A 48,425-nucleotide genomic window follows, 5' to 3' on the forward strand; every position below is an offset into this window, starting at 1 on the left:
TCGCCGAACAGCTCGGACGCCGCGGGTGGGGTCCGCCGGGCCGGTCGCTCGGGCGGCGGTGGGGCCGGACGTTCCGGCGCGGCCGGACGGTGGTCGGCCGGACGGTGGTCGGCCGGCTGCGATCGCGGCGCGGCGGGCGCAGGTCGCGGCGGTACGGACGGGCTATCGGCCGATCCGGGTCGCGGCGCCGCGGCCGGACGCTCGCCCGCCCCCGGCCGTTGGGGTGCCGCCTCGCCGGCGGCGGAGCGCGCCGGGCCGGCCGGACGCTCCGGTGCGCGCCCAGGAAGATCCGCGGCGCCCGCCGGCCGAGCCGTTGTAGCCGGTCGTTCGGGCGCGATCCCCGGACGCTCGCCCGGAGCCGGTCGCCGCGACGGCACCGGACCTTCACCAGCACCCGGCCGCTGCCCGACCGGCGTACGTCCGGTGGACGGGCTGGGCCGCGTGGAAGCGGCGGGCTGGTCGCCGGACCAGGCCGGGCGGCCGTGGGCCGTGGTGTCGGCACGACCGGCACGCGGATCGGGACCAGCCGCTCGCACATCCGCGCCGGCACCGCCGCGTCGGTCAGCGCCAACGCCCCGCGGATCCGGACCAGCGCCACGCGGGCCGAGACCGCCCTCGCGCGCATCCGAGCCGGCGCCACCGTGGCGGTCAGCGCCACGCGGGCCGAGACCGGCGCCACGTCGATCGGTACCGGCGGCGCGCGGATCGCCACCGACGCCTGGCCGGGTCGGCGGCAGGTCGAGGCGGGTCGCGTCGATGCGCGGGACGTCCGGGCGAACCGGCGGCAGATTGCCACCGGTGTCGATGGGCCGTGTCACGGAGTCGGGCGCGCTCTGCGGCGGACCACCGGCCGGACCCGCACCCCGTCCCGGCACACCGTCACCGCGACCCGGGACACCGTCACCGCGCCCGGGAGCGCCCGCACCTCGTCCCGGCGCGCCCTCACCGTCGGCCGGAGCACCCTCGCCGCGCCGTGTCTCACCCCGGCTGGGAGCCTCCGCATCGCGGGCGATCACCTCGCCGCGGGTCAGCACCTCACCGTCGGCGGAGCCGGCCGCCTCACGAGCTGCCTCCTCCGCCTCCTCGCGCTCGAACTCGATGGCGTCGCGGCGCTTGCGGGTGTACTCCAGCCCGAGCAGGCCGAGGCCGACGCCGGCCAGGCAGGTCCAGACCCACCAGCCGCGGCCCTCCGCCTGCAGCGAGTCCATCCGCAGCGCCAGCAGAACGAACGCGATCGCCCACAGAATGGTGACGACAGCGACCGTGCGAACACCGTCGACGTCGAGCGGCTGAACCTCGTCGGGCTCGGCCGCCTCGACCTCGGGCTCCCCTGGGGACCGCCGCCGACGCTTCGCCATACGGCCCAGGCTAGCCCGGCCACATCAGTCCCGGCGAGCCGATCGACCTGCGCCTAGTTCGCCAAGTGGCGATCTTCTGGCATCCTCACGCCCGGAACCGGCTGCGTCCGACCCACCGCCGAGCTGCCCGGAGGCCCCGATGAGCGACACCGACACGTCCACCGAACCCACCGCGCTGCACCGCTATTTCAAGGTCACCGAGCGTGGCTCGACGATCGGCCGCGAGGTGCGCGGCGGCGTGGTCACGTTCTTCACCATGGCGTACATCATCGTGCTGAACCCGCTGATCATCGGCACTGTCGCCGACGCCGACGGCAGCTTCCTCGGCGGTGGCGACACACCCGACCTGGCCGCCGTCGCCGCGACGACGGCGTTGGTGGCGGGCGTGCTGACGATCGCGATGGGCGTCGTCGCGAACTTCCCGCTGGCGCTGGCGGCCGGCCTCGGCCTGAACGCGTTCGTCGCGTTCGGGCTGGCGTCGCAGATGACGTGGGCCGACGCGATGGGCCTGGTCGTGATGGAGGGCCTGGTCATCCTGGTCCTGGTGCTGACGGGGTTCCGGCAGGCCGTGTTCAGCGCGGTCCCCCGTCAGCTGAAGACCGCGATCAGCGTTGGCATCGGCCTGTTCATCGCACTGGTCGGCTTCGTCAATGCCGGGTTCGTGCGCTCGACGGGGAATCCGTCGCCGCCGATCGGCATGGGCGAGGGCGGATCGCTGACGACGTGGCCGGTCGCGGTGTTCTGCGCCGGGCTGATCGCCGTCATCGTGCTCTACTCGCTGAAGATCCGCGGCGCGATCCTGTGGACGATCATCGGCACCACCGTGCTGGCGGTCGTCGTCGAGACCGTCGCCGACCTGGGTCCGTCGGCGGAGAACCCCGGCGGCTGGAACCTCAACGCGCCGCAGTGGCCCGACCAGATCGTCGACCTGCCCGACTTCTCGCTGGTCGGCAACTTCAGCCTGCTGGGCTCGTGGGAGTCCGTCGGCGTCGTGAGCGTGCTGCTGTTCGTGTTCACGCTGATGCTGGCCGACTTCTTCGACACGATGGGGACGATGGTCGCGGTCGGCGCCGAGGGTCAGTTGCTCGACGAGAACGGCAACCCGCCGAAGACGACGCAGATCCTGCTGGTCGACTCCGTCGCCGCGGCGGCCGGCGGTGCGGCGTCGGTGTCGAGCAACACGTCGTACATCGAGTCCGCGTCAGGCGTGGGTGAGGGCGCACGCACCGGTCTGGCCAGCGTGGTGACGGGGATCTGCTTCCTGCTCGCGACGTTCCTCGCGCCGCTCGTGGCGATGGTGCCGAACGAGGCCGCCGCGCCGGCGCTGGTGCTCGTCGGGTTCCTGATGATGGGCCAGGTGCGCGAGATCGCCTGGGACGACGTCGACATCGCGATCCCGGCGTTCCTGACGCTGGCGCTGATGCCGTTCACGTACTCGATCAGCACGGGCATCGGCGCCGGGTTCCTCTCGTACGTGATCATCAAGGTGGCCCGCGGCAAGGCACGTGAGCTGCACCCGCTGCTGTGGATCGTCGCCGCGCTGTTCGTGGTCTTCTTCGCGATCACGCCGATCGAGGATCTGCTCGGCGTGCGCTGACCCGACCTTGTCGGTCCCGGCTGATACAACGCAGACATGACCGAGATCGTGCTGTTCCACTCCGTCCTCGGGCTCCGGCCCGGGGTGCTGCAGGCCGCCGACCAGTGGCGCGCGGCCGGCCACGTCGTGCACGTGCCCGATCTGTACGGCGGCGCGGTCTTCGACGACTACGACGAGGCGTTCGAGTTCCTGGCGAAGTACGGCGGCCAGGCGGAGCTGCTGCGCCGGACCGACGCGGCGGTCGACGGCGTGCGGCCCGACGTCGTCTACGCGGGGTACTCCAACGGCGTCATCTCGGTCGTGCACCTGGCGGCGTCGCGGCCGGGGGCGCGGGGTGCGCTGGCGTTCCACGGATCGGTCCCGGTACGCGCTGTGGACGCGGACCTCTGGCCGTCCGCCGTCCCGGTGCAGGTGCACGAGGCCGAGCTCGACCCGTTCCGCGACGACGAGGCGAATCGCGAGTTCGCCGAGACCGTCAGCTCCTCCGGCGCGTCCTACCACTACTTCTCCTACCCGGACGTCGCCGCGCACCTGTTCGCCGACCCGTCGCTGACCGGTGAGTACGACGCCGCTGCGGCCGCTGCCATGCATGGCCGTGCACTGGAGTTCATCGCGGCATGTGAGGATCGGGGGCGCTGATGACCCCATGACGAGGAGCCTGCATGCGGCTGACTCTCCCGGCGGCCGCGATGATCCTGGCCGCCGCGGCGGCGGCCGGTACCGCCCCGGCGGCGTACGGCGCTGAGCCCGGGACGGCTGTCGGCGCGGGCTTGGCGACAGGTGACGGCGGAGGCCGGGCTGACGGCGCGGGCGTGGGCACGGGCGAAGCCGGAGGCGGGTCGGCTGTCGGCGCGGGCTTGGCGACAGGTGACGGCGGAGGCCGGGCTGACGGCGCGGGCGTGGGCACGGGCGAAGCCGGAGGCGGGTCGGCTGTCGGCGCGGGCCTGGCGACGGGTGACGGCGGAGGCCGGGCTGACGGCGCGGGCGTGGGCACGGGCGAAGCCGGAGACGGGTCGGCTGTCGGCGCGGGCCTGGCGACGGGTGACGGCGGAGGCCGGGCTGACGGCGCAGGCGTGGGCACGGGCGAAGCCGGAGACGGGTCGGCTGTCGGCGCGGGCCTGGCGACGGGTGACGGCGGAGGCCGGGCTGACGGCGCAGGCGTGGGCACGGGCGAAGCCGGAGACGGGTCGGCTGTCGGCGCGGGCCTGGCGACGGGTGACGGCGGAGGCCGGGCTGACGGCGCAGGCGTGGGCACGGGCGAAGCCGGAGACGGGTCGGCTGTCGGCGCGGGCCTGGCGACGGGTGACGGCGGAGGCCGGGCTGACGGCGCAGGCGTGGGCACGGGCGAAGCCGGAGACGGGTCGGCTGTCGGCGCGGGCCTGGCGACGGGTGACGGCGGAGGCCGGGCTGACGGCGCAGGCGTGGGCACGGGCGAAGCCGGAGACGGGTCGGCTGTCGGCGCGGGCCTGGCGACGGGTGACGGCGGAGGCACGGCCGACGGTGCAGGCGTGGGCACGGGCGAAGCCGGAGGCGGGGCGGCTGTCGGCGCAGGCCAGGCCGCGTTCGGTCCAGACCGTTCGGCCGCAGCCGAGGCTGCCCGAGGCGGCCGAGACGCGGCCGATGGCACCGCGGCCAGTGGGAGCGCCGCGGCTCGTGGTGGTGCCGCCGCCTGGCCTGACGCCGCGACAACCGCCGGCACGCCCGCATGGCACGGCCCTGCCGCCTGGCCCGACGCCGCGACAACCGCCGGCACGCTCGCATGGCCGGGTGCTGCCGCCGAGCCTGACGCTGCGGCGTCGTCGGACGAGGCCGGCGGGTATCCGGCCGAGGTCGCGATGGCGTGGGCGTCCACGCCCGTCTACGTCGACGAGACGCAGAGGTCGATCGTGCCGCCGGCCGATGCCGAGCGGCTGGCCGACCGGGTCGACGGGCATTCGCCGGCCACGTACATCGCCGTCGTGCCGGCCACCGCGCTGTCGGATCAACCGGGCGACGACAACGACGCACGAGGGGCGGCGTTCCTCGACGCCGTCGCGGAGGCCGGTGGACCCGACGGCGTGTACCTGGTCGTCTTCGGCGGCGCGGCCACGTACGGCTCCTCCAACGGAGTGAGCGCGCCGGTGACGGAGGCGCTGGCGACGGCGGTGGAGCGGAACACCCGGTCGCAGCAGGTGGCGATCCTCGACGACGCACTGACGGAGCTCGGCGTGTCCGGCGCGCCCGAGGACTCCGGCGGCGCCGGTTGGGTGCTGCCGCTGGTCATCGCGGTCGTCGTGGTGGCGGTCGCGGCCGGCGGGCTGCTCTGGTGGCAGCGGCGGCGGGCCGGCGACGGATCCGAGGGCCCGGCCATGTACCGGCCGTCCTTCGACGTCCTGGACGACGAGGCCGACTCGCTGGCCGAACGGCAGGAGCTGGCCCGCGAGGACGTCACCCGGTTCGGCGAGGAGCTCGACGCCGCCGACATCGCCGTCGCCGATCCCGCGGTCGCCGCCGACGTGCAGGCCGCGATGGACGCCTACGCCGAGGCCGGCGCCGCCGTCGACGACGAGCCCGACGACCACATGCTCCGCGCGATCCGCTCGACCGTCGAGTACGGTCGGTGGCGCCTCGCGTCGGCGCGGGCGCGGCTGGCCGGCCGCCCGCTGCCCGCGCGACGCGCCGACTGTTTCTTCGACCAGCGCCATGGAGTGTCCGTGACCGACTGGATGTACAGCCCGCCCGGCGGCCGCGCCCGCGAGATCCCGGTCTGCGCCGCCTGCCGCGACCGGCTGGCCGGAGCCGCCCGATGAGCCTCGCCACCCGCCGCACCGGACCCACCGCCGCGGCGCTCGGGCTGGTCGCCGTCACGACGCTCGGCTTCGCCTCGACGAACGCGGCGGCCGACGAGACGGACGTGAACCGGTACCTCGACGAGGTCGCCGTCGAACTGGCGGAGCCGGGCGTGTGGGTCGACCCGGACGCCGCGGACGCGATCGGTACGGCGGAGGCGGCGGAGCTGGACGAGGCGGCCGCCGCGGCTCCGGCCGGCATGCGGATCGCCGTCGTCCCGGCGTGGCGGCTCGACCCCGAGGGCCAGGAGCGCCTCTTCGGCCGGACGCTGCTCTACGAGGGCGAGGAGCTCGCCTCCCAGTTGTACGACCGCGTCGGCGTCGACGGCGTGTACCTGGTCATGTCCGTCGCCGACTCGTCCTACGACGGCCGCGGCCTGTGGGGGGTCCAGCACAGCGAGGACGGCCCGACGTACCACGTCGAGGACGCCATCGACCAGGCCGTCGACTGCTGCGCCCCGGACTACGGGCCGATGATCGACCGCTTCATCGACCGTGCCTCCGACGTCGACCACCCGTTCTACGTCGACGCCGCGCCATGGGCCGGCGGCGCCGCCGGGATCGCCGGCCTCTGGTGGGGCGGGACGGCGCTCAGCGCCCGGCGCCGCCGCCGCGCCGACGAGCAGCGCCACCTCGACGTCGTCCGGCCGATGCTGACCGAGGAGGTCATCGAGCTGTCCGACCGGGTGTCGGACCTGCCGACGACGTCCGACATCGGGCAGGCGGGCCTGACGAAGGAGATCCTCGACACCGTCGAGAAGGCCCGGCACCGGCTCGACAAGGCCGCGACCGACGGCGACGTCCAGGCGGTGACGTCGCTGCTGGGCACCGCGCGCTACAAGATCGCCTGCCTCGAGGCGCTGCAGCAGGGCCGGCCGGTCCCGGAGCCGACCCCGCCCTGCTTCTTCGACCCGCGGCACGGTCCCAGCACGCAGGAAAGGCCGTGGACGCCCAGCTACGGCGTGCGCCGCAACACGCCGGTCTGCGACCAGTGCGCCGTCCGGCTCGACGCCGGCGAGGCGCCGCAGGCACGGCAGGCCGGACGCGACAGCTACTGGGAGGGCGGCGAGGACCTCGTCGCCTACATCGAGGGCTACTGGAGCGGCAGCGCCGGCAGCTGGCGCTTCCCGCACGACGACCACTCGGCCGCCCGCGGCCGATTGTGGACCCGCTGGCACGCCGACCGTCCGCGCGGCCGGCTGGCGAGCATGGGCAAGTCGCTGAGCCGCGCCGCCGGCGACGCGATGACGTCGAGCGGTGACGGGTCGGACTCCGGCGGCGGCTGGGGCGGCGGATCGAGTGGCGGCCGCAGCCGGCGGCGCAGCTTCGGCGGCGGTTCCAGCCGGCGCTCCTCGCGACGCTCCGGCGGCGGCCGTCGCTTCTGACCCGCGTCCCGGAACGCCGTCGGGCGCAGACTAGAGGCGATGAGTTCCTGCCTCCCGGCCGGTCAGAGCTGGTGACACCCGAGGAAAGGACAGCGCCATGTCGGAGCTTCTCGTCGACTTCATCACCTCCCTCGACGGCTACGCATCGGGAGAGGGATGGCCCGGATTCTGGGGCCTCGAGGGCCCGGAGTACCTCGCCTGGCTCGGTGAACAGCCCGAGGTCACGTACCTGATGGGAGCGAACACCTACCGCCTGATGTCGGGCTTCTCCTCAGGCGAGGTCCCGACCGGCCAGGACGAGTTCAGTCCGGAAGAAGAGGCGTCCGTCGACGCGCTCACGCAGGCGACCAAGGTGGTGTTCTCCTCCTCACTCGAGGAGCCACTGACGTGGGCCAACTCCACACTGGTCCGCGACGACGCCGTCGAGGCGGTCCGCGCCATGAAGTCGAGTGGATCCGGACTCCTCAGCACGATCGGCAGCCTCAGCCTGAGCCGGTCGCTGCTGCGAGCCGGACTGGTCGACCGCTTCCGGGTCGTGATGTTCCCGGTGATCACCGGGGCCACGGGCGACGAACGCATCTACGACGGCTATCCGGACGTCGCCCTCGAGATGACCGACCACCGCACCTTCGACGGCCGCCTCCAGCTGGTCGAGTACAAGCCCAGCGTGCTCGAGCACCCGCCGCTCGCCGCCCCTGCGTGACGTCGCCCCGCCGGCGGGTCGGCAGGCGCGGAGCGGGGTTCGGGGGGACGCCGTCAGGGGTAGGCCGCGGGCGTCCGAGCAAGGAACGAGCGAGGCGGGCGGGCACCCGCGACCCCCACTACTCGAACGCGGCGTCCGCGAGCAGGTCGGGCAGCGCGCCCGGATCGGCCAGGGCCTCGGCCAGCACCCACCGCTTCGCCCACTGCCCGCTCGTCCAGGCCAGCCCACGCGCCAAGCCGTCAACGGTCGCGGCATGGACGTCGTCGCCGTCGGGCCACCAGTCGACCGGAGCGCCGCCGACCCGCAGGTCGTCGTGCTCCACATAGCTCGACGGCGCCGAGCCGAGCACCGCTGCCACCTCCGCAGGCACCGGCTGGCGGCGGCCGCCGTCGCTGATCGAGGCGGCGTACACCTCCGACGCCAGGTCGACGTCGAGGAGGTCCGCCAGCGCGGCCGGTCCGGGCAGCAGCCCGGGCTTGCCGAGCTGCAGCCAGTGCGGCCCGTCGCAGACCACGACCGACGCCGCGGGGACGACGCGGCTGCCGGCGCCGTGCGGGATCCGGATCCGCTCCGGCGGCCGCACGCCGGCCGGATCGTGCCCGGCCAGCGCCGCGTAGACCTGCGCCAGCATCGCGGCCGGCAGCTCGAGGTCCTCCTCGGCGAGCCGGGCGAGGACGGCGTCAGGGTCCAGGTCCGCGGGCGTCCGGGCCAGCCCGACGGCGGCCGCGAACGCGTCGTCGACCGGCACGTCCACGACCGGCAGCAGCGCGCGGACCACCAGATCGGCGTCCGGCAGCGCCAGCCCGGGCAGCGGCCGGCCGCCGATCCGGGCATGCCGCCGCAGCCACCACGCGGTGTACGACGACACGTCGCGCTGCGCCCCGCCGGCCAGGGTCAGCCGAACCGGCGTTACGACGGCGGCCCGCGCCTCGGCGTCGTCGGCCAGCCACTCCAGCACGTGCCGCCACGCGTCGTCGCGGACGAGATCGAGGTCGGCGACGGCGACGAACTCACTGGTCAGCGGCGGCACCGGCTGACTCGGCAGGCCGGCGAGCACCTCGTCGATCCAGGCGTCCTCGTCGTCGAGGTCGTGCCAGGTGTCCGGCTCCAGCGTCAGATCGGCGTCGCGGACGACGGCGAACCCGTCGCGCACCCCGGCCGCCCGCAGCACCGCCGGGCCGAACCGCTCGACCAGCTCCGGCGCGACGGTGAACTCGTCCGGGTTCGCGTCCAGCACGCTCAGCAGCGGCGATCCGGGCAGCAGCAGCTCCCGCGCCGACACGGACGCGCCGGTGGCGTCGACCAGCGGCAGCCCGGCCAGCCACGGCTCGTCGGCGACGCCGAGGCCGGACTCCGCCAGCAGCCCGAGCACGGCCTCGGCGATCGGTGCAGGGTCCTCGTCGCTCTCGGCGAGGTCGGCCACGGCGCCCTGGACCAGCGGGTCGCGCAGCACCGACGCGGCGGTCGCGTCGACGGCGCCGAGCCGGTGCAGCAGCGGGTGGACGGCGTCCGGCGCGACGACGCGCAGGTCGAACGGCGCCAACAGCTCCGGGCGCACCTCGCCGGGCACCAGCAGCCCGCGCGGGCCGCGGACCAGCCGCCCGTCGGCCAGCGGCACCGGCAGCGCGCCGAGCGACTCGCGGTCCGACCCGTCCAGCGCGTCGTACACGGCCCGCCACCCGGCCGGGTCCAGCCGCTCCCCGGCCAGCTCGTCGACGACGTCGGCCAGCGGCGCCACGGTCGCGCCGAGCCCGGCCAGCACCTCCGGCCGCCACCAGTCGCGCGCCGGCAGCCCCCGGACGACGCCGCGCAGTGCGGCCGGATCGGCGGTCCGGCTCAGCCCATCGACCAGCGTCACCTCGTCCGGACGCAGCCGCTCGCCGCCCGCGCCGGGCACGAACGGCGTCGCCGCGAGTGCGGCGCGGATCGCCCGGTGCAGCACGGCGTCGACCGCCTCGACCCCGAGCGGGCCCGGCACCAGCGCGAGCACGGCCGGCGCCGGCGGATCGAACGACGCCACCAGCCGCGCGTACACGTCGCCGACGTGGGTCGCGAGGTGGTCGAGCAGCGGGCCGGGCTGGACGCGGCGGCGGGACGAGTCCAGCGGCAGCGCGGCGATCACCAACGCCGGCAGGTCGGTCCGGTCGTCGGTGGGGGTCGGCGCGTGCACGACGGACGGCAGTGAGGGCGGCAGCGGGGCCGGCGCCGAGTCCCCGTCGGCGGACACCGGCACGGCGACGGTCACCGACCAGCCCGGCCGGGACCGCTCCTCGAACGGACGGTCCGCCAGCAGCTCCTCCGGGGCGACGCCCGTCCGGCGAGCGATCCGCCACCGCCGCCCGCCGATCCGCCGCTCGGCCAGCCCCTTCCCCAGCGGCACCGGCGCCTCGGCGGACAACCGCCGCGCCTCGCCGGCGCCCTCGACGACCACCTCGCTCAGCCACGGCAGCGCCAGCAGCAACGCGTCGTCGACCTCGGCGAGCAACCGGCGCACCAACCGGACCGCGTCGTCGTCGCGCAACGGCAGCTCGACCGCCGTCTCGTACCCGTCCGGCACGGCGCCGGCGGACGGGAACGGCAGCCGCAGCACCGGCACCGCGTCGCCGCGCCGGGCCAGCTCGTCGGCCAGCCCGGGCACCGTCGACGCCGCCGACCGGGCCGCGGGCCGCGACCACCGCACCCCGCCGCCGGACGCCGTCAGCACCCGCGGCTCGTCGGTCACCGCCAGCACGGCGGCGAAGCCCACCCCGAACCGCCCGACGGTGTCGTCGTCGCGCTTGGCCGACGCCCGCAGCGTCGACAGCCCCTCGACCCCGGCGGCGTCGAGCGGAGCGCCGGTGTTGGCCACGACCAGCGTCGACCCGGTCAGCCGCAGCAACAGCCTCGCTGACTCACCGGAACGTGCGCCGGCGTCGGCGGCGTTCTGCGCCAGCTCGACCACGACCCGGTCGCGGTAGGAGCCGCGGGCCAGCTCGTCCTCGGCGTTGGCGTCCTCGCGGAACCGGGCCGGCGACGCGGACCAGGCGGCGAGCACCCGCGAGCGCAGCGCCTCGGACTCGAAGGCGTCCACCGTTACGGTGCGTCGAGCTCCAGCGGGACCAGCTCGTAGCTGAGGGTGTCGACGACGGGCTCGGCGGCGTCCTCGGAGGGCGCGGGGAGCCGCACGTCGGAGTGGCCGCCGCAGCCGTGCGTGTGCGCGACGACCTTGCCGTCGAACGGGGTGCGCTCGTTGGTGCAGACGCCGTACGCGTGCCCGAGCGTGCCGGTGAGCAGCACCGAGAAGCCGCAGCTACCGCACCGTCCGGGCGCGGCCTTCGCGATGTCGGTGTGCGGGCCGGTGTCGCCCTCGTACCAGCGTTGCGCGGCGTCGTCGCGGCCCTCGCGCGACAGCACCCACTCGCGGCCGAGGCCCAGCTCCTGGATCACCTCGAGGACGTCCTGGTCGTCGGCCGTCGCGTAGCCGGGCTCGAGCCGGTAGTCGTCGTCGGCGACGGGCAGCAGGTCGCCGGGGCCGAGGTCCTCGGGCTTGACCCGCTCCTCCCACGGCACCCACGCCGGGGCGAGGACGGCGTCCGCGCCGGGCAGCAGCACGCACTCGCTGACCGTGACCGCCTTGGACCGCGACGCCCTGGTGACGGTGACCGCCCACCGCCAGCCGACGTACCCGGCCAGCTCGCAGGCGAAGTAGTGGGTGACGACCCGTTCGCCCTCGGCGTCGTGGCCGAGCGAGGCGCCGACGGCGTCCTCGCTGCCGACGTCGACGGCCGCCGCTCGCGCTTCCTCGACGGCCTTGACGAGGACGGAGTCGGCCTTGGCGGAGCGGGCGCGGGACGAGGTGGTGGTCACAATCGTTGATTGTCGCAAACTCGCGCCATGATCGACACATCGCGCCCGATGCGGGGACAACCGGCTGACCTGTCGGCCCGATGCGGTTGGATGGGTACGTGGCTGAGACCGATCCGCCGGCCGGCCCGCCCGGGGAGGGTGGGCGACGCGGCGCGCGCGAGGGCGGCGGTGCGTACGAGTCGCCGTTCGCCGGTCGTGAGCTGCCCGCCGGCAACGGCCGCCCGCCCGGTGACGCCGACGGCGCCGGCGAGCCCGGCGGGAACGCGCACGCCGGCGGAAGCAGGCACGCCGGCGGAAACGCGCATGCCGGCGGGAACGGCACCCGGTCCATGCCGCCGCCTCCGCCGGGACCGCCGTCGGCCAGTGAGCGGATGCGCCGCGCCGCCGGGGCCACCGGCCGGGCCGCCCGCTCCGCCGCCTCCGGGACGTCCCGCGCGGCCAAGGTCAGCGCCAACCGGCTGCACCGCGCCGCCGAGGCGCAGGGCGCCGGCAAGAGCGGCCTGTCCCGGCTGATCGAGCTCAACGCCGCCAGTGCCTTCGCCGACACGCTGGTGACGGTCGCGCTGGCCGGCACGCTGTTCTTCTCCGTCTCCACGTCCGAGGCGCGCGGCAACGTCGCGCTGTACCTGCTGCTCACGATGGCTCCGTTCGCCGTCGTCGCGCCGGTGCTGGGCCCGTTCCTCGACCGGTTCAGCCACGGCCGGCGCTGGGCCATCGGGTTCACCGCGGCCGGCCGCGGCTTCCTCGCCTGGGTGGCGGCCGACGCCGTCATCGACACCGGGGTATGGCTCTATCCGGCGGCTCTGGGCGTGCTGGTCGGGCAGAAGGCGTACGCCGTCGCCCGGGCCGCCGCGGTGCCACGACTGCTGCCCGAGGGCTGGACGCTGGTCGCGGCCAACTCGCGGCTCCAGCTCGCGGCGACGTTCGGCACGCTGATCGGAGCGCCGGTCGGCATCGGGCTGGCGCAGATCGGCGACGACTGGCCACTTCGAGCGGCGTTCTTCGCCTACGTCGGCACGACGGTGCTGGCGATCCTGCTGCCGAAGAAGGTCGACCTGTCGACCGGCGAGGAGCCGGCGTCGCTGACCGAGGGCGACGGGGACCAGACGACGGCGACCGCGTCCGGGAAGCCTCGCAAGTTCCGGGTCGGGCCGACGGTGGTCCGCGCGCTGCGGGCGAACGCGACGCTGCGCTGGCTGTCCGGGTTCATGACGATGTTCATGGCGTTCGTGCTGCGCGAGGAGCCGGTCGCCGGGCTCGACGACCTCGTCCTGCTCGGCATCGTCGCGGCCTCGGCCTGGCTGGGCAGCACCGCCGGGTCGTCCGTCGGCGCGCTGGTGCAGGCGCGCAGCCCGGACCGCACCGTCATGGTCCTGGTCGGGTTCGGCGCGGCGAGCACGCTGGTCGCGGCCGTCTTCTGGAACCTGCTGACGGTGATCCTGGTCGGGCTCGCGGCCGGCTTCGCCCAGCAGCTGGGCCGGCTGTCACTGGACGCGATCGTGCAGCGCGACGTGCCGGAGAAGAACCGCTCCAACGCGTTCGCCCGGTCCGAGACGCTGCTCCAGCTGGGCTGGGTGGTCGGCGGCGGCGTGGGCATCGTGCTGCCGCTGATCCCGTGGCTGGGCATGACGGTGGCGACGCTCGTCCTGCTCGGCGGCCTGGTGTTCGCGCTACGGGTACGCCCGGCCGCGCGCACGCCGTCGGCCCCGCCGCGGGAGTGACCCCGTCAGAGCTCGAGGTCGTCGGCCACCCCGCGCAGCACCGTCGCGACCTTGTGCGCGGTGCGCTGGTCGGGGTGCCGGCCGCGGCGGTAGGTGTTCGACAGGCCGTCGAGGAGCTTGATGAGGTCCTCGACGATGGTCACCAGGTCGTCCGGCTTCTTCCGGGTGGCCGCGGACACCGACGGCAGCGGATCGAGCACGCGCACCGACAGCGCCTGCTCGCCGCGGCGGCCCTCGGCCACTCCGAACTCCACTCGCTGGCCCGGCTTGAGGGCCGTCACGCCCGCGGGCAGCGCGGACGAGTGGACGAAGACGTCGCCGCCGTCGTCCTTCGAGAGGAAGCCGAAGCCCTTCTCGGTGTCGAAAAACTTGACCTTGCCCGTTGGCACGTCTGACCTCTTCGTGTCGGGGGGACCGGACAATCCTCCCGCGGCTACGGGAGACGCCACCAGCCTACGGCCGCCGAGGGCATGTGGGCCTCTCCGGGGGCGATCAATCCGATGACGTACCGTCGTCGCCCATGGTCGACGTTCCCGCGGTGACGACGTACACCGGGCTGCCGCTGGTGCGCGCGGTTCGCTACGTCGAGCCGCTGCGCGAGGGCGGCTCACTGCCCGGGCTGGTCGAGGGCGACGACCTCGGCACCTACGTGGTGAAGTTCCGCGGCGCGGGGCAGGGCCCGAAGTCGCTGGTCGCGGAGATCGTGGTCGGCGAGCTGTCCCGGCGGCTGGACATCCGGGTGCCCGATCTCGTGCTCGTGGACCTCGACGAGGCGATCGCGCGGCGCGAGCCGGACCCGGAGATCCAGGCGTTGCTGCTGGCCAGCGTCGGGGTGAACCTCGGCATGGACTTCCTGCCGCGCTCGCTCGGCTACGACGGGCACGGCCGGCGGGCCGACGCCACGGACGCCGCGAAGGTGCTGTGGCTGGACGCGCTGACGGTCAACGTCGACCGCAGCTGGCGCAACCCGAACCTGCTGACGTGGCACGGGCAGCTGTGGGCGATCGACCACGGCGCGGCGCTGCTGTTCCAGCACACGTGGCCGGGGGTGGAGGCGTTCGCGGCGCGGCCGTACCCGATCGACGACCACGTGCTGGCGTTCGCCGCGGACCGGCTGCCGGCGGTCGACGCGGAGCTGGCGCCGCTGGTGACGCCGTCGGCGCTGGCGCAGATCCTGGCGCTGGTCCCGGACGACTGGCTGCCCGACCTCCCTGGCCACCCGGACGCGGACGCCGTCCGGGCCGTCTACGCCGACTACCTGGCCGCGCGCGTCGCCGCCTCGTCGGCCTGGCTGCCGGCGGCCGCCGCATGATCCCGTTCGAGTACGCCGTCCTGCGGGTGGTCCCCCGCATCGAGCGGGCCGAGTTCGTCAACGCCGGCGTCATCGTCTACAGCCAGAAGGCGGACTATCTCGGCGCCGCCGTCCATCTCGACGCGGACCGGCTGCGCGCGCTGGACCCGGACGCCGACGTCGACGCGATCCGTGCCGCGGCCGAGGCGTACGCCGCGACCTGCACCGACGCGGCCGCGGCCGGCCCGGTGGGTGCGACGCCGATCGGCGAGCGGTTCCGCTGGCTGACGGCGCCGCGCAGCACGATCGTGCAGACCGGGCCGGTGCACGCCGGGCTCACCGACGATCCGGCGGCCGAGCTGGACCGGCTGCTCCGGCGGCTGGTGCTCTAGGTCGGGGTGCCGACGTAGTCGTCGAGCCAGTACGGGAAGTCGAGCAGGTCGGCGAAGACGACGTCGGCGCCGGCCTCGCGCAGCGCGACCGCGTCGTGCCCGCCCGTCGTCACGCCGATGGCGTAGACCCCGGCGGTCCGGGCGCCGACCATGTCGCCGGGGTGGTCGCCCACGTAGACGTCGGCGCCGCGTTCCTGCAGCGCCGCGCCCTTCGTCTCGGCGAACCGCTCGCCGATGACGTCGTCGACCGGCAGCCCGACGTGCGCGAGCACGGCCCGGACCGCGGACTCGATCTTCGCGCTGACGACCAGGACTGTGCCGTGGTGGGCGTGGATGGCGTCGATCGCCTCGACCGCGCCGGGCAGCGCCTTGGTGCCCGGGATGCCGAGCGTCGGGTAGAGCTCGCGGTAGAGGTCGCGCACCTCGGGGACGCGGTCCTCGTCGATGAACGCACGCAGCGTCGTCTCCAGCGGCAGGCCGATCATCGGCAGCAGCCGCTGCGGGTCGACGTCGACGCCGACCCGGCGGAACGCCTCGGTCATCGAGACCTTGATCCCCTCCGCGGAGTCGACGAGCGTGAGATCGAGGTCGAAACCGATGGTGAGGGACACGGCGATCACCATACGCGGCATCCGGCCCGACATGTGTGATTCGGGTCACTCTGGGTTTCAGGCGCCGCCGAGGGCCAGGAAGGACCACGCGGTGGCTCGGTCCCGCGCCCCGTCCGCCGCCCGGCGGGCCGCCAGCAGCGCGGCGCCGAGGTCGTCGCCGTCGCGCAGCCGCTCGTGCACGACCAGGCTGAGGTCGACGCTCGCGGCGTCGCTCACCGGGACGACGGTGGCCAGCAGGCCGGCGGTGCCCAATGCCGACAGCGACGTGGACAGCCCGAGCAGCTCGTCGGCACCGGTCGGCGAGCCGACGCCGGACTCGCACGCCGTCAACAGCAGGCGGTACGGCGGCGCCTGCAGCCGCTCGATGTCGAACACCGTCAGCGGGCCGTCGGCCAGCTCCAGCGACGAGAACATCGGGTTGTCGCCGCGGTAGCGGCCGTGCGCGCCGATGTGCGCCAGCCAGGCCCCGTCCAGCGCGGCCAGCGCGGCGTCGGCGGTGGCGTCGCCGCCGGTCAGCACCGTCGCGTCGGGGTAGACGCCGGCCAGGACGCCGACCTCCGCGCCCGACGACGCGAGGTCGGCGCCGGCGATCAGCGCGACCGCCTTGTCCTCCGGCGGGACGCTGGTCCGGGCCCGTAGCCAGGCGGTCGCCGAGGGCGCCACCGTCACGTCGCGGTCGCGCAGCGCCGGCAGCGCGCCCCACGGCACCGACTGCATCGTCGACGGCGGCACCAGCACGACGGGACCGTCGCCCAGCTCCCGGACCGCCGGGCCGAGCATCGTCTGCTGCAGCCGGGCGAGCCCCGGCTCGGCGGCGGTCAGCAACACCCCGGCGACGGCGTCGGCGGCCACGGCGGCGCCGCGCAGCGCGAACTTGGCGTACTCGACCTCGTCCAGCGCGGCGCCGGAGTCGCCCGCGACCAGGTGCTTCAGCCGTCCCTCGCGCGCGACGACGACGTGGAACCGCCCGCCGCGCAGCCCGACGATGCTGACCAGCGTCCGGTCCCCGAGCGCGTCGAGCAGCTCCCGGACGTCGAGCCGGCGCCGCGCCTTCGTGGCGGCGCCGCCGGTCGCGTCGCGGCCGTGGACGTGCCGGCGGATCCGCTCCTCGATGCGGCGCCGCTCCGCCTCGTCGGCGTGGCTGCCGATGAGGCTGCCGACGGCGCGTAGGCGGCCCAGCTGGGCGGCCAGCTCGGCGTCGTGGCGGGCGGCGGGCCAGGGCAGCGAGTGGAGGCTGGCGCGCCAGCGCTCGGTCCACCGCAGCAGCTCCCGCGCCGACCCGTCGATCGCCACCCGGCGGGTCGCGAGCGCCGCGAGCTCGCTGCCGTGCACCGTCGCCCGGGCCCGCAGCTCCGTCGCGCCCAGCGACAACGCGTGCGTGTCCAGCACGTCAAGGCCGCGGCCGCAGGCGCGCAGCATCGCCCGCCGGTCGCCGGCGGACTCGGCCAGCAGCGCCTGGGCGTACCACCCGGTGGCCCGGCGCAGCGCCGACCCGCGCCCGCGCCGCCCGGCCGCCGCCGTCCGCAGTGCCTCACCGGCCAGTTCCGGCAGCCCCGTCGACAGCGCCAGCCGACCGGCCAGCACGAGCGCGTCGAGGCGCTCGGAGGCGTAGCGGTCGGTCAGCTCCGACGCCAGCTCGGCGGCCGCCCGGGCATGCCGCTTCGTGACGGCGCCTGCGGCGGCCTGGGCCCGGAGAAGGACGACGCGCGCATGCCGCTCCGCGTCGTCGTGCCCCTGCCGGCGACTCGACCGTGCCGCCCGTCGTGCCAGGTCGGCGGCGCGGCCGGCATTGCCGGCGGCGAGATGCACGATGGCGGCCGCGATGAACCCGTCGGACCGGCGCAGGGCGGAGTCGCGAGCGCCGTCCAGCACCGCCACCAGCTCGTCCGCCGTGCTGGCGGCGTCCTCGGTGAGGCCGGCCGCCAGCTGGACGACGGCGAGGTCGCGGACCACCTCGGGCGGCACCACGCCCAGTTCCTCGTACCGCCGGCGCGCGTCGTAGAGCAGGCGCAGCGCTCGCGGCAGGTCCCCCATCCGGTGCGCGCAGTCGCCTCGGTTCTGCACCACGATGGTGGCCAGATAGTTCTGCCCGGCGTTCTCCGCAAGCTCCTGTGAACGCCCGTACTCCTCGTCGGCGTCGGCGAACCGGCCGAGTGCGAGCAGTGCTGACGCCAGGTTGGTCCGCGCCGTCGCCTCCCACCCGATGTCGCCGAAGCGCGCCAGGATCGTCGCCGCCTCGGCACAGTCCCGGCGCGTGCCGTCGAAGTCCTGGAAGAAGTAGGACGCCGCCGCCCGCCGCACGAGGATCCTGGCGCGCTCGTCCGGCTCCGCGCCGTGGAGGGCGCTGTCGAACACGTCGAAGGCGGCCCGTCGGCGGCCGGCCAGCGCAAGCACGGTGCCGAGGCTGGCCTCGAGCTCGGTGACTCTGGCGTCGATTCCGTACTCGCGGCCGACCCGGATGCCGCGGCGCACGGTGCGCAAGGCCTGACCCACCTCGCCACGCTCCCGCTGCACGATGCCGAGCGCCTGCAGGGCGTACGTCTGGTCGAGCGGCGTCGCCGCACCGGACAGCACGGCACGAGCGGCCCGATCCGCCTCGTCGGGACTCGACATCGCCAGACCAGGCAACTGATCCACAGCTACCGCCGCCGACGTGCTTCCCGAGGTCACGCCCTGATGCTAGACATGTAGTCGTTTGCCCGAATCATGTCTGGGGGAATCCGATGCAACCGGATCGCGAACGGCTACACCAGGAGTTCGAGCGGCTGCGTGAGAACAGCGCTCGTCGCACCAAGGAACGGGGGTTCGAACTCGCCGCTCGCTGGAACCGGGACGAGACGGCGATCGAGTATCTGTACCGGCAAGGCCAGCTGATCTGCGACGAGCGCGATCTTGATGCCGTGCTAGCCGCGTTCGACGAGCTACGGCTCGACCGCCCCGAGGTGACGGAGGGCCCGGTCGGGCTGGCCGTCCTGCATGTCGCGGGTTCCGACGCAGCCGAGATCGCCGGCAGGCTCGCCGACATCCTCGGCGACGAGCGGATCGTCGCCCCGAACCACGTGCTGGACGCCCAGGTGCATATGGCCATGTGCCCGGCCACCGAGCCGGTGCCGTCCTACGGCCCGATCCCGGCGCTCGGGGAGCCGGTCGGCCCGGGCCGCCCGACGATCGCCGTCGTCGACACCGGCTATCTACCGGACACCGCGAAGGACTCCGGCTTCGGCCGGTTCTCGGCCGTGACGAAGTTCGAGCCGGACGACGACGTGTACGTACAGGGCACCGACCAGATCCGGCCATACGGGGGTCACGGCACGGCGGCGACAGCGCGTCTGCTGGCCGTGTCCGGCGCCGAGTCGGTCAAGGTCGAGGTGCGCGATTGCCTGCTCGGCGGCGCGGTGGACGAGCTGGCCATCGTCGAGGACCTCGAGAAGGTCGTCAAGGCCGGCGTCGACGTCGTCAGCGTCCAGGCCGGTCTCTACGCTCGGCACGGCAACACACCGAAGGCGTTCGACATGCTCTACCGGCGTGTGGTGAGCAAGCACCCGGAGACCGTGATCGTCGCAGCGGCCGGCAACCACGGCACCGACGTCCCGTTCTGGCCCGCCGCATACAGCTGGGTGACGGCGGTCGGCGCACTCACCAGCGGTGGTGACTTCCGTGCCCCGTGGAGCAACTTCGGCTACTGGGTCGATGCCTACACACCCGGCGAGAACACCGTCATCCCCTATCCGAACGGCCGGTACGACTACATCGACCAGACGTCCGCGCGGTTCAGCAACGGGCACGCGCTCTGGTCCGGCACGTCGTTCGCCGCCCCTGTCGTGGCCGGGCTGATCGCCCGCCGAATGGTGGAACGCGAGGTGTCCGCCCCGGTCGCGCGGCACGTCGTCCTGCAGGAGGCGGCCATCGGCGCGCTGCCGCACACGGGCCCGCGACTCATCGTCTGAGGACTCTTGCTCGGTCGGTCGTGGTGGCGGGGATACGTTGCCGGAATCTATCCCCGCCACCTGACCCGCAGGAGTCGCCATGGCGCACCTCTCCACGACCACCACCTCCGCCGGCACCGGGCGATGCTCGACCTGCCCGAGCCGGCCGGCGAGCGCCGGGTCGACGTCGCCGTCGTCGACACCGGGTTCGTCCACGCCCTCGCCGAGGACTACCAGCGATTCAGCGCGGTCAGCGGCGACTCGCGCGCCGACGCGCAGGTGTAGGCCGACGGCAGCGACCGGGTCGAGCCGTACGGCGGCCACGGCACCGCGGCGGCGGCCTGCCTGCTCGCGGTCTCGGGTGCGGACTCGACGTCGGTCCACGTGGACAGCTGCCTGGTCGGCGGCGCCGTCGACGAGGTGACGGTGGTCGAGGCGCTGACGGCGGCGGTCGAGTCCGGCGTCGGCGGACTGACGGAGGACGGCGCGGCCCGGGCGGGCTGGTCCAACCACGGCGACTGGGTCGACGTCGACGCCCGGCGACAACGTCACCGTCCCGTTCCCGAACGGCTGAGACGGCTACGCGACAGTGCCAGCCGGCGGCTGATCCGGGCCGCCGACCGGCACGGCCCGCCGCTCGGCCCGATACACCGGCAGGTACAGCGGCACGGCGAGCGCGACCACGGTGGCCCCGACGAGCATCGCCGTCGTCACCGAGGCCGACTCCGCGACATTCGTCAGCAGCAGCATGCCGATCGCCGAGGCCGGCTGGAACACCATCGAGCTCAGCGACACGATCGTGGTCCGGTGCGCGCCGGTCACCTCCTTGTGCAGCAGCGTCATGTGCATCGGGCTCGACGCGCCGTCGGCGAGGTAACAGGCCAGAAACGCCACGAGCAGCCCGGCCGGGCCGGCGAACACCGTCATCGTCGCGATGAAGACGGCCTGCGCCAGCCGCGTCGTGGCCGCCGTCGCCGCGATGCCGATCCGCCGGGACAGCACCGGCGCCAGCGCCGCGCCACCGGCCGACGCCAGCCAGGCGGCGGCCGCCGCCGGCCCCATGATCGCGCCGGCGCGATCCGCGTCGTCGAGCACCTCGGCCATCCGGATCGGCGTCAGCGACTCGTACGCGATCGCCCCGATCCCCCAGAACAACTCGATGCACACCAGCGCCTGCAGGATCCGCGACCCGCGCAGCAGCCGCAGGCTCCCGGCGATGACGCCGGGCACGTCGGCGGCCGCGGTGAGCGACGACCGCCAGCTCGTCGACCGGCCCGGCTCGACCATCAGCCGCATCGTGGCCAGCACCGACACCACGCGGGACAGCGCGGCGACGAGCACCGGCACGGCCAGCGCGTCGACCGAGCCGAACGGGTCCAGCGCGACCAGGCCGCCCGCCAGCAGGGCGCCAGCGCCGATCGCGACACCGGCGACCGTGCCGCCACGGGACAGGCCCTCGGAGAGGTCGGCGTCCGGATCCGTCGCCTGGACCGTGTCGACGTACCACGATTCGAGCGGGCCGCTGTCGAGCGCCCGGTAGACCCCCTGAACGGCGAAGGCCAGGGCGAACACGACGAACGAGTCGGCTGTGTAGATGAGCGCCAGCCCGCCGATGCTGATCAGGCCCGCGGCGATCGTCACCGGGCGGCGGCCGAGGGCGTCGGAGAGACCGCCGGTGGGCAGCTCGAGCAGGAACACGACCAGCCCCTGCATCGCCGCGGCGAGGCCGAGCTCGGAGAGCGTGAGCCCGCGGTCCAGCGGTAGCAGCGTCAGAACCGGCAGCAGCAGACCCGACGGCAGCCAGCGCAGCGCCAGCAGGATCAGGTACCGGTTCCGTGCCTGCCGCGGGTCGAGCTGAGTCATGGCAATGCATCTTCGCCCACCCGAGGATCGGACACAACGGGCATCAGCCGCGCAGCCGGTCGACCGCGGCCGAGCCGATGAGTGGCAGCACGACCCGCGGCGTGAAGTAGTGGTCGGCGGGAACGACGCCGGCCAAGACGCCGAGGAACCGGCCGACCTCTGATGGCCGCCGGGCGAGAGCCGCGAGCAGGGCGTGGTCGATTCGCCGGGGACGCAGGCCGGCGACGCGGACGGTGAGGTCGTACATCGGGCGGAGGCGGCCGTCGCGCTCGCGGTGCCGGACGGCCAAGGCCGAGGCCAGTGGGAGCGTCCCACCGAACCCGGCGATGACGGCGCCGGCCAGCGACTCCGCGTCGGCGAGGGCGTGCGTGATGCCCTGGGCGGTGACCGAGTCGATGACGGCGCCCGCGTCGCCGGCCAGGGCCCAGCCCGGCCCCCACGACGCGCGCAGCAGGTTGGGCTGGTCGGGCGTGGTGCGCAGCCGCTCGGCCAGAACGCCGGCCCGGACCCGGTGGCCGAGGTCGCCGCAGCGGTCCAGACCGGCGAGGTAATGGGCCGGCAGGTCGCGACGGGCCACGCCGAACTCCGTCAGCGGCGCCGCCACGTACACGACGCTCAGGTTGTCGTTGGTCGGGAAGGCCGCCGCGACGAGGCCGGCGCGATGGTGCAGTTCGCCGCCGTCGAGCGGCACGCCGGACCAGTAGCCATACGAGGCGAAGGTCCGTGGCGGCACGGACCGGTAGGCCTCGGCGCCGACGGCGGACGCGATGAACGAGTGCTTGCCGTCCGCGCCGATCACCAGCCGGGCCAGCTCCTGCACAGACGCACCGCGCCCGGACCGGCCGCGGATCCCCGACACGACACCGTCGCGCCGCACCAGGTCCTCGACCCGGAACCGCTCGCGGACCTCGGCGCCGGCGGCTCGGGCGGCGTCGACGAGAGCGGCGTCCAGCAGCGTGCGGCGCGGGCTGTAGAGCGCGTCGACGCCGTCGACCGCCGGATAGCGGCCGGTCAGCACCACGCGGCCGGAGTCGAGCCGGACGGCGCGAGCCGGCGGCGTCCCGGCGGCCACCAGCCGGTCCAGCACGCCCCAGCGGGCCAGCCGCGCGACCGCCGGGACCTGCACCTGGTGGGACGACACCGCGTCGGACGGGAAGGACACGCGGTCCACGGCGAGGACATGGAGTCCGGCGCGGGCCAACAGCAGCGCCGTCGCCGCACCCGCCACGCGAGCTCCGACCACGATCACGTCGTACGCCATCGTGCACCCCCAACGAGAAGGCCATACGCCACCGTATGGTTCTCCGTACGGTAGCGTATGGCGATGCCCGAGCAGAACCCCCGCCGCCGACTGTCCCGCGACGACTGGGCGGAGGCCGCACTGACGGCGATCGCGGCCGGCGGACTGGCCGCCGTCGCTGTCGAGCCGCTGGCCGCCCGGCTGCACGCGACCAAGGGCAGCTTCTACTGGCACTTCGCCAACCGCGACGCGCTGCTGGACGCCGCGCTGGCCCGCTGGGAGGAGCGCACCACCACCGACGTCATCGGCGAGATCACCGCAATGGACGGCGAGCCGGCGGACCGGCTGCGCCGGTTGATCACCCGGGTCGTCGGCATCGCCGAGCGTGACGCCGTCGGACCGGCGCTGCTGGCCACTGCCGCGGACGAGCGGGTCGCCGCGGCGCTGGACCGGGTGACACGCGCCCGGATCGGCCTCATCGTCGCGTTGTTCGAGGACGCCGGCTTCGCCCCTGCCGCCGCCCACCGCCGCGCGCTGCTCGCCTACAGCGCCTACCTCGGTCACGCCGAGCTGGCGCACTCCACGCCGCAGGTCCTGCCGCAGGCGAGCGAGGAGCGGCGGGCCTACCTGGACGACGTCCTGCGCGCGCTCACCGCACCCTGACCCGAAGGCTGGGATGGGGGTTGGGCCGCCACGGCGTGGCCGGTAATGTCGCGCATGTGACGGTCGAACGACGCAAGCCCCTCGAAGTTCCCGTGGATCCCGACATCACGGCGGAGCTGAAGGCGGCAGACATCGAAGCCCGGATCGAGGCCGCTGAGCGCAGCGCGGAGCTGCTGGAGCGTCTGCGCAAACTCTGATTTTCAGTACGTCGGACCCACGCCGTACCGTAGAGCGGATGACCGGGAACGACTCGGCTCCGCGCAGTCTCGCCGACGACCTGCGCGCTCGTGCCGACGACGAGCTGGCGGCGCTGCTGCGCGCGCGGCCGGATCTGCTCGTCCCGGTGCCCGCCGACGTCTCGCAGCTGGCCTCGCGGGCCACCACCCGGGCGTCGGCCGTCCGGGCGCTGGACCGGCTGGACCGCTTCACCCTCCAGGTCGTCGACGCGCTGGTGATCTTACCCGCGCCGACCGGCCCGGCCGACGTGCGCGCGGCGCTGGGGGCCACGGCGGCCGCGGTCGACGGCGCGCTGGCGACGCTGCGGACGCAGGCGCTGCTCTGGGGTCCCGACGACGACCTGCGGCTGCCGCGCATCGTGCACGAGATCGTCGGCCCGCATCCGGCCGGCCTCGGCCCGCCGGCCCGGCAGGCGCTGCTCGCGCTGCCGCCGTCACGGCTGGCGTCGATCATGGACGGCCTCGACCTCACCCCGGCCGCCGACCACGCCGGCAACGTCGACGCCGTCGCGGCGCAGCTCACCGACCCGGCCGCGCTGACGCGGCTGCTGGACGAGCTGACCGACGACGCCCGCTCGGCACTGGCCGCGCTCACCCCGGGGCCGCCGACCGGCCGCATCGACGACGCCCTGCGCGAGGTGCAGCGGGCGACCGCGCGCACGCCGATCGATCTGCTGCTGGCGGTGGGCCTGCTGGTGCCGGTCGACTCGACGACGGTCGTGCTGCCGCGCGAGGTCGCCCTGCAGCTGCGTGGCGGCCGGGTGCACACCGAGCCGCAGCCGGCGCCGCCCACCCCGCCGGTCACCGAGCGCGCCCCTGACACCGTCGACCGGACGGCCGGCGCCGGGGCGTACGACCTCACCCGCAAGGTCGAGCTGCTGCTGGACACGTGGGCGGCCGAGCCGCCGCCGGTCCTGCGCACCGGCGGCCTCGGCGTGCGCGACCTGCGCCGGCTGCCTGAGCTCCTCGACACCGACGAGGCCGGCGCCGCGCTGATCGCCGAGGTCGCCTACGCGGCCGGGCTGGTCGCCATCGGCGATGCCGACGAGGTGTGGCTGCCGACGCCGGAGTTCGACGCCTGGCGCCGCGAGGAGCCCGCCCGCCGGTGGGCCGTCCTCGCCCAGGGCTGGCTCGGCACCAGCCGCGTCGCCGGCCTGGCCGGGAGCCGCGACGAGAAGGACCGCCCGATCGCGCCGCTGGGCCGCGACCTCGAACGGCCCGCCGCGCCCGAGGTGCGCCGGCTCGCGCTGGAGGAGCTGGCCGGGCTGCCGGCGGGCTGGGCGCCCGACCTCGTCGGCGTGCTGGCAGCGCTGCAGTGGCGGCGGCCGCGCCGGGCCGGCCGGTTCCGCGACGACCTCGTGCGCTGGACGCTGCGCGAGGCCGAGCAGCTCGGCCTGACCGGCATGGGCGCGCTGGCGTCGTTCGCCCGACCGCTCCTGGCCGGCCGCGGCGGTGACCGGGCCGTCGACGCCGCCACCGAGGCGGTCCGGGCGAGCCTGCCCCAGCCGCTGGACCACGTGCTGCTGCAGGCCGACCTGACGGCGATCGCGCCCGGCCCGCTGCGCACCGATCTCGAACGTGAGCTGAGCCTGCTGTCCGATGTCGAGAGCCGCGGCGGCGCGTCGGTGCACCGGTTCACCGCCGGCTCGCTGCGCCGGGCGCTCGACGCCGGTCGCACCGCCGCCGACGTGCACGCGTTCCTCGCCACCATCTCCCGCACGCCGGTGCCGCAGCCGCTGACGTACCTCGTCGACGACGTCGCCCGCACCCACGGCCAGCTGCGGGTCGGCAGCGCGTCGGCGTTCGTCCGCTGCGACGACGAGGCGGTGCTGGCCGCGATCATGGCCGACCCGCGCTCGTCCAGCCTGAGCCTGCGCCGGCTCGCGCCCACCGTCCTCGCCTCCTCGATCGCGGCGAACACGCTGGTCGAGCGGTTGCGCCAGCTCGGCTTCAGCCCGGTGCCGGAGGCGGCCGACGGGTCCATCGTGATCGGCCGCATGGAGCCGCGACGTGCGGCCGGCCGGTTCGCGCCGCGGCCGGTGCCGTCGGAACTGGCCGCGCCGGAGGAGACGCTGCTCGGCGCCGCCGTCCGCGCGCTGCGCGCCGGCGACCGGTCCCGGGCGGAGCGACCGGCCGACGGCGGGCGTGGGCGGCTCGGCCGGACGACGGCCGCCACCACCCTGGCCGAACTGCGCGAGGCGCTGGAGGTCGGCGCCACGGTCTGGATCGGCTACGTCGACCAGCACGGCGCCACGACCGAGCGCCTGATCGACCCGGCCCGCATCGAGGGCGGGTGGCTGTCCGCGTTCGACCACCGCAGTGGCGAGGTCCGCTCGTTCGCGGTGCATCGCATCAGCGGAGTGGCTCCGGTCGACGCCGCCTGACGACTCAGGCCGGCCGAAGCACGTCCACGTCGGTGCGGGCGAAGTCGTCACCGACGCAGAGGACGGGAATCCCGAACTCGGCGGCGATGCCGTAGGTGAAGCAGTCGCCGTAGTGGTCATCGAGGCGGGCCGTCGTCGTATCCGATGATCTCGTCAGCGGAGCGGGTGTCGAGCACCTTGTGACGGAGCAGGTCGGACTGGAGCGCGCGCAGCCGGCGCGCGACCCGGTCGCCGGAGCCGCCGCGCTCGCGATCCAGCCGCTCGCGCAGGGCATTGATCACCGCCGTGGTCAGGGACTCACCCGTGACCGCTGCGAGCTCACGGGCCAGCCGGTCCGCCTCGACACTCTTGATGCTCAGAGCCATATCCGAGTTGTACCGCTGCGGCGAGATTTCTGGATCGGTGCGACCGCCGCAGCACACCGAGCAGCCGGGCCGTCTCCGCGGCCAGTGCCTCCCGGCCGGCGGCGACGTAGCGACGGGGGTCGACGAGCCGCGGGTCGCCGGCCAGCCGGTCGCGGACGGCGGCGGTGAACACGGCGTTGAGGTGGGTCGCGATGTTGACCTTCGTCATGCCCGACACGACCGCCTTGGCCAGTTCCGCGTCCGGCACGCCGGACGAGCCGTGCAGCACCAGCGGGACCGGGACCGCGGCGCGCAGCTCGGCGATCAGAGCGTGGTCGACGACGGCGTCACGGGTGCGCATCGCGTGCGACGTGCCGACGGCGACGGCGAGTGCGTCGACGCCGGTCGCGGCGGCGAACGCGGCCGCCTCCGCGGGGTCGGTGCGGGCGCCGGGCGCGTGCACGCCGTCCTTGCCGCCGACCTCGCCCAGCTCCGCCTCGACGGCGACCCCGCGCGCGTGGCAGTACTCGACGACGGCGCGGGTCGCGGCGACGTTGGCCTCGTACGGCAGCTTCGACGCGTCGAACATGACGCTGCCGATGCCCAGCTCGACCGCCTCGTGGACGAGCGCCGCGTCCTCGGCATGGTCCAGGTGCACGACGACCGGCACGGCCGCGGCCCGGGCGACCGCCAGCGTCGCGGCGGCGATCGGCGCCAGCGCGCCGTGGTAGCGGACGCAGTTCTGGCTCAGCTGCAGCACGATCGGGGCGCCGGCCCGGTCCGCGCCGTCGACCAGACCCTCGGCGTGCTCGAGCAGGATCACGTTGAACGCGCCGACGCCCTGGTGCCGCGTGGCGGCGTCGGTGAGCAGTCCGGTCATCGAGGTCAGCGTCATTCGAGTCGCTCCGCATGCAACGTGGGCAGGAATCGTGTGTAGGCGGCGAGGTCGACGTCGCCGGCGGCGGCCTCGAGGACGGCCGCGGCGCCGAGCGCGGCGGCGTCGGCGAGGACGTCCGGCCACGAGGTGCCGTCGATCAGGCCGCGGACCAGCGCCGCGACGGTGGCGTCGCCGGCGCCGGTCGGGTTGCCGGTGACCCCGGGGATCGCGGCGACCCGCCACGCCTCGCCGCCGGCCAGGCCGAGCAGGCCGTCGGCGCCCAGGGAGACGACCACGCGCTCGGCGCCGAGCGCGAGCAGCCGGCGGGCGGCGTCGGTGTGGCTCAACCCGGGAAGGGCCGCGGACAGCTCGTCGGCGTTCGGCTTGAGCAGCACCGGGCCGGCCCCGGCCGCGGCGAGCAGGGCCGGCCCGGAGGTGTCGACGACGGCGGGGACGCCGGCCGCGATCAGCCGCGGCAGCAGGTCTTCCGGCGCGCCGGCGGGCAGGCTGCCGGAGACCACCAGTGCCTCGGCTCCGGCCAGCTCTTCGTTCACGGCGTCGACGACGGCGGCCCACTCGGCGCCGGTGAGGGGACGGCCGGGCTCGTTGAACGCGGTCGCCGTACCGCCCTCGTCCACGACGGTGAACGTGCGGCGCGTCGGCGCGGCGACCGGCACCGCGCGCACCGCGAGCCCGGCGTCGGTCAGCGCGTCGGCCAGCCAGGTCCCGGCGGGTCCGCCCAGGGGCGCCACGATCACGCACGGCACGCCCAGCGCGTGCAGCACCCGGGCGACGTTGACGCCCTTGCCGCCGGGCCGTTCCAGCACGTCGGCGACCCGGTGAGCGCCGCCGGGCGTCAGCGTCGGCACCCGGTACGTGACGTCGATCGCCGGGTTGGGGGTGAGGCAGACGACGCGCGTCATGGCATCGGCTCGCGGGCCAGCAGGCCGGCGCCGACGCAGCCGGCGCGGTCGCCCAGCTCGGCGGCGACGACGCGCGGCAGCCGCTGGAACGTCAGCCGCTCGGCAAGCCGGTCGGTCAGCGGCCGGAGCACCAGGTCGGGCGACTCGCCCAGCCCGCCGCCGATCGCCACCACCGCCGGCGCGACCACGCCGACCAGCATCGACAGCCCGTACGCCAGCGCGTCCAGCGCCTCGTCCCACACGGCGACGGCGGCCGGGTCGCCGCGGCGCACCAGCTCGGCGACCTCGCGACTCCCGGCGACCGGAGCGCCGGCGGCGAGCGCGTAACGACGGGTGACGGCGGAGGCGGAGGCGATCGCCTCCAGGCAGCCGCGACCGCCGCAGGCGCACGGCAGGTCATGCCCGACGTCGACGTGGCCGAGCTCGCCGGCGTAGCCGTCGCCGGCGAACACCCGGCCGTCGAGGATCAGTGCCGCCGCGATGCCGGTCCCGACCGGCAGGAACACCGCGTTCCGCTCGCCCCGGCAGGCGCCCAGGCGATGCTCGGCCATCCCGCCCGCCCGCACGTCGTGGCCGACCGCGACCGGACAGCCCAGCCGCTCGGACAGCAGCGACCGCAGCGGCACGTCGCGCCAGCCCAGGTTCTCCGCGTGCACCGCGACCCCGGCCGCCTCGTCCACGATGCCGGGCACGACGACACCCACCACGACACCCGCCGCGACCGGCGCACCGGCCGGCCCACCCGCCGGCGCCACACCCGACGGCGAACCGTCCGACAGCTCGTCGGCGAGCCGGCGGACGATCGCCTCGACGGCGTCGACCACCGCCAGCCCGTCCGGCCCGGCCGGCGGCGTGGACGTCCGGTGCACCGGGCCCAGCCGCCCGTCGGGGCCGAGCACGCCGGCCTTGATCGACGTCCCGCCGACGTCGACGGCGATCACCGGCCGAACCGAGGCCGCCGGCACCTCAGCCGCCAGGCAGGACGACGGAGCGGGTGAGGTGCCGCGGCCGGTCCGGATCCAGACCACGCGCCTCGGCCAGCGCCACCGCCAGCCGCTGAGCCACCACCAGCTGCGCCAGCGGATCCAGCGAGCCATCGACGAACGTCGCCCCCGTGGCGGCCACCTCGGAAGCCAGACCGGCCGGCGGCGGGCCGAACGACCACACCAGCCGGCCCGGCTGGGCGATCGCCACCGGTCCGTGCCGGTAGTCCATCGCCGGATACGCCTCGGCCCAGAACTGCGCCGACTCACGCAGCTTCAGCGCCGCCTCGTGCGCCAGCCCGATCGTCCAGCCGCGCCCGACGAACGTCGCCTGCTCGATGTCGGTGAGCCCGTCCAGCGGCTCGGCCAGCGCCTTCTCCGCGTCGGCGATGACCGGCGCGAGGTCGTGCCCGAGGTGCGCACGCAGCAGCGCGAGCGCCGACGTCGCGAACCGGGTCTGCACGACCGACCGCTCGTCGGCGAAGTCGAGGACGAGCGAGCTCGACGCCGCGGCCACCACCGGCGAATCGCCGACCGCCGTCAGGGCCACAGCGCGACCCTCGAACGAACCCAGCAGGTCCAGCACCTCGGTGGTCGTGCCGGACCGGGAGATCGCGACGACGGCGTCGTAGTCGCGGCCGAGCGGCGCCTCGGAGGCGGCGAACGCGTCGGTCTCGCCGAGTCCGGCCCGTTCCCGCAGCGCGGCATAGGACATCGCCATGAACCAGGACGTGCCGCAGCCGACGACGGCGACCCGCTCGCCAGGCGCCGGGAGCACCCGCCGGGCGTCGTCGAGCAGGCCGGCCGCACGGGCCCAGCAGGCCGGCTGGCTGGCGATCTCCGCCCGTACGTGTTCGCTCATCGATGGTGTCCCCTCTTGTGCCGCCGAACCTCGACGCCTGCATTCTAGCGATCGAATCGGGCATGATTCGCGCAGAGTCGCGCAAGCCACCGGCCAGTAGGTGGTCGCGGTATCGTGCCGTTCACTCGGATCGAGAAGAGACTGGTGGCGGAGTGACCGCCGGGCGGTCAGGTGAGGGGGACGCCGTCGTGACCGACCAGCCGGACGGAGACGCCGGCGCCGACCTGGGCGGGCAGGCGCACGACCGCGCGCGCCGCTGGCGGCAGATGCTCGACCTGCTCGCCGAGCGTGGCCGGCTCAGCGTCACCGAGACCGCGTCGGCGCTGTCGGTGTCCGAGGCGACCGTCCGCCGCGACTTCACCGAGCTGGCCCGCCAGCAACTGGTCACCCGCACCCACGGCGGCGTGGTGGCGACGGCGGTCGCGTACGACCTGCCGGCCCGCTACCGCGCGACGTCCGGCAGCGACCCGAAGGAGCGCATCGCCGCGCTGGCCGCCGACCTCGTCGAGCCCGGCATGGTGGTCGGGTTCAACGGCGGCACGACGACGTCGGCGACGGCGCGCCGGCTGGCCGCCCGCATCGAGCACGGGCCGCACTCCGGCGAGCACACGCTGACGGTCGTCACCAACGCGCTGAACATCGCCACCGAGATGGTGCTGCGCCCGCACATCCGCACCGTCTCGCTCGGCGGCGTGGCGCGACCGCAGTCCTACGAGATGACCGGTCCGCTGGCCACGCTGGTCCTCAACGAGCTGTGGCTGGACGTGCTCATCCTCGGCATCGACGGGCTGACGGCGTCCGGCGGCGCGTCCTGCCGCCACGTCGGCGAGGCCGGCATCGACGCGCTGATGGTGCAGCGCGCCGGCCGCGTCGTCGCCGCCGGCGTCGGCGAGAAGATCGGGCGCCGCGCGTTCGCCCGCATCTGCGACGCCGACCAGATCGACGTGCTGGTCACCGACCCCAGCGCGCCGGAGGACGAGCTGACCGCGCTGCGCGCCGCCGGCGTCGACGTGCGCCTCGCCTGACCCGACCCCGCCCCATGATCATCAATGATCCAACCCACTATGCGTGGTTGGATCATTGATGATCATGGGGTAGTCGGGGGCGTCAGCAGACCTCGTCGACGTTCACCGCGCCGTCGGCGTCGTTCGGCGTCTCGGTGCTGCCCGGCGTCGCGCCCTCGTCCGGCGACTCCTCCGACTCCTCCGACTCCTCGGTCGGAGCGTCCGTCGGCGCGTCGTCCGTCGGCGCGTCGTCCGCCGGGGGCTCGGTCGCCGTGCCGGCCGGTCCTTCGGCGGCGTCCGGGTCCTCCGCCGGCGGCGGCGTCTCGGCGGGCGGGTTCAGCGAGTCCTGCACGAACTGGCGGATCAGCTCGTAGTCGGGGTCGTGGTACTGGATGATGTCGTCGGTGAACGGCAGGCTGCGCAGGCCGCCGGCCTCCTGGACCTTCAGCGCCAGCTCGGCGAAGTCCGACAGTCGCGCCTGGGTGATGTCGGTCGACATGGTGTTCTCGGCCGCCGACGCGAGCGCCTGGTAGCGGGTCAGCAGCGTCCGCGGGTTGGCCTGCTCGGCGATCGCGCCGATGACGCAGCGCTGCCGGCGCATCCGCTCGTAGTCGTCAGAGACCGGGCCGGGGCCGCAGCGGGCGCGGGCGAACCAGAGCGCGTGGTAGCCGTCGAGATGCTGGTCGTCGCCGGGCTCGATCCAGCCCTTCGCCTCGGTGCAGCCGCCCCACTGCTCCTTGGTGCCGATCGGGATCCGGTACGGCACGTCGAGGTCGATGCCGTTGAGCGCGTCGACCAGGTACTGGAAGCCGCGCAGGTTGACCATGACGTAGTAGTGGAGGTCCAGCCCGAGCACCTCGCCGACGACCAGCTTCATCGCCTCGGCGCCGGGGTCGGGGATGCCCTCGAAGAACTCCGGGAACTCGTATGGCACGAACCGGTACATCGAGGAGAGCCAGTAGTACGCGTCCTCCTCAGGACCGCGGAAGCCGTCCGGGTACGCCTCGGCCAGCGGGGTGCCTGCCGGCATCGGCACGTTGAGCAGGTTGCGCGGCAACGAGAACAGCGCGGTGTCGCCGGTCTCGGTGTTGATGCTGGCGACCATGATGGTGTCGGTGCGGGTCTCCTCGCGGCCGGGTCCGGCGTCGGAGCCGAGGATCAGCACGTTGACCCGCTCCTGGCCGGCCCACGGGTCCTCGTCGGAGGAGTCCGGGACGGTGAGGCTCGGCGTGTCGTCGTCGGCGAAGACGTTGCCGATCAGGTCGCGCTGCGTGTACGCGTACCGGCTGCCGATGCTGAGCGGGCTGATCACCAGCGAGGCGACGACCACCACGATCAGCGCCGACAGCAGCCGCTGCGGCGCCCGCAGCCCGTGCGGCTGCAGCAGATACAGGCTGACCAGCGCGGTGAGCAGCCAGACGGCGGCGACGGCGATCAGGCCGGCGGTGATGAGGTTCAGCGTGCCGGTGTCGGTGCCGGCGTCGATCAGCCCGGACCGGCCGCTGCGCACGGCATAGACGGCGGCGCCCGCCGCCAGCAGCACGAACAGCACGACCATCGTCCAGCCGAGCTTCTTGCGGCCGGCCGAGATCAGCCCCGCGCCCGGGATCAGCGCGCCGACGCCGACCTGGCGCAGGAAGCGACGGTAGTCCGCCGGACTGACGCCACCGCCGTGCCGGCGTCCCCGGCTCCGTCGACCGCCCCTCTCGTCGCTGCTCATCGCTGCCCGCCGCGTTCGTGCCCCCTACGCGGACTGCCTCCTTCGCCGGATCGGGACGTGCTGCCGATAGGTCGCGGGACATTGTGCCTCACGTCTCGAACTCCCGTGGAGCCGCCCGCGTTCCCGGCGCGTCCGGAGTGTCCGGATTCGTGATCGCCGCCGCCGGTGCGTGACAATGGGGCGGTGAACGACGGACCTCTGATCGTCCAGAGTGACAAGACGCTCCTCCTCGAGGTCGACCACGAGCAGGCCGACGACTGCCGCCGCGCGATCGCGCCCTTCGCCGAGCTGGAGCGCGCCCCCGAACACGTGCACATGTATCGACTCACCCCGCTCGGCCTGTGGAACGCCCGGGCCGCCGGCCACGACGCCGAGCAGGTCGTCGACACACTGCTCAACTACTCCAGGTACCCCGTTCCGCACGCCCTGCTCGTCGACGTCGCCGAGACGATGGCCCGGTACGGCCGGCTGCGGCTGGAGAGCCACCCCGTCCACGGGCTGGTCCTCGTCAGCACCGACCGCGCAGTCCTCGAGGAGGTGCTGCGGTCCAAGCGGGTCGTTCCGCTGGTGGGCACCCGGCTCGACCCCGACACCGTCGTCGTGCACCCGTCCGAGCGCGGCAACCTCAAGCAGGCGCTGGTCAAGCTGGGCTGGCCGGCCGAGGACAGCGCCGGCTACGTCGACGGCGAGGCGCACCCGATCGCGCTGGCCGAGGACGGCTGGACGCTGCGGCCGTACCAGCGCGAGGCGGCCGACGGCTTCTGGCACGGCGGTTCCGGCGTGGTCGTGCTGCCCTGCGGCGCGGGCAAGACGCTGGTCGGCGCCGCCGCGATGGCCCGGGCCGGCGCCACCACGCTGATCCTGGTGACGAACACCGTCGCGGCCCGGCAGTGGCGCGACGAGTTGGTCAAGCGCACCAGCCTCACCGAGGACGAGATCGGCGAGTACTCCGGCCAGAAGAAGGAGGTCCGCCCGGTCACGATCGCCACCTACCAGGTGCTGACCACCCGGCGGAAGGGCGTCTACCCGCACCTGGAGCTGCTCGACGCCCGCGACTGGGGCCTCATCGTCTACGACGAGGTGCACCTGCTGCCGGCGCCGATCTTCCGGATGACGGCGAACCTGCAGGCCCGGCGCCGGCTCGGCCTGACGGCGACGCTGGTGCGCGAGGACGGCCGCGAGGACGACGTGTTCACGCTGATCGGCCCGAAGCGCTACGACGCGCCCTGGAAGGAGATCGAGAACCAGGGCTGGATCGCCCCGGCCGACTGCGTCGAGGTCCGCGTCACCCTGTCCGACGGCGAGCGGCTGGCCTACGCGACGGCCGAGCCGGACGAGCGCTACCGGCTGGCGTCGTGCACCGACGCCAAGACCCGCGTCGTCGAGAGCCTGGTCAAGCGGCACGCCGGCGAGCAGATGCTGGTCATCGGCCAGTACCTGGAGCAGCTGGACGAGATCGGCGAGCGGCTCGACGCGCCGGTCATCAAGGGCGAGACGACGGTGCGCGAGCGGCAGCGGCTGTTCGACGCCTTCCGCGCCGGCGAGGTGCGCACGCTGGTCGTCAGCAAGGTGGCGAACTTCTCCATCGACCTGCCCGAGGCCAGCGTCGCCATCCAGGTGTCCGGCACGTTCGGCTCGCGGCAGGAGGAGGCACAGCGGCTCGGCCGGATCCTGCGGCCCAAGTCCGACGGCCGCACCGCCCGGTTCTACTCGGTGATCGTCCGCGACACCGTCGACCAGGACTACGCCCAGCACCGTCAGCGCTTCCTCGCCGAGCAGGGCTACGCCTACCAGATCGCCGACGCCGAGGACCTCCTCCGCGAGAGCTGACCGGAAATTCGGTGGACACGGTGCGGTACGCGAACTAGGGTCTTGTGCCCTTCGCGACCGGACCGGATCACCGGGCCGTCGGAAAGCCCCATCTTCCGCCGAGCCCCTGGAGGCCGCCCGTGTCCGCCGACCCCGTCCTGCAGTCCGAGCGCGAGCACCTGCGCCGCGCCCGGGCCGACCTCCAGGCCATGCGTGAGCACACGCTGTCGCTGACGGCACAGAGCGCGGACCACGTCTCCACCGAGTACCTCAAGGCCTCGCTCTACCGGCGGGCCAAGGCGCTGGAGGACGATCCGACGCTGCCGCTGTTCTTCGGCCGCATCGACCACGGCAGCAGCGAGACGTTTCACATCGGCCGCCGGCACGTCATGGACGGCCACGGCGACCCGATGGTGGTCGACTGGCGGGCGGACGTGTCCCGCGCCTTCTACCGGGCCACGCGCGACGACCCGCACGGCGTCACGCTGCGCCGCCGCTACGGGTTCGCCGGCGGCGAGCTGACGTCCTACGAGGACGAGCATCTGCTCGACCCGGGCGAGGCCGACGTCACCAGCCGGATCCTCACCGAGGAGATCGAGCGGCCGCGCGTCGGGCCGATGCGCGACATCGTCGCGACCATCCAGCCCGAGCAGGACGAGGTGGTCCGGGCCGGCCTGGACACGACGGTGTGCGTGCAGGGCGCGCCGGGCACCGGGAAGACCGCCGTCGGGCTGCACCGTGCCGCCTACCTGCTGCACACGTACCGCGAGCGGCTGGCCCGCACCGGCGTGCTCGTGATCGGCCCGAACCAGGCCTTCCTGCACTACATCGCCCAGGTCCTGCCGACGCTCGGCGAGGTCGACGTCCGCCAGGTCACCGTCGCCGAGCTGGTCGACGGCGTGCCGATCCGCGGCGCCGACGACCCGGAGACGGCGACGCTCAAGGGCGGCGCCCGGATGAGCGATGTCATCCGCAACGCGATCTGGTCGCACCTCGCCGAGCCCACGGAGACGCTCTACGTCACCCGCGGCACCCGGCGCTGGCGGGTCCCGGTGCACGAGGCCGCCGACGCGATCCGGACGCTGCGCGAGCGCGGCGACGGCTACACGACGGCGCGGGCGCTGCTCGGCCAGCGGCTGGCGCACCGGATCCTGCTGCGGATGGAGGCGGCCGGCGAGATCACCGACGACCGGGTCCAGAACGCCGTCGCCCGATCCCGGCCGGTGAAGGACTACGTCGACCGGCTGTGGCCGGCGCTGGACCCGGTGAAGCTGGTCATGCGGCTGCTCAGCGAGCCGGAGCTGCTGGCGGCGGCCGCCGACGGGATCCTCGACGCCGACGAGCAACGGACGCTGCTGTGGCGCAAGCCCGCCCGCGGCCCGAAGACGGCGCCGTGGTCGCACGCCGACGCCGTCCTGGTCGACGAGGCGCGGGCGGCGCTGGAGCGGGTCCCCGGCGTCGGGCACGTCGTACTGGACGAGGCGCAGGATCTGTCCCCGATGGAGCTGCGCGCGGTCGGCCGCCGCGCCGGCACCGGCTCGCTGACCGTCCTCGGCGACATCGCCCAGGGCACCACCCCGTGGGCGACGCCGTCCTGGCCGGAGGCCCTGCGCCACCTCGCCCGCGACGACGCGCACCTGGAGATCCTGCGCAAGGGCTACCGCGTCCCGGCCGCCGTCGTGGAGTTCGCCGGCCGGCTGCTGCCGGTGATCGCGCCCGGCATCGCGCCGCCGGAGCCGGTCCGGTCCAATCCTGGCCGCCTCGCCATCGTCCGGGCCGACGACCCAGGCGCGGTCGTCGGGGCCGTGGCCGACGTGGCCGCCCGGGAGGGCTCGGTCGGCGTCATCGTCGCCGACGCCGCCGTCGCGGAGACCGCCGCCGCGCTGGACCGGGCCGGGATCGCCCACGGCCAACTGGCCGACGACCACCGGGTCACGCTGGTGCCGGCCACCCTCGCCAAGGGCCTGGAGTACGACCACGTCGTCGTCGCCGAGCCGGCCGCCATCGTCGCGGCCGAGCCGGCGGGGCTTCGCCGGCTCTACGTCGTGCTCACCCGGGCGGTCTCGTCGCTCACCGTCGTGCATCGCGAGCCGCTGCCCGATCCACTGACTCACCAGTAGCGATACGATGGGCATGCCCGCGAAGGGCTACATTCTGTGTATTGTCTGCACGGCGTGACGGGGTCATCGGCACCCCCCGAAACATCGCTCGACAGCGAGCGACGGCACTGCCTGGGGAGGGCGCATGGCATCTGACTTCGACCTGGCACGAGCCGGACGCGGCGCCCTGGGAACCCACCGGTGAGCGCCGCCACGGCCAGCGGAGGACACTCGATCTTGCACGGCGCACACGTTCTGCTCACCGGCGCGACCGGCTTCGTCGGACAGGCGCTGCTGGAGAAGCTGCTGTCCAGCTACCCCGACACCCGGGTCAGCCTGATCGTGCGCCCGCGCGGCGCACTGAGCGCTCAGGACCGCATCGACCGGCTGTCCCGCAAGCCCGTCTTCGGCCCCTGGCGCAAGGCCGTCGGCGAGGACGAGGCGGAGCGGCAGTACCGCGAGCGGGTCACCGTCCTCGAGGGCGATCTCGGCGAGCTTCCGCCGCTGCCCGGTGACGTCGACGTCGTCATCCACTCCGCGTCGACGGTCTCCTTCGACCTGCCGATCGACGAGGCGTTCGCCTCCAACGTGTCCGGTCCGGAGTCGCTGTACAGCGCGCTGCTGGCCGGCGGCGCCGACCCGCACGTCGTGCACGTCTCCACCGGCTACGTCGCCGGACTGCGCAAGGGCATCGCCGAGGAGCGCAGCCTCGAGCACGAGGTCGACCGCGTCGCCGAGCTCGCCTACGCACGGACTGCCCGGCCCGACGTCGAGCGGCTGTCCCGCAACCCGCGGCTGCTGCGCCGACTGCTCACCGAGGCGCAGGAGCAGCACCGCCGGGCCGGCGCGAGCGTCGTCACCGATGCCGCCGAGCAGGCCCGGCAGGACTGGGTCCGGGCCGAGCTGATCGAGGCCGGCCGCACGCGCGCGCAGAGCCTGGGCTGGCCCGACGTCTACACGTTCACCAAGGCGCTGGGCGAGCGCGTCGCCGAGGACCTCTGGGCCGGCAACGGCCACCGCCTCACGATCGTCCGGCCGACCATCATCGAGTCGTCGCTCAAGCACCCGTTCCCGGGCTGGATCGACGGCTTCAAGGTCGCCGACCCGCTGATCGCCGCCTACGGCCGCGGCCTGCTGCCGGAGTTCCCGGCGCTGGCCGACACCGTGCTCGACGTCATCCCGGTCGACTTCGTCGTCAACGCCGCGCTGGCCGCGGCCGCCGCGCCACCGCCGGCCGGCGAGGCGCAGTACTTCCAGGTCAGCTCCGGCATCACCAACCCGCTGCCGTTCGGCCGGCTGCTGCGGCTGGTGCACGAGTACTTCGAGGCCAACCCGCTCAAGGACGCCAAGGGCCTGGTCGCCGTCCCGTCGTGGTCGTTCCCGCACCGCGGGGTCGTCGAGCGGGCGCTGCGCCGCCGCGAGCGCGTCGTCGACCTCGCCGACAAGGCCGTCGACCGGCTGCCGCCGAGCGAGCGGTCGCGCAAGTGGATCTCCACCATCTACCGGGCCCGGCGCGACCTCGACACGCTGCGCAAGTTCACCTCGCTGTACCAGCCTTACACCGAGACCGAGGTCATCTTCGACGACGCCCGGCTGCGGACGCTGCACGCGGCGCTGCCCGACGACCGCAAGGCCGACCACGGCTTCGACGTCACCGAGATCGACTGGGCGCACTACCTGCAGAAGATCCACATCCCCGGCGTGCCCGGCCTGACCCGCGGCAGCGGCGGCGACGAGCGCGCCGGCGGCCCGACGCCGCTGGAGCTGCCCCAGCGCACCGACGTGATGGCCGTCTTCGACCTGCAGAAGACCGTCGCCGCGGCGACGCTGGTCGAGCACTACGTGTGGATCGAGCTGGCCGCCAAGCCGCTGTCGCGGTGGCCGGTCGTGCTGAGCAACCTGGTCGCGCTGGGCCCGCGCTACCTGCAGGCCGAACGGCGCGACCGCGGCGACTTCATCCGCACCTTCATGCGCCGCTACGAGGGCGTCAACGAGAACGAGCTGCGCAAGGTGATCGCCGACGAGGTGACGGTGTCGCTGCACCGTGGCCTGTTCGAGCAGGCGCTGGAGCGGATCAAGGCGCACCGCGCGGCCGGGCACCGCACCGTCCTGCTCACCGGCGAGATCGACGTGTTCGTCGAGCCACTGGCGCCGCTGTTCGACGTCATGGTGGCCGGCAAGATGGAGTCCGATGAGGACGGCCGCTGGACCGGGCACCTGGCCACGCCACCCCTGGTCGGCGAGGCGCGCGCGGCCTGGCTGCGCCGCTACGCGCGGACCGAGGGCCTGGACCTCACCGCCTCCTACGCCTACGGCGACAGCTACGCCGACCGCTCCTGGCTGGAGGCGGTCGGCCACCCGAACGCCGTCAACCCCGACGCCAGCCTCTACCGGTACGCCAAGTCCAAGCGCTGGCCGGTGCACAGCTGGACCACGACTGCCGAGGGCCGGCTGTCGCCGGTCGTGCGCAGCGTCCGCGGAGCACGACGGGCATGAACGGGCCGCTGCTCACCGGCCGGGCGCTGATCACCGGCGGGACGTCGGGCATCGGCCTCGCGTTCGCGCAGGCGCTGGGCGCGCGCGGCTGCGACCTGGTCCTGGTGGCCCGCGACAAGGACCGGCTGGAGAGCACCGCCGAGGACCTGCGCCGGCGCCACGGTGTCGACGTCGAGGTGCTGCCGGCCGACCTCGCCGACCGTGCGCAGGTCGACACCGTCGCCGACCGGCTGGCCGACGACGACTCCCCGATCGAGGTCTTCGTCAACAACGCCGGCAAGGGCGTGCACGCTCGCCTGGTGACGGACGACACCAGCGAGCACGAGCAGGCGATCGACCTGATGATCACCGCGGTCCTGGTGCTCGGCGCGGCCGCCGCGCGCACGATGCGCGAGCGCGGGCACGGCGTCATCGTCAACGTGTCGTCGGTCGCCGGGCTGATCACGATGGGCGGCTACTCGGCGATCAAGTCATTCGTCCGGACCTACTCCGAGAGCCTGTCGCTGGAGCTGGCCGGCGCCGGTGTGCAGGTCACGGCGCTGCTGCCGGGCTGGGTGCGCACCGAGTTCCACCAGCGGGCCGGCATCAGGACCGGCTCCATCCCGTCGTCGCTGTGGCTCGACCCGGACCAGGTGGTGGCCGGCTGCCTGGCCGATGTCGAGAAGAAGCGGGTCCGTTCGGTACCGTCAGCACGGTTCAAGGTCCTGGCCTGGCTGGCCGAGCACGCCCCTCGGGCGGCGGTGCGCAAGGTCACGGCACGACTGGTGAGCGGGCGACGATGAGCGAACTGCCGAGTACGAAGAGGTACCACGCGGCCTGGCATCGCTGGGCCCGGTTCGTCGCGCAGCGGATGCTCCTGCGCCCGGTGGTGCACCTGACGACGAAGGTGTCGGTGCGCGGCGCGGAGAACCTCGACGGGCTCGACGTCCCGTTCGTCGTCGTGGCCAACCACAACAGCCACCTCGACGCGCCGCTGCTGGTCACCGAGCTGCCCCGGCGCTACACCCGCACGATGGCCGTCAACGCCGCCGCCGACTACTTCTACCGCTGGTGGTGGATGAAGGCGATGACGTCGGTGTTCTTCAACACCTACCCGGTCAGCCGCACCAACGCCGACATGGGCAAGGGCCGCGGCCTGGCCAACCGGCTGCTGAGCGAGAACGTCCCCGTCGTCGTGTTCCCCGAGGGCACCCGGCGCAACACCGAGGGCGGCGTCAAGCGGTTCAAGCCGGGCGCGGCCGCGCTGTGCATCGCGCAGGGCGTGCCGTGCGTGCCCGTGGCGATCATCGGCACCCACGAGGCGATGCCGGTCGGACACTTCTGGCCGAAGCCGGGCCGGCCGCCGGTGGCCCTGGTGATCGGCGCGCCGATCCGTCCGCAGCCCGGCGAGCGGACCCGTGAACTGACCGAACGGCTCGAGGCGAAGGTGGCCGCGATGGCGGCGACCGGCGACCCCGGCGCCGAGGGGAAGCCACTGCACGACGCCGCCGGACCGGCCCAGCCGGCCGACCACGCCGAGCAGACCGAACAGGCGGAACAGGGCAGCGATCGCGCCCAGAAAGAGGAGGCGTCGTGACGGGTGTCAAGCACCAGAAGTGGTGGGGCTGGGGTGTCGAGGGCATCAGCTTCACCCACGAGGACAAGCCGAAGCTGGCTCCGTTCGTCATGGAGAAGATCGGCATCGACCTCGACGCGCCCGGCACGCCTCCGCCCGCGTTCGAGGACCTCAAGGTGCCGGCCTCCCAGCTGCCCGACGATCTCGCGGCGAAGCTGCGCGACGCGCTGGGCGAGCAGTACGTCGACACCAGCGACCTGGACCGGGTCGTGCACACGTACGGCAAGGGCCTGGTCGACCTCGTCCGCATCCGCGCCGGCGACCTGCCGCGCGTCCCCGACGTCGTCGTCTACCCGGCCGACGAGGACCAGGTGCGGCTCGTGGTCGACGCCGTGGTCGCGGCCGACGGCGTGCTCATCCCGTTCGGCGGCGGCTCGAACATCTCCGGCTCGCTGACCCCGCCGCCGGCCGAGCAGCGCGTCGTCGTGTCCCTCGACCTCGGCCGGCTGAACCGGGTGCTGGAGGTCGACGAGGCCGCCGGGCTGGCCCGGATCCAGGCCGGCGCGCTCGGCCCGGACCTGGAGGACCAGCTCAACGCCCGCGGCTGGACCATGGGCCACCAGCCCGACAGCTTCAAGCACTCGACGCTCGGCGGCTGGATCGCCACCCGCAGCTCGGGCATGCAGTCGGACAAGTACGGCGACATCGCCGACATCACCCGCGGCATGCGGGTCGTGCTGCCGGGCAAGGTGATCGTGCTGCGGCCGCTGCCGAGCACGTCGTCCGGGCCGAGCGTGCGCGAGATGATCCTCGGCTCCGAGGGCCGGCTCGGCGTCATCACCGAGGCATGGGTGAACGTCCACCGGCTGCCGGAGCACCGCGACATCGTCGCGTACCTGTTCCCGACCTGGGCGGCCGCCGTCGCGGCGATGCACGAGATCTCCGAGTCCGACGTCTCGCCGACGGTCACCCGGGTGTCCGACGCCAACGAGACCGCGTTCTCGCTGTCGATGCAGAAGCCGTCGAAGGGGTTGGCGGCCAAGGCCGGCCCGATCCTGTTCAACGTGCTGGAGCGGCGCGGCTGGGACCTCTCCGCGGCCTGCCTGTCCTACATCGGCTACGAGGGCTCCGACGCGCACCTCAAGCACGAGAAGGGCGTCGTCGGCAAGATCGTCAAGAAGCACGGCGGCATCAAGCTGGGCAAGGGTCCGGGCGCGCTGTACGACCAGAAGAAGTTCGACACGCCCTACATCCGCGACTTCCTGCTCGACATCGGCGCGCTCGGCGACGTGTCGGAGACCGCGGCGCCGTGGTCGAAGCTGATGAACCTGTACGCGAACACGATCCGGGCGGCCAACGACGCCTACGCCGAGATCGGCGTCACGGGCTTCGCGATGTGCCACCTGTCGCACAGCTACCACTCCGGCGCCTGCCTGTACTTCACCTTCGCGTTCCCGCCCAGCACCGACGTGCCGGCCGAGCAGATCGAGCAGTACTGGGTGGTGAAGAAGGCGATCCAGCAGTCGTTCATCGACAACGACGCGACCATCTCGCACCACCACGGCGTCGGCACCGACCACGCGCACTGGCTGGAGGACGACATCTCCCCCGCCGGCACCGACGTGATGGCCGGGCTGCTGAAGGCCGTCGACCCCGGCCGGAACCTCAACCCCGGGACGCTGCTGCCAGCTCACCGGGAGTGGTGACGGGGGCATTCGGGCGGGCGGTCCGCAGGCGGACGACGGCCAGCAGGACCGCGAGCGCCGCGGCGGTCACCGTCACGGCGAACGCGGGCCGGTGCCCGCCCAGGTCGGCCAGCCGGCCGGCGATGCCGGACCCGACGGCGTAGCCGATGCCGGTGGCGCCGGCCAGCAGCGTCATCGCGGCGCCGACGCGGGCCGGCGGCACCTGCCGCTCGGCCGCGGCGAACACGCTGATCATGTACGGCGCGACGGCCAGTCCCAGCACCAGCACGACCGGGACCAGCGCCGTCAGCGACCCGGCCAGCAGCAGCGGCGACGACAGCACGACCAGCCCGATCGCGGACACCAGGATCCGCTTGTCGTAGCCGAACCGGGCCGGCAGCGCCGCCGTCGCGAGCCCCGCCAGCACGCTGCCGACGCCGAGCAGGGAGTGCACCAGGCCGGCCAGTCCGGGCGTCCCCGCGTCCGTCGCCAGCGCCGTCGTGCCGGTCTGGGTGGCGCCGAAGATCACGCCGATGAGCAGCTGGGCCAGGCACAGGCTGAGGAACGCGACGGTGACGAACGCCGCGCCGTGCGCGGCCGCCGACGCACGCAGCGCGTGCGCCTGCCGAGCGGTCGGATGCAGCGCGAACCAGGAGCCGAAGACCGCCAGCAGCGCCGCGGCGGCCAGCAGCGCACCGCTCGGGCTCAGCGCGACCGCGCCCAGGCCGACCAGGGCCGGGCCGAGCACGAACGACGCCTCGTCGGCGGCGCCCTCGTAGGCGAACGCGGCGTCGACCAGCCGCGGCTGCGCGTTGCCGGTGCGGTGCGTGATGGGCCGCCAGCGGACCCGGGCCAGCGGGCCGACCTGCGGCATCGTGAACCCGGCCACGGCGGCGGCGACGACCATCGCGGCGGTGCCGGCGCCGGCGTGGACGGCCGCGACCAGCGCCGTGAGCGCGACGCCCGCCGTCAGCGACTGGGCCAGCACGACCGGACGCTGCCCGACACGATCGGCGAGGGCGCCGGCCAGTGGCGCGCCGACGGCGTTCGCGACGGCGAGCGCGCCGGCGGCCAGGCCGCCCGCGGCGTACCGGCCGGTGGCGTCGGAGACCAGCAGCAGCGCGCCGAGCTGGCTCATGGCCAGCGGTAGCCGGCCGAGGAAGGCGACGATGACGTACCCGGGACCGGCGAGCGAGAGCAGCCGGCGGTACGAGGAGATTGGCGACACGAGAGGGCTCCGTAGAAACGCTTCAGCGGCGCGCCTCCCCACCACCAGGTCGCGCACGGAACCCTGTGCTGGCGCCATTCTAGTCGAGAATGGGGCCCATGGACGAGTTGGAAGCCCGCTGGGCCGCGCTGGCCGGCGACACGGCCGCGGCGACGGCGGCCGGCGCGGATCTGCTGGCCCGCTGGCGCGAGGGACACCGTCACTACCACGCGACCGGCCACCTGACCGCCGTCCTGGACGCCGTCGACGAGCTGGCCGGCGCGGCGAGCGATCCCGGCGCCGTCCGGTTCGCCGCCTGGTTCCACGACGCCGTCTACGACGGGCGGCCGGGCGATGACGAGGCGGCCAGCGCGCGGCTGGCCCGCGAGGTGCTGACGGCGCTCGGCTGGCCGGCAGCACAGGTCGACGAGGTGGAGCGGCTCGTCCTGCTGACCGCGACGCACGACCCACAGGCCGGCGACGGCAACGGCGCCGTGCTCTGCGACGCCGACCTCGCCGTGCTGGCCGGCACCCCGTCGCAGTACGCGGCCTACGCGTCCGCCGTCCGCGACGACTACGCGCACGTGTCCGACGCCGACTTCGCCGCCGGCCGGGCCGCCGTACTGGCCCGGCTGCTGGACCGGCCGGCGCTGTTCCACACCGAGGACGGCCGCCGCCGCTGGGAGCACGCGGCGCGGCACAACCTGGAGACCGAGCTGGTCCTGCTGCGCGCCGCCGCCCCCTGACGGGTCAGTGCCGCTTGCGGCGGCGCAGTCCGGCCGCGCGCAGCCGGGCCACCAGCTCGCGGCTGCGCACCGGCACGGCGCCGGCGTCGACGGCGCGCTGGTAGTCCGCCTCCATCAGGTCGTAGTGGTCGCCGTCGAAACCGCGGGCCGGCAGCCCCAGCCGCGCCGCGAACTCGTGCAGCTCGTCGAACGACTCGTCCGACGCCAGGTGCGACCAGAGCCGGCCGTGCCCGGGCCAGGCCGGCGGGTCCACGAGCACCGTCACGGCCACACCCCGGCGTTCCCGGCACTCACAGAGCTGCCGCCACGGCGTCGTCGATGAGCACGCGCCACGACCGCACCAGCGCGGCGTCGACGTAGGCCTTCCACGAGCCGCCCGGACGGACCCGGCTGCCGACGTGGAACTGGCGCACGCCGGCCCGGGCCAGCCAGGGCACGTGATCCGGCTCCAGCCCGCCGCCTGCCATGATCACGCGCGCGGCGGTCTCGGACCCGGTCGCGCGGGTGCACAGCTCGTCCAGCCCGGAGCCGACGCCGCGCGCGGACCCGGCGGTCAGCACCGCGTCGAGGCCGGCCAGCCCAGGCACGACCGCCCAGGCCTCGTCGAGGTCGAGGCAGTGGTCGATGGCGCGATGGAACGTCCACGGCCGCCCGTCCAGCTCGTCGGCCAGCGCCAGCGTCGCCTCGACGTCGATCTCGGCGTTGAGGCCGAGGAAGCCGAGGACGAACCCGTCGGCGCCGGCGTTGGCGAGCTGGTGCGCGGCGATGCGCAGCCGGGCGAGCTCCGAGCCGCTGGTGGAGAAGCCGTCGTTGGCCCGCAGCATGACCCGCAGCGGCAGGTCGCAGACCTGCTTGAGATCGCGGACGGTGTCCAGGGACGGGGTGAGGCCGTCGGCGTCCATGTCAGCGACGACCTCGAGGCGGTCGGCGCCGCCCTCGACGGCGCCGGGCACGTCGCCGGGACCAAGCGCGATGACCTCCAGCAGCGGACGCACGTGGATCAGTGTGCCATTGAGATGGCACCATCGACGACGTGGTCGACGAGGTGTTGCTGGCGGCGCGGGCGGTGGTCCTGCGCGACCTCGGCGCGCGCCGGCTCGACGTCGCCGCCGCCGTCGACGTGCTGGACGCCGCGCTCCGGGAGCGCCGTTGGTGGGTGGAGCAGTGGCCGGACGGCGCGGCGTTCGTCGCCGGTCAGCTGGCCCAGGACGTGCAGGACCGGCTGCTCGACACCGGCGTGGGCCGGTGGCCCTCCTGCGAGCCGTGTGCCGAGGAGGAGCCGCACGAACTGCGGATCGAGCCCGAGCTCGGGCCCGATCCGCAGTGGGTGTGCGAGAAGACCGGCCGGCCGGTCGCGCCCCTGGGAGCGCTGTAGGCCTGGGTCAGGCCGCCCGTACCTGTCCGGGTCGCGCGTCGACCGGCACCCAGCGCAGCTCCGTCCGCGTGCGCCCGGAGATGTCGGTCACCGTCACCCAGCGGGCCACGAGCGTGGGGCGCTGGACCTGTGTCATCGTCACCTTGTCCGCTCCTTTCGGCCACTCACGAGTCAGGTGCTGTTCACCTTCTGTTCACTTAGCGTACCAGCATCGTTCGCCGTTGACGTCGCGGCTTCATTTTGGCCCTCGGTGCCATTATTGTGGGGGCAGCGGCACACAGGCGTGCCGACGAGTGAGGTCAGAGGTGGCGATGTTCGGCAGGAACAAGTGGTTCGAGACCGTGGCCGAGGCCGAGCGGCGGGCCCGCCGGCAGCTGCCGAAGTCGGTGTACGGCGCGCTGGTGGCCGGCTCGGAGAAGGGCCTCACGCTGCAGGACAACCTCGCCGCGTTCACCGAGCTCGGGTTCGCGCCGCACGTGGCCGCGACGTCGGACAAGCGGGACCTGTCCACCCACGTCATGGGCCAGGACATCGCGCTGCCGGTGATCCTCTCGCCCACCGGCGTGCAGGCCGTCCACCCCGACGGCGAGGTGGCCGTCGCGCGAGCCGGCGCCAACCGGGGCACCGCGATGGGGCTGAGCTCGTTCGCCAGCCGCTCCGTCGAGGAGGTCGTCAAGGCCAACCCGAAGACGTTCTTCCAGATCTACTGGCTGGGCAGCCGGGACGAGATGGCGCGTGTCCTCGACCGGGCCCGCCGGGCCGGCGCCGCCGGGGTGATCCTCACGCTGGACTGGTCGTTCAGCCACGGCCGCGACTGGGGCAGCCCGGTCATCCCGGAGCGGCTGGATCTCAGGACGATGCTGCGGTTCGCGCCGCAGGTGCTGCCGCATCCGGCGTGGCTGCTGCGCTACCTGCGGTCCGGGAAGCTGCCCGACCTCACCACGCCCAACCTCGAGGGCGCCGACGGCGTCGCGCCGACGTTCTTCGGCGCCTACGGCCAGTGGATGCAGACCCCGCCGGCCACCTGGGACGACGTCGCCTGGCTGCGGTCGCAGTGGGACGGGCCGTTCATGCTCAAGGGCGTCATGCGTGTCGACGACGCCAAGCGCGCGGTCGACGCCGGGGTCAGCGCGATCTCGGTCTCCAACCACGGCGGCAACAACCTCGACGGCACGCCGGCCGCGGTGCGCGCGCTGCGCTCCGTCGTCGAGGCGGTCGGCGCCCAGGTCGACATCGTCCAGGACGGCGGCATCCGGCGCGGCAGCGACGTGGTGAAGTCGCTGGCGCTGGGCGCGAAGGCGGTCATGATCGGCCGCGCCTACCTCTGGGGCCTCGCCGCCAACGGCCAGGCCGGGGTGGAGAACGTGCTCGACATCCTCAGCGGCGGCATCGACTCCGCGCTGCGCGGCCTCGGCAAGTCCTCCGTCCACGACCTCACCCCCGACGATCTCGTCATCCCGCCGGCCTTCCACCGGACCTTCGGCGCCTGACGCGCAGCTCAGTCGGGTTCGAGCACGAGTCCCGGCACGAACGGCGCCCCGGCGACGACGAACTCCAATGCGGCGGCCCGGCCGATCCCGGCCGGCACGACGAACCCGGCGGGGACCTCCGTGTGCTGGTCGCTGTAGCCGAAGACGACGGTCCCCTGCGCCGCGGCGGACCCGACGCTGTGCATCGAGTGGCCGAACGCGTCGACCCAAGCGAGCACGATGCCTCCGCCGACTTGGGCGACGACCAGGGCCGCGCCGGTGGGCGAGACGAGCTCCACAGCGGAAACGCCGTGGCCGGGGACCACGTCAGCCGCCTCGTCGAGGACCCGGTCGAGATCCTCCGCGGTCTCCACCGGCGATTCCCGCGCGCCGTCCGCGCCAGGTGGCACGTATCGGGCGAGCACGCGTCCCGGCCGGCTCACGTGACCCGGCCGGACCGCCGCGGGAGGAGCGGGCGGGCGGTGCGGGCACGGATCGCGCCGCGCCAGACGCCGGTGCCGTAGGCGAGGTCGTCGGCGGTGCTGGCGAGGGTCCAGCGCAGCGGGTCGAGGGACGGGCGCAGCCGCAGCCAGTCGCGCACGGCGGGGGCGGCGACCAGCGCCGCGAGCGTCGCCAACCGGCGGCGCCGACCTGCGGCCAGGGCGACGGCGGCCGGCAGGGCCAGCTGGGTGACGGCCCGGCCGGCGCCGGTGAAGGTCGCTGCGGTGGCCTCCGCGATCATCGCGGGCGCGATCGACCGTGGCAGGCCATCGGCTCGCAGTTTGGTCGCCAGCCGGGCCGAGGCGACCGCGCCCGTTGCCGCCGCGAGGAACGGGCGGCGGGCCAGCAGCAGCGCCGTCACCGCGGCCGGCCACGGCGCGACGACGAGTGGGGCGAGGCGATCCGGATGCCGCCGGGCCAGCGGACCGGCCGACGTCCCGTAGGAGTGACGGCGCCGCAGCCAGGCCGGCCAGGTCGCCGGCTCGGCGTGCGCGACGGTGACCGACGGGTCGTAGCGGACCCGCCCGCCCCCGGCGACGAGCCGCCAGACGGCGTCGACGTCCTCGCCGTAGCGCAGCGCCTCGTCGAACCCGTCCAACGCCGAGCGCCGGACGATCAGCGCCGCCGTCGGCACGTACGACACCCGGCCGCCGAGCCGCACGAGCGCCTCGTCCGGGCCGAGGTCCAGCGGCGACCGGGCGGCCGCGAACGCGCCCAGCACCCGCC

The 48,425-nt window shown here is 74.4% G+C and carries 43 protein-coding genes and 1 pseudogene; 23 read left to right on the forward strand and 21 right to left on the reverse strand.

Features of this window, described 5'->3' with window-relative positions:
• Nucleotides 1–1,358 (reverse strand): DUF2530 domain-containing protein (locus tag C1I92_RS35655; RefSeq protein WP_199521372.1); only part of this gene is annotated, 1,358 nt, incomplete at its 3' end.
• Nucleotides 1,359–1,497: 139 nt separating this feature from the next.
• Between C1I92_RS35655 and C1I92_RS19160 the strand changes: the two genes are divergently transcribed.
• From C1I92_RS19160 to C1I92_RS19180, 5 genes are all read left to right on the forward strand, one after another.
• Nucleotides 1,498–2,955 carry an NCS2 family permease gene (locus tag C1I92_RS19160; protein ID WP_111256253.1) on the forward strand — a complete coding sequence of 486 codons (1,458 nt, stop codon included), beginning with the start codon at nucleotides 1,498–1,500 and terminating at the stop codon, nucleotides 2,953–2,955.
• Nucleotides 2,956–2,991: 36 nt separating this feature from the next.
• The gene (locus C1I92_RS19165) at nucleotides 2,992–3,594 is read left to right on the forward strand and encodes a dienelactone hydrolase family protein (RefSeq protein WP_111256254.1); all 603 of its coding nucleotides are present in this window, start codon (nucleotides 2,992–2,994) and stop codon (nucleotides 3,592–3,594) included.
• A 1,196-nt stretch (nucleotides 3,595–4,790) separates the two neighbouring features.
• The gene (locus tag C1I92_RS35320; protein WP_111256255.1) at nucleotides 4,791–5,744 is read left to right on the forward strand and encodes a hypothetical protein; all 954 of its coding nucleotides are present in this window, start codon (nucleotides 4,791–4,793) and stop codon (nucleotides 5,742–5,744) included.
• On the forward strand, nucleotides 5,741–7,168 hold the full coding sequence (locus C1I92_RS19175; protein WP_111256256.1) for a hypothetical protein: 1,428 nt from the start codon (nucleotides 5,741–5,743) through the stop codon (nucleotides 7,166–7,168). Before C1I92_RS35320 ends, C1I92_RS19175 begins: the two co-directional genes overlap by 4 nt.
• Before the next feature lie 97 nt (nucleotides 7,169–7,265).
• Nucleotides 7,266–7,871 (forward strand): dihydrofolate reductase family protein, encoded by a 606-nt coding sequence (locus C1I92_RS19180; RefSeq protein WP_111256257.1) that lies wholly within the window; start codon nucleotides 7,266–7,268, stop codon nucleotides 7,869–7,871.
• Between the two features lie 118 nt (nucleotides 7,872–7,989).
• Here C1I92_RS19180 and C1I92_RS19185 read toward each other — a convergent pair whose 3' ends face one another.
• Together C1I92_RS19185 and C1I92_RS19190 are read right to left on the reverse strand one after the other, a co-directional pair.
• The gene (locus C1I92_RS19185) at nucleotides 7,990–10,941 is read right to left on the reverse strand and encodes a sacsin N-terminal ATP-binding-like domain-containing protein (RefSeq protein ID WP_111256258.1); all 2,952 of its coding nucleotides are present in this window, start codon (nucleotides 10,939–10,941) and stop codon (nucleotides 7,990–7,992) included.
• A gap of 2 nt (nucleotides 10,942–10,943) precedes the next feature.
• A complete protein-coding gene (locus C1I92_RS19190) occupies nucleotides 10,944–11,717 on the reverse strand; it encodes a DUF3027 domain-containing protein (RefSeq protein WP_199521373.1) in 774 nt (257 codons plus the stop codon).
• 98 nt (nucleotides 11,718–11,815) lie between these two features.
• On the opposite strand from C1I92_RS19190, the gene C1I92_RS19195 reads away from it, so the two are divergent.
• A complete protein-coding gene (locus tag C1I92_RS19195) occupies nucleotides 11,816–13,438 on the forward strand; it encodes an MFS transporter (RefSeq protein WP_199521374.1) in 1,623 nt (540 codons plus the stop codon).
• Between the two features lie 5 nt (nucleotides 13,439–13,443).
• On the opposite strand, the gene C1I92_RS35660 is transcribed toward C1I92_RS19195, so the two are convergent.
• Complete coding sequence (locus C1I92_RS35660; protein ID WP_111256259.1) at nucleotides 13,444–13,827, reverse strand: cold-shock protein; 384 nt, start codon at nucleotides 13,825–13,827, stop codon at nucleotides 13,444–13,446.
• Nucleotides 13,828–13,958: 131 nt separating this feature from the next.
• Here C1I92_RS35660 and C1I92_RS19205 point away from each other — a divergent pair, with 131 nt between their 5' ends.
• Together C1I92_RS19205 and C1I92_RS19210 are read left to right on the forward strand one after the other, a co-directional pair.
• A complete protein-coding gene (locus tag C1I92_RS19205) occupies nucleotides 13,959–14,750 on the forward strand; it encodes a HipA family kinase (RefSeq protein ID WP_111256260.1) in 792 nt (263 codons plus the stop codon).
• Nucleotides 14,747–15,121 carry a DUF3037 domain-containing protein gene (locus C1I92_RS19210; RefSeq protein ID WP_111256261.1) on the forward strand — a complete coding sequence of 125 codons (375 nt, stop codon included), beginning with the start codon at nucleotides 14,747–14,749 and terminating at the stop codon, nucleotides 15,119–15,121. The genes C1I92_RS19205 and C1I92_RS19210 overlap by 4 nt, the downstream gene beginning before the upstream one ends.
• Here the strand turns inward: C1I92_RS19210 and C1I92_RS19215 are convergent.
• Together C1I92_RS19215 and C1I92_RS19220 are read right to left on the reverse strand one after the other, a co-directional pair.
• Nucleotides 15,118–15,732: an HAD family hydrolase gene (locus C1I92_RS19215; protein ID WP_199521375.1), complete on the reverse strand. Its 615-nt coding sequence runs from the start codon at nucleotides 15,730–15,732 to the stop codon at nucleotides 15,118–15,120. The two genes, C1I92_RS19210 and C1I92_RS19215, sit on opposite strands and share 4 nt — an antisense overlap.
• A gap of 57 nt (nucleotides 15,733–15,789) precedes the next feature.
• Nucleotides 15,790–18,345 (reverse strand): CHAT domain-containing protein, encoded by a 2,556-nt coding sequence (locus tag C1I92_RS19220; RefSeq protein ID WP_111256262.1) that lies wholly within the window; start codon nucleotides 18,343–18,345, stop codon nucleotides 15,790–15,792.
• A gap of 110 nt (nucleotides 18,346–18,455) precedes the next feature.
• Between C1I92_RS19220 and C1I92_RS19225 the strand changes: the two genes are divergently transcribed.
• Nucleotides 18,456–19,679 (forward strand): S8/S53 family peptidase, encoded by a 1,224-nt coding sequence (locus C1I92_RS19225; protein ID WP_111256263.1) that lies wholly within the window; start codon nucleotides 18,456–18,458, stop codon nucleotides 19,677–19,679.
• 123 nt (nucleotides 19,680–19,802) lie between these two features.
• Complete coding sequence (locus C1I92_RS33910) at nucleotides 19,803–19,943, forward strand: hypothetical protein (RefSeq protein ID WP_158564201.1); 141 nt, start codon at nucleotides 19,803–19,805, stop codon at nucleotides 19,941–19,943.
• Here the strand turns inward: C1I92_RS33910 and C1I92_RS19230 are convergent.
• From C1I92_RS19230 to C1I92_RS19240, 3 genes are all read right to left on the reverse strand, one after another.
• Nucleotides 19,889–20,167, reverse strand: coding sequence for a hypothetical protein (locus C1I92_RS19230; protein ID WP_111256264.1), 279 nt, complete (start codon nucleotides 20,165–20,167; stop codon nucleotides 19,889–19,891). The genes C1I92_RS33910 and C1I92_RS19230 overlap by 55 nt on opposite strands.
• Nucleotides 20,168–20,237: 70 nt before the next feature.
• Nucleotides 20,238–21,521: an MFS transporter gene (locus C1I92_RS19235; protein WP_111256265.1), complete on the reverse strand. Its 1,284-nt coding sequence runs from the start codon at nucleotides 21,519–21,521 to the stop codon at nucleotides 20,238–20,240.
• A 43-nt stretch (nucleotides 21,522–21,564) separates the two neighbouring features.
• Nucleotides 21,565–22,782 carry an NAD(P)/FAD-dependent oxidoreductase gene (locus C1I92_RS19240; protein ID WP_111256266.1) on the reverse strand — a complete coding sequence of 406 codons (1,218 nt, stop codon included), beginning with the start codon at nucleotides 22,780–22,782 and terminating at the stop codon, nucleotides 21,565–21,567.
• Nucleotides 22,783–22,845: 63 nt separating this feature from the next.
• Here C1I92_RS19240 and C1I92_RS19245 point away from each other — a divergent pair, with 63 nt between their 5' ends.
• Genes C1I92_RS19245 through C1I92_RS19250 form a run of 3 tightly spaced genes read left to right on the forward strand, consistent with a single transcriptional unit; the run spans nucleotide 22,846 to nucleotide 26,044 of the window.
• A complete protein-coding gene (locus tag C1I92_RS19245) occupies nucleotides 22,846–23,424 on the forward strand; it encodes a TetR/AcrR family transcriptional regulator (RefSeq protein WP_199521376.1) in 579 nt (192 codons plus the stop codon).
• Between the two features lie 56 nt (nucleotides 23,425–23,480).
• Nucleotides 23,481–23,621: a hypothetical protein gene (locus C1I92_RS33915; protein ID WP_158564202.1), complete on the forward strand. Its 141-nt coding sequence runs from the start codon at nucleotides 23,481–23,483 to the stop codon at nucleotides 23,619–23,621.
• A gap of 38 nt (nucleotides 23,622–23,659) precedes the next feature.
• Nucleotides 23,660–26,044: a helicase-associated domain-containing protein gene (locus C1I92_RS19250; RefSeq protein WP_111256268.1), complete on the forward strand. Its 2,385-nt coding sequence runs from the start codon at nucleotides 23,660–23,662 to the stop codon at nucleotides 26,042–26,044.
• Between the two features lie 116 nt (nucleotides 26,045–26,160).
• Here C1I92_RS19250 and C1I92_RS19255 read toward each other — a convergent pair whose 3' ends face one another.
• Genes C1I92_RS19255 through C1I92_RS34540 form a run of 5 tightly spaced genes read right to left on the reverse strand, consistent with a single transcriptional unit; the run spans nucleotide 26,161 to nucleotide 30,033 of the window.
• On the reverse strand, nucleotides 26,161–26,409 hold the full coding sequence (locus C1I92_RS19255; protein WP_111256269.1) for a type II toxin-antitoxin system VapB family antitoxin: 249 nt from the start codon (nucleotides 26,407–26,409) through the stop codon (nucleotides 26,161–26,163).
• Nucleotides 26,363–27,283: a class II fructose-bisphosphate aldolase gene (locus tag C1I92_RS19260; protein ID WP_111256270.1), complete on the reverse strand. Its 921-nt coding sequence runs from the start codon at nucleotides 27,281–27,283 to the stop codon at nucleotides 26,363–26,365. Before C1I92_RS19260 ends, C1I92_RS19255 begins: the two co-directional genes overlap by 47 nt.
• Nucleotides 27,280–28,188, reverse strand: a complete 909-nt coding sequence (locus tag C1I92_RS19265; RefSeq protein ID WP_111256271.1) for a 1-phosphofructokinase family hexose kinase — start codon at nucleotides 28,186–28,188, stop codon at nucleotides 27,280–27,282. Before C1I92_RS19265 ends, C1I92_RS19260 begins: the two co-directional genes overlap by 4 nt.
• Entirely contained in the window at nucleotides 28,185–29,129 is a 945-nt protein-coding gene (locus tag C1I92_RS19270; RefSeq protein ID WP_199521377.1) for an ROK family protein, read from the reverse strand. The genes C1I92_RS19265 and C1I92_RS19270 overlap by 4 nt, the downstream gene beginning before the upstream one ends.
• Before the next feature lie 25 nt (nucleotides 29,130–29,154).
• Nucleotides 29,155–30,033, reverse strand: a complete 879-nt coding sequence (locus tag C1I92_RS34540; RefSeq protein ID WP_199521378.1) for an SIS domain-containing protein — start codon at nucleotides 30,031–30,033, stop codon at nucleotides 29,155–29,157.
• Between the two features lie 266 nt (nucleotides 30,034–30,299).
• Between C1I92_RS34540 and C1I92_RS19275 the strand changes: the two genes are divergently transcribed.
• Nucleotides 30,300–31,058 (forward strand): DeoR/GlpR family DNA-binding transcription regulator, encoded by a 759-nt coding sequence (locus C1I92_RS19275; RefSeq protein ID WP_111256286.1) that lies wholly within the window; start codon nucleotides 30,300–30,302, stop codon nucleotides 31,056–31,058.
• Between the two features lie 82 nt (nucleotides 31,059–31,140).
• Here the strand turns inward: C1I92_RS19275 and C1I92_RS19280 are convergent, their stop codons facing one another.
• Nucleotides 31,141–32,757: an LCP family glycopolymer transferase gene (locus C1I92_RS19280; protein ID WP_111256273.1), complete on the reverse strand. Its 1,617-nt coding sequence runs from the start codon at nucleotides 32,755–32,757 to the stop codon at nucleotides 31,141–31,143.
• Between the two features lie 183 nt (nucleotides 32,758–32,940).
• Between C1I92_RS19280 and C1I92_RS19285 the strand changes: the two genes are divergently transcribed.
• The 6 genes from C1I92_RS19285 (at nucleotide 32,941) to C1I92_RS19310 (ending at nucleotide 42,422) form a co-directional block, all read left to right on the forward strand.
• Nucleotides 32,941–34,587, forward strand: coding sequence for a DNA repair helicase XPB (locus C1I92_RS19285; RefSeq protein ID WP_111256274.1), 1,647 nt, complete (start codon nucleotides 32,941–32,943; stop codon nucleotides 34,585–34,587).
• A gap of 119 nt (nucleotides 34,588–34,706) precedes the next feature.
• Entirely contained in the window at nucleotides 34,707–36,686 is a 1,980-nt protein-coding gene (locus tag C1I92_RS19290; protein WP_233507097.1) for a HelD family protein, read from the forward strand.
• A gap of 216 nt (nucleotides 36,687–36,902) precedes the next feature.
• On the forward strand, nucleotides 36,903–39,161 hold the full coding sequence (locus C1I92_RS19295) for an HAD-IB family hydrolase (protein WP_199521379.1): 2,259 nt from the start codon (nucleotides 36,903–36,905) through the stop codon (nucleotides 39,159–39,161).
• A complete protein-coding gene (locus C1I92_RS19300) occupies nucleotides 39,158–39,943 on the forward strand; it encodes an SDR family NAD(P)-dependent oxidoreductase (protein WP_111256276.1) in 786 nt (261 codons plus the stop codon). The genes C1I92_RS19295 and C1I92_RS19300 overlap by 4 nt, the downstream gene beginning before the upstream one ends.
• Entirely contained in the window at nucleotides 39,940–40,737 is a 798-nt protein-coding gene (locus C1I92_RS19305) for a lysophospholipid acyltransferase family protein (protein ID WP_111256277.1), read from the forward strand. Before C1I92_RS19300 ends, C1I92_RS19305 begins: the two co-directional genes overlap by 4 nt.
• Nucleotides 40,734–42,422 carry an FAD-binding oxidoreductase gene (locus tag C1I92_RS19310; protein WP_111256278.1) on the forward strand — a complete coding sequence of 563 codons (1,689 nt, stop codon included), beginning with the start codon at nucleotides 40,734–40,736 and terminating at the stop codon, nucleotides 42,420–42,422. The genes C1I92_RS19305 and C1I92_RS19310 overlap by 4 nt, the downstream gene beginning before the upstream one ends.
• Here C1I92_RS19310 and C1I92_RS19315 read toward each other — a convergent pair.
• Nucleotides 42,382–43,629 carry an MFS transporter gene (locus tag C1I92_RS19315; RefSeq protein ID WP_199521380.1) on the reverse strand — a complete coding sequence of 416 codons (1,248 nt, stop codon included), beginning with the start codon at nucleotides 43,627–43,629 and terminating at the stop codon, nucleotides 42,382–42,384. The two genes, C1I92_RS19310 and C1I92_RS19315, sit on opposite strands and share 41 nt — an antisense overlap.
• Nucleotides 43,630–43,727: 98 nt before the next feature.
• Between C1I92_RS19315 and C1I92_RS19320 the strand changes: the two genes are divergently transcribed.
• Nucleotides 43,728–44,354 carry an HD domain-containing protein gene (locus C1I92_RS19320; RefSeq protein ID WP_111256280.1) on the forward strand — a complete coding sequence of 209 codons (627 nt, stop codon included), beginning with the start codon at nucleotides 43,728–43,730 and terminating at the stop codon, nucleotides 44,352–44,354.
• Between the two features lie 4 nt (nucleotides 44,355–44,358).
• Here the strand turns inward: C1I92_RS19320 and C1I92_RS19325 are convergent, their stop codons facing one another.
• Both C1I92_RS19325 and C1I92_RS19330 read right to left on the reverse strand, forming a co-directional pair.
• Entirely contained in the window at nucleotides 44,359–44,619 is a 261-nt protein-coding gene (locus C1I92_RS19325; RefSeq protein ID WP_111256288.1) for a DUF4031 domain-containing protein, read from the reverse strand.
• Between the two features lie 25 nt (nucleotides 44,620–44,644).
• A complete protein-coding gene (locus tag C1I92_RS19330) occupies nucleotides 44,645–45,349 on the reverse strand; it encodes a copper homeostasis protein CutC (protein WP_111256281.1) in 705 nt (234 codons plus the stop codon).
• A gap of 38 nt (nucleotides 45,350–45,387) precedes the next feature.
• On the opposite strand from C1I92_RS19330, the gene C1I92_RS19335 reads away from it, so the two are divergent.
• Nucleotides 45,388–45,729: a DUF8819 family protein gene (locus C1I92_RS19335; protein WP_233507098.1), complete on the forward strand. Its 342-nt coding sequence runs from the start codon at nucleotides 45,388–45,390 to the stop codon at nucleotides 45,727–45,729.
• Nucleotides 45,730–45,736: 7 nt separating this feature from the next.
• Here C1I92_RS19335 and C1I92_RS35325 read toward each other — a convergent pair whose 3' ends face one another.
• Complete coding sequence (locus C1I92_RS35325; protein WP_267896758.1) at nucleotides 45,737–45,871, reverse strand: hypothetical protein; 135 nt, start codon at nucleotides 45,869–45,871, stop codon at nucleotides 45,737–45,739.
• Between the two features lie 169 nt (nucleotides 45,872–46,040).
• Between C1I92_RS35325 and mftD the strand changes: the two genes are divergently transcribed.
• Nucleotides 46,041–47,219, forward strand: a complete 1,179-nt coding sequence (mftD, locus tag C1I92_RS19340; protein ID WP_111256289.1) for a pre-mycofactocin synthase MftD — start codon at nucleotides 46,041–46,043, stop codon at nucleotides 47,217–47,219.
• An 8-nt stretch (nucleotides 47,220–47,227) separates the two neighbouring features.
• On the opposite strand, the gene C1I92_RS33920 is transcribed toward mftD, so the two are convergent.
• Together C1I92_RS33920 and C1I92_RS33925 are read right to left on the reverse strand one after the other, a co-directional pair.
• Nucleotides 47,228–47,572, reverse strand: a complete 345-nt coding sequence (locus C1I92_RS33920) for an Imm1 family immunity protein (RefSeq protein WP_158564203.1) — start codon at nucleotides 47,570–47,572, stop codon at nucleotides 47,228–47,230.
• Nucleotides 47,573–47,637: 65 nt separating this feature from the next.
• Nucleotides 47,638–48,425, reverse strand: a pseudogene (locus tag C1I92_RS33925) (mycofactocin biosynthesis glycosyltransferase MftF); the annotation flags it as partial.

The sequence above is a fragment of the Jiangella anatolica genome (assembly GCF_003236295.1).
Lineage (GTDB): Bacteria > Actinomycetota > Actinomycetes > Jiangellales > Jiangellaceae > Jiangella > Jiangella anatolica.

Bases quoted from the DNA above. Each gene is read 5' to 3' on its own strand.
- C1I92_RS19160 (WP_111256253.1), top strand. From the start codon at position 1,498: ATGAGCGACACCGACACGTCCACCGAACCCACCGCGCTGCACCGCTAT.
- C1I92_RS19320 (WP_111256280.1), top strand. From the start codon at position 43,728: ATGGACGAGTTGGAAGCCCGCTGGGCCGCGCTGGCCGGCGACACGGCC.
- C1I92_RS19305 (WP_111256277.1), top strand. From the start codon at position 39,940: ATGAGCGAACTGCCGAGTACGAAGAGGTACCACGCGGCCTGGCATCGC.
- C1I92_RS19175 (WP_111256256.1), top strand. From the start codon at position 5,741: ATGAGCCTCGCCACCCGCCGCACCGGACCCACCGCCGCGGCGCTCGGG.
- C1I92_RS19225 (WP_111256263.1), top strand. From the start codon at position 18,456: ATGCAACCGGATCGCGAACGGCTACACCAGGAGTTCGAGCGGCTGCGT.
- C1I92_RS19180 (WP_111256257.1), top strand. From the start codon at position 7,266: ATGTCGGAGCTTCTCGTCGACTTCATCACCTCCCTCGACGGCTACGCA.
- C1I92_RS19240 (WP_111256266.1), bottom strand. From the start codon at position 22,782: ATGGCGTACGACGTGATCGTGGTCGGAGCTCGCGTGGCGGGTGCGGCG.
- mftD (WP_111256289.1), top strand. From the start codon at position 46,041: ATGTTCGGCAGGAACAAGTGGTTCGAGACCGTGGCCGAGGCCGAGCGG.
- C1I92_RS19255 (WP_111256269.1), bottom strand. From the start codon at position 26,409: ATGGCTCTGAGCATCAAGAGTGTCGAGGCGGACCGGCTGGCCCGTGAG.
- C1I92_RS19250 (WP_111256268.1), top strand. From the start codon at position 23,660: ATGACCGGGAACGACTCGGCTCCGCGCAGTCTCGCCGACGACCTGCGC.
- C1I92_RS19210 (WP_111256261.1), top strand. From the start codon at position 14,747: ATGATCCCGTTCGAGTACGCCGTCCTGCGGGTGGTCCCCCGCATCGAG.
- C1I92_RS19280 (WP_111256273.1), bottom strand. From the start codon at position 32,757: ATGAGCAGCGACGAGAGGGGCGGTCGACGGAGCCGGGGACGCCGGCAC.
- C1I92_RS19220 (WP_111256262.1), bottom strand. From the start codon at position 18,345: ATGTCGAGTCCCGACGAGGCGGATCGGGCCGCTCGTGCCGTGCTGTCC.
- C1I92_RS19165 (WP_111256254.1), top strand. From the start codon at position 2,992: ATGACCGAGATCGTGCTGTTCCACTCCGTCCTCGGGCTCCGGCCCGGG.
- C1I92_RS19275 (WP_111256286.1), top strand. From the start codon at position 30,300: ATGCTCGACCTGCTCGCCGAGCGTGGCCGGCTCAGCGTCACCGAGACC.
- C1I92_RS19245 (WP_199521376.1), top strand. From the start codon at position 22,846: ATGCCCGAGCAGAACCCCCGCCGCCGACTGTCCCGCGACGACTGGGCG.
- C1I92_RS19265 (WP_111256271.1), bottom strand. From the start codon at position 28,188: ATGACGCGCGTCGTCTGCCTCACCCCCAACCCGGCGATCGACGTCACG.
- C1I92_RS34540 (WP_199521378.1), bottom strand. From the start codon at position 30,033: ATGAGCGAACACGTACGGGCGGAGATCGCCAGCCAGCCGGCCTGCTGG.
- C1I92_RS35320 (WP_111256255.1), top strand. From the start codon at position 4,791: ATGGCGTGGGCGTCCACGCCCGTCTACGTCGACGAGACGCAGAGGTCG.
- C1I92_RS19300 (WP_111256276.1), top strand. From the start codon at position 39,158: ATGAACGGGCCGCTGCTCACCGGCCGGGCGCTGATCACCGGCGGGACG.
- C1I92_RS19260 (WP_111256270.1), bottom strand. From the start codon at position 27,283: ATGACGCTGACCTCGATGACCGGACTGCTCACCGACGCCGCCACGCGG.
- C1I92_RS33910 (WP_158564201.1), top strand. From the start codon at position 19,803: ATGCTCGACCTGCCCGAGCCGGCCGGCGAGCGCCGGGTCGACGTCGCC.
- C1I92_RS19205 (WP_111256260.1), top strand. From the start codon at position 13,959: ATGGTCGACGTTCCCGCGGTGACGACGTACACCGGGCTGCCGCTGGTG.
- C1I92_RS19235 (WP_111256265.1), bottom strand. From the start codon at position 21,521: ATGACTCAGCTCGACCCGCGGCAGGCACGGAACCGGTACCTGATCCTG.